This window comes from Auritidibacter sp. NML120636 (genome assembly GCF_003185945.1).
Lineage (GTDB): Bacteria > Actinomycetota > Actinomycetes > Actinomycetales > Micrococcaceae > Auritidibacter > Auritidibacter ignavus.
This window is the reverse complement of the sequence record NZ_QHLO01000008.1, coordinates 56200-113870: the sequence shown is the minus strand read 5'-3', so window position 1 is coordinate 113870 and position 57671 is coordinate 56200. Positions and strand designations below refer to the sequence as shown.

Here is a 57671-nt window from a genome sequence, read left to right as displayed (position 1 = left end):
GGGACGAGACCATCACCTGACCTGGGGCTTTTCGACAGAATGTGGGTGAGGCAAACCGCAGTGCGAGTGGAGACCGGTTGCTACCGGGGCGTGCTGCCGGGGCTATCGGTTCTGCGCCAAATAGGTGCTGGGCACGGTTCCGTTGACTTCCCAGTCACCGACCATCCTGGCCTTGAAGACCGACGGATCATGGGTGGCCAAGGTCCGGGCGTTGCGCCAGTGCCGGTCCAGGGCCAAACCGGTGGAGGTCGCCGAGGCCCCGAGCACGTCAAAAATACCGGTGCAGACCTCCAACGCCAATGACGGGACCGTAATCGCTGCCCGCTGGGAGGCCACCAGCGTCTCGATCCACCCGGAACCGGGCTGAGTCTCTTGACGACCAGCGTCGGTGGCCTCTTGGGCTACCACGGCCTCATCCAGTTGCGCACCGATCGCGCGCACCGCTTGCTCACACAGCGCTGATTTGGCGGAGAGTTCTCCCACAATCCCCAACAGTTGATCGTCTTCGCGCGGGGTGGACCCGGTCGAGGTGTTGAAAACGCGGGTGCGCTGTTGCAACGCGGCCATCCCATCGCGCAACGCCGCCCGGGCAATACCGGCCTGCAGGGCCAGCAACGTGACCTCAAGCATCACGTTGAGAATACCCCGCCGGGAATCACCCGGCCGGTCATAAACCGCCTCGGCCAAAGCGTCTTTCATGATCAGCGATCCGGTCGCAGTCAGCCGTTGCCCAAATCCGTCCCAGTCATCACGGACTCGCACGCGGGGCTGTTTCACCGCAACCACGGCCACCGCGGACAGACAATCCTCAACGCGCACCCCCGATTCGCCATGACGGCGTCGCTGACGGGCTCGTTTCAGCGCCAAATCATGGTCACGATCCACGCCCACCATCGTCCAGGTCGAGGCCAGCGTGCCCGTGGAGTAGTACTTGGTGCCCGACACGGTGAGGTTGCCCACCTCATCGGCGCTGACTGTGGTGGGCTGGGAGACCTGATCCATCGTGGCTGACAACGCCGAACCGCCCCACTCGCCCTGGTCAATCCGATGCCACCACTGCTGCATCTCGGACGAGGTGGTCACCGCGCGCAAATACTCAATAAACACCACATGCGATCGCCACATATGGGCGACGTTCACATCTTCGGTGGCGAGATCCATCATCAGGCGCAGCACCGTCTCGAAGCTCGCGACCGGTTGCTGCGGATCCTGTCGGGGCACCGTAACGGCCCCGAGCCCGGCATCGCGCAACTGCTCGAGCGGAATGATCGGAAGATGTCGCCCGGCTTCTCGCGCGCGATCACCACGGCCGATCTCGTCAAAGAGCTGCCGAAACTGACGGGAAAAATGTGCGTAACTCACAGCCGGTAATGCCTCCATCATTGTTGGCATGAGCGCCCGCTCCCGAAAGAACAGGCGATTACTGCGGCGTCAACGAGCGAGGTTTCTCGGGCGCTCTGAACGATTGATGCATCCACTGTAACCGATGATCGCTCAGGCGCCAATCAGCGACGTGACCTGCCGATCGGCTGCATCAGGGCTCGCATAGCATATCGGGCTCGATCCATGCGAAGCCTCATCCACAGCGCAGGCTGTATCCACAGATTAGTTCGGTCCCGGCCCGGGGTAACCCACCGGCTCCTAGCGTAAACACCGTCCGATACATCTCTGCTGAAGGGAAACTCGCTGTGAACGCACGCTCAACACCTCTGATTCCTACCCGGTTGCTGACCACCGGGGCCACGCTGGGTGTGGCCGTGGCGATGACCGCTTCCCCGGATCTCGCCCACGCCACTGTCACCGACCACCAGATCACGCAGACACGATTCACCGGCGTCTGGCGGGATACCGGCTCACACGAGACGGCCTCATGGCATTCGGTCCCGGACTTTGATGTGGGTGATTCCACCACACTGACCGGCCACGGTGAACCCGGCTACCGCGTGCACACCACTGAGGCCGACGGGAGCAACCCCCGGACGGTGGCCACCGGCCTGTTCCAGGTTGAGATCAACGGCGAGACAATTCCGGCCTACTGTTTGGAGATCTCGCAAGCGACCTTGATCGATTCTATCGGCACCGTAGATCGGTGGGACGATTTCGCCAAAACCTCCCCGGGCCCGGAGCACACGCGGGATGCCTCCACCTCTTTGCGGGTGGGGTGGATCGTGCAGAATTCCTACCCGGCCCTGGAACTGGAGGAGCTGGCGGCCAACGTACCCGGAGTCAGCCAGTTGGCCAGCGACGAGGCCATCGCTGCCACCCAGGCGGCAATCTGGCACTATACCGACGAGATCAAGCTGGAGGACAAGACCGTCTCGGCCTCAAACCGTAGCGCCGATCTGGGTGAGAACTCGGTGGATCACGTGCGGGCAGTCTACGACTATCTCATCGAAGAGGCCTCGGGACTTGATCTTCAGGCGCATCAGAGCACCGCGGCGGCCCCGGGGAGCCTGCAGGTGGACGCCGAAGAGTTTCTCATTCCTGCCGACCGTGATGCGTCAGACCCGACCTTGCTGGGGCCGGTGACCATCGACGCCGCATCAGGCCATCTGGCCCTGTCGGCTGAGTCAGACTCCGGCCTGGAGTACACCTACACCGATGAAGACGGCGAACCGGTCGACCTACAACGCGTGGCGCACGGCGACGAGATTTACCTAGCGCACACTGCGGATTCTCCTGACGAAGACACCGTGACTTGGACACTGGAACAATCCCACGTCTCCCAACACCGGTTCGTCACTCTGCCGGTACACCCCGAGTCACACCGTCGCTCTCAGGCGCTCTTGCTCGTCACCGCCCGGCAACACGGGCACGAAGACCAGGTGGAGCTGAGTTTCCGGACCGAGACTCAGCCGGCCGTAGCGTCCAGTTCCCCAGCCGAGGAGCCGGCAGACTCTGAGACGTCGCCCGAAGCAACGCCCCAGCAGCCCCCAACCCCCGCAGAAACCCCCACACACGAACCGGAAGAATCCCCTACCCAGACCAGTGAAGAGCCCGCAGACACCGAATCTAGCCCCGCGACCCCGGACGTCGCCAAGCCGGTCAATGCCCCGGCAAAGGTGGATGACACCGACCGGGCCGAGTCAGACAGCAACAACGGTGAACACAACCCCCAGGTAGCTGACGATGAACTGGCCAAGACCGGCAGTACCTCCTCGTTGCTCTGGGCTGGCGTGGGTGGCGCGATCGTGTTGCTGGTGGGCATCCTGCTGGTGCGGTGGCGTCACCGAGACGACGCCTAAACGCTCTGGAATTTCCCGAGCTTTGAACTCCCCGATCAAGACCCCGACGAACGCGGTTTCACCACGATGAGATCCCAGACCGCGTTTGCTCGGGGTCTTTTATGACACCCGATTTTGACAAGCGGAGAAACGAAAAGATTAGATAAGCACGTAACCATCCAGAGCGGTTGAGAGATCTGGCTCTTTGACACCGCAGCAACCCCGACACGTTAGACACAATTGTCTGTTGCTTCGACTGGCACATTGACGTGAATCAGCAGGGTGCTAACGCCAGGAACGATGGAGAGTGATGTACGTGCCTTCTGTTGCTTCGTCCACCCCCGGCGCCGGCGCCTCCGGTCAACCCCTTTCCAGTACCTCCGGTCAACTCGCGTCCGGTTCACAACTATCGGTCACCTTCGACCACGTCGGGCGTAGCTTTACCACCGACACCGGGACACGCACCATTCTGCGCGATATGTCGTTCACGGTTGCTCCCGGGGAGATCTTATCGATCATCGGAGCCTCCGGATCGGGAAAATCCACGTTGCTTCGCACCGTGGGGGGCCTGGATACCGAAAACACCGGGCATGTGCTGATCGGTGGCGACACGGTAGTAGCCTATGACCCCCGAACCGGTGTCGGATTCCAAGAGCCCCGACTGTTGCCGTGGCGTAGCATTGCCGCCAATGTAGCGCTCGGGCTACCCCGTGGCACCGGTCGGCGGGCCGGTCGCGAGCGCGTGGCCGAACTCCTTGAGCTGGTCGGGCTCGGGCAGGTGGCCAAGCACCGGCCTCGAGAAATTTCCGGAGGTATGGCCCAGCGCGCTTCCCTGGCCCGGGCGCTGGCACGGAGCCCGGAAGTGCTACTACTGGACGAGCCTTTTGGCGCCTTGGACGCGCTGACCAGGATCAAAATGCAACAGCTATTACTGGATGTGCATGCTGCCACCAACACCACGATCTTATTGGTCACCCACGACGTGGATGAGGCCCTACACTTATCCGATCACATCATGTTGCTGGGCTCGGACCAGTCTGGGCAGCCCGGAGCGACAGTGCAGGAGATCTGCCAGGTTCCCGGTGCCCGGCCACGGGATCTCTCCACCCCAGAACTCGTCGACCTCGCCCGGCATCTGTACGAAGGGCTGGGCGTGACCGAATCGACCGCCACCACCGACACAGCGGGGGCAGGACGATGACATTCCAGTTTCTCCGCGGTGGTGTGGCCACTGCAAGCGTTCTTGCGCTGTCGGTGACCCTGTCCGGCTGTCTGGTCGGTGAAGGATCGGGGTCCATCGATAATCCTGACGACACGCTGACCCTGGACTACGCAACGTATTCTCCGCTGAGCTTGATCATCAAAGATCAGGGCTGGCTCGAAGATGAACTGACCGATCAGGGGATCTCAGTGGAATGGGTCTATTCAGCCGGTTCGAATAAGGCCAACGAGAACCTACGAGCCGAAGCCATCGATATCGGGTCGGCTGCGGGATCGGCCTCTTTGCTCAACCGTGCCAATGGGGCTCCGGTCAAGACCATTGCCATCACCAATCAACCGGAATGGTCGGCGCTGGTGACTGCAGCGGATGCCGACATCAGCTCGGTAGCAGACCTTGCCGGGGGCACCGTGGCAGCCACCCGTGGCACCGATCCGTTCTTCTTCTTGATTCAAGCTCTGCAAGAGCACGGCGTGGACCCAGCAAGCGTGGAAATCCAGAATCTGCAACACGCCGATGGCCGGCAGGCCATGGAGCAAGGGTCGGTGGATGCCTGGGCCGGGTTGGATCCGATCATGGCTGGGGCCGAAGCCGAGGGGGCACAGCTGATGTATCGGGACGTCGAGCTGAACACCTACAACTTCCTCAACGCCACCGAGGAGTTTGTTCAGGACCATCCTGACCGGGCGCAACTGGTGGTCGATACCTATGAGCGGGCCCGACAGTGGGCCCTGAAGCATCCCCAGGAAACCGCGGAAATTCTGGCCGAGGAGGCCGGCATCGAGATCGAGGTGGCCGAAACGGTGATCTTTGAACGTTCGAACCTGGATATTTCACCGGTGCCTGGTCAGGATCAGCTGTCGGTGTTGCGCACCATCGGCCCCATCTTCGTCGGAACCGCAGATGTTGATCGGCCCGAACATATTCAGACCGCTTTGGACGAGATTTTTGAGCCCCGGTTTGCCGAGCAGGCGCAGCATGCTGGCAAGCACCAGCACACCGGGGAGACTGCACCCACCGAGAAGAGCACTGATCACTGATGAGCACTCACAGCACAAAAACTGTCACGACATCAACATCGTCAGCATCGGCCTCCGGTCGTCCTGGTAGCGCCGGCATCCCTGAAACAGCTGGTCAGGCTGATCAGACCCTCAGCGTTGACCGCTCGGGAGCGGCGGCCAGGGTTCGGTCGGGTCACGCAGAAAAGCCATGGGATCAACGAGGCGGGCGCTCTTGGTGGTTGGGCACCACCGCGGGGCGGTTTGTGCTCGGGCTGATCGTGCCCGTCGGGCTGTTGCTGGTGTGGTGGGGTGTCACCGCCGCCGAGGTCTTCAACCCGGTACAGTTGCCTTCTCCGTTCCAGGTCATCGATGCCGGTGTGGTGCTGGCAGAACGTGGCGATCTCGGGTTTCACATCCTGATCTCGTTGCAGCGGGTGCTCCTTGGTTTCGGCATCGGTGCCGCATTGGGGCTGGTACTCGGGGCCGTGCTGGGTCTAAACCGATGGGCTGAGGCGATGCTGTCCCCGATCCTGGGCGCGATCCGGGCGGTGCCGTCACTGGCGTGGGTTCCCCTGTTGATCCTGTGGTTGCAGATCGGGGAGAATTCCAAGGTCACGCTGATCGCCATTGGGGCATTCTTTCCAGTGTTCACCACGGTGTTTTCGGCTCTGAAACACGTGAACCCACAGCTGGTGGAGGCCGGCAGAGCCTTCGGCTATCACGGGTTACGACTCTTAGGCACCGTCCAGTTGCCGGCCGTGGTGCCGTCGATCTTTTCCGGGCTACGCCTTGCCTTGGCACAGGTGTGGCTGTTCGTCGTGGCTGCCGAGCTGATTGCCTCCTCGATGGGGCTAGGCTTCTTGCTCACGGATTCGCAGAACAACGGTCGGACCGACCGACTGATTCTGGCGATCATTCTGCTGGCGGTGATTGGCAAAATCACCGATGCGTTACTGGGTCTGTTGGAGAAGTGGGCCATCAAGCGGTGGGCCTAGAACGGTGGCGGGCCGTCGGTGCTAAAAGGGTCCGGGACGTCATCCGGTCCATGTTCGATCGCCTCCAGCGGGATCAGGGTATCGGGAGCTGGCGGATCGGGAGCTGGCGGATCGGGATCGGAGAGGTCGAGGCCGGGTAGCACTGGCGGGGTAGGGCGTCGGTAACGGTGGCCCGTCGGGGTTTCGACGGTCATGTCGGCGACGGTGGAGTGGTGTTTCCAGTGTTTCTTTTCTTTGGTCTGATTGCACACCCGACACAGTCCCTGGCCGTTGGCGAAGGAGGTCGGGCCACCGTCGGCAAAGCGTGTGGCGTGATCGAGTTCGTGGATGGGGTTCTCGCAACCCGGGGTGCGGCAGAGATCGTCGCGCAGGCGAATGAGTTCTTTCAGCCCGGGAGGAAAGAGTCGGGCGGAGGATTCCATCGCGACCAAATGGCCGGTCTGAGGGGCGGTAAACAACCGGTTGAGCAGGACGTTGGCCTCCGGGTTCGCAACCCACTGCCGAGCGATGTAGGCCGGCAGAGTGCCGACCCCGGGGATACGGGCCACGGTGTCATCGGTGCCAAAGAGCGTACGGTCGGTCATCACGAGTTTGACCTGGACGGGGATGGCCGGGGCGGAGGATTGGCCGGTGAGACGTTCGACCAGCAGGTCGGCGATAAGTTGTTCTTCGCTGCGGGTGTCCTCGCCGGTACGGATCATCCGGCGGGCGTCGCGTTGGAGCGTGGCGTGGCAGGCGGCGGCTTGTTCGGCGGGAAGATAAGCGTTGAGCGTTCCCATCCCCGGACCAGCGGGGCCAGTTTTCACATTGCGTTTGGTGCGGTTGGTGGAGGCCTGGCGATCCATGGTCTCGGGATCGAGGCGCTGGGCATGGGCTTGAGCGCGCTGTCCCAATTCGGCTGGGGTCAGCGTCGCGTAGTCGCCGGCCAGGTGCTGATCGATGGTGCGACGGTGGTCAGCATCGACTCCTTGGGTGTCACGGACCAAGGTCAGGGCGGCGGCTTCTGACAGTCCCCCGTTGGTCATCGAGGCCAGCGCCTGGGGCAACGAGTCAGCGAGCGTCCGGGCGGCACGCAGTAGCTTGGCTCCGGTACGGTGGTCCACGCGACGCGCGAGCGCAATTTCGGCGCCGAGCCCGGAGCCACGGCGTAAGGCCGGGATGTTGTCGGCGGTTTCGGCCTCGATACGCAGGGTGGACAGCTGGGCGGTGAGTGTGGCTTTGATCCCGTCCAGAGTGCGGGTGAGATCTTCGGCAGCAGCCAGCAAATCAATGGCATCAGCCTGGTCGGTCAGCGACAGGGTGACGAGCTGGTCGCGGAGTTGATCGCCCGTGTTGTGGAAGGCATCGAGCAACTCAGCGGCGGGCGTGACGGTATCCTGATCCGCAGGTGCCGAGTGATCCGGCTGGACTGGATGAGCCGGCTGGGTTGGTGGAGGGAACTGAGCTGTCATACCGATGACGGTAGGAGATCGTTGCCAGCCAGGGTAGCCGTAGCGCGGCAACGGTGGAGAAAGCCGGCGAGTGTCCCACGTGTGTGGAGAACTAGCTGGCGGTGATCTCGGCGGCTGCTACCCTGTACCGTTCGGCGGTGGCGGCCACGTCGGCTTGGTAGTGCACCGAATTGTTGTAGGACCGGATCGCTGCGATCCACTCTTGAGAGCCTTCGAGCCCGGCGCGAGAGTGACACAGATAGCGGGCGGCGGTATAGGCGGCATCATCGATCTGATGAGGGTCGGCCACGCCGTCGCCCGAACCGTCCGCACCCCAACGGGCCCAGGTCTCGGGGATGAACTGCATCGGGCCGACAGCGCGATCGTACACCTCGTTTTGATCGAGTTCTCCCCCGTCGGTGTCGGGGACGTGAGCGGTATGGCCAGTGCCGTCCAGGGGGACGCCGTAGATCTTGGGGGTGACGCGGCCATCGTCGGCCACCGAGCCACCCTGCAGGGTGCCGTGCTGGGACTCGATCCAGCCAATGCCGGCCAGGGTGTTCCAGCCGACCGCGCACTGTTGTTCCTCGCGGACCCGTCGATCGGCGCTGGCATAGGCCGACAGGGCCCGGGGCGGGATCCCGGTGGCCTCGGAGACGGCGTGTAGCCAGTCGGGGTCAATCTTGTCTGGTGTCTGAGTCGCATCGCGAGCGGTGGACTCGGCACCCGGGGCATCGACGGCGGCCATCGGGGCGATGGTTGCCGAAGCCTGGGCTTTGTCAGCGTCGGTCATCTCCGCGACCCGATCCTGGCCGGTGGTGGGGCCGATGCCGAGTTTCGTGGCCCAATCGGGGCGGAAAGCCAGGATTCCGAAGGCCACGATGATCAGCAGAATCAGCACCGCGAGGGATCCGAAGAGCAGATCCCGCACGGTGGTTGAACGCTGGGAAGAGGCCATACGGTGGAGTCCTTACTGGCGGGGTGACTGAGGCTTGGCTGGATCGGCTTGCTGGGTGTGGCGTCGGCGGGTGGTCACCACGTAGGCAATAATCCCTCCGCTCACGACGAGAAGCACCACCAGGGTACCCCACGGGATGATGATCCCGGATCCGTTGGCTTCAACGGGTTCGCCCAGGGCACCTGAGACGGCTTCTGGGGTGAGCTTGACGGTGGCGTGATGGTAGCCGATCGGCCAGATGGTGGCTCGTTCTTCCACGATCCCGGTGCCAGAGGGCATTAGTTCCAGCACGGTACTGGAGTCTTGATCGGTGGCATCGGATTCATGGACGGCGCCCAGCCAGACCGAGTTGTCGGGGTTGATCCGGGTGAGCGCATTGCCGGTATTGGTGACTTCATACCGCACAGTGGCTTCCACAGGTGCGAAGGGTATCCAGGCCACCGGGGCGTCGACAATGCTAATCTCGTTGATCTCCAGCGCCGGGATGACCTCGCCGTCGACGGTGATCCTGATTTGGGAGGCCAGCCGGTGGTTGACTGCGACCTGGCCGTCGCCTTCCGAGAGCCGGGAGGTGACCACTCCGCCCAGGTGGTCTCCGGGTGTGGCATCAGCGGGGACCTCGATCGTGAAGGCCACGGTCTTGGATTCGCCGGGGGCGACGGTGATGGACTCGGTCTCCACGGTGCCCCAGAGTTCCAGGCCGGTGGGCTCTTGGCCGGGTTCTTTCAGGGACAGTGTGCCATCCACGGAGGTTTCGGCATCGGCGATGGTGGTGTTGAGGGTGAGCTCTTCGGCGCCGTAATTGACCACGACCATCTGGTCTTCAATGGTCTCACCGGCAGAGACCTGGTAGGCAAACGAGCTACGGCCGGTGCCGTAGTCGTTATCTGCCGGGGCGATCCCCCAGGTCTCGGTCTGATCCGGGGAAAGGCTCTGGTCGGTAGCAGGGAGCTTAGCCGAGGCAGGGGTTTCAGGCGTGGCAGCGGTGGCAACGGTGGGGGTGTACGGGATCAAGCACAGCAGGGCTGATAACAGGGTGGTGATCACGGCTGCGGGGACAGTCAGGCGGGTGGTCATGGTGCTCCGGGTGGTGAAAAAGGATCCGAGGCCTCGGTGAGGTGCGACCCCGTGGGGCACAACACCTCACCGAGGCTGTCGGGTGGTGTAATACTCTGCTGGGCTACTTCGCGATGGCGGTCACGGTCAGCACCGAGCGGTAGTTCCCACCGGAGGGGATATTCTGTTGCAACACGTTAAGGTTCAGTTCCGCACCCAGGGTGGTCTTTTCACCGGTAGCGCCGGTGGCGGTAGCCAGCGTGCGGTTGGCGGCCAAACCGTTCTCCACATTGGGCTTCACCTCGGCACCGGCTCGTGCTGTCTGACCGGTTTGGGTCACCCGCGGCACCCAGCCCAGGGCGGCTGCGCCGAAGGATTCAGTTCCCGCGGCGTTCTGGAAGGCCGAGGCCTGTCCGGTCACGTTCCAGCCCTGAGAGTTCGAGCGGGTATCGAGCACGGTGGCCTCGGGCAGGCGACCGGAGGCCACCACCCCACCAGCCTGATCCACTTCACCCTGGCCCAGGGAGGTCTGGTTCTTCTCGATGGTCAACTTGAACGCGCCGGTGGGGGTGTCATCACCGTCACCATCGCCGGGACCTTCATCGGGTCCGCCGGGGTTGCCAGGGCCAGGTTGGTTCTGATCAGCATCGGGGATGGTCACATCGGTATCGACACATTCGGTGTTCTCACCGTCAGCTGCCCCGGCGGTGGTGCAATCTTCATGCTCGGGGGTCGGCTGGGCCGGGGCTTTCACCTTGGGGTAGGACACCGAGATCGGGGCGGCCGGTTTCTTGGGGTCGACCTGGCCGCCGGTGGAGTACCAGTACCCGGCCTGGCCAGTGCCGACGTTGAAGTCCACTGTATCCTGGGGGAAGGAACCCCAGTGTTTGCCCTCCCGCTTCTGCGGGTTGGAGGGGCCGTTGGCTTCAACCTCAACCGCAACGCCCAGGTAATCGGGCTTGATCTCGATCCCGGTCTCGGTCACGTCGACATCGGAGAAGGTGGCCACGGTGGCGTTGTGCATCGGATCGAGCTTGACCCACTTGGACAGGTCGTACATATCAGCGCCGTAACCGGTCAGGGTCGCGGTCAGTTCGCCCTTGCCGTTGGTGACGGTCAGCTTCGGATCGTTGATGCTCCAGTAGGTCATCCCGCCGTAGAACACGGTGGTGAAGGAACCGTCCCAGGAGATCTCGGCGTTCTCGCCTTCGGGATCAACGGTGCCGGAACCGGCGGCAATATTAGCCTGATTCCAGGAAGAGGAGCCCGGCGCCGTTTTCAATCGGGCGCCAGAAGGCTTGCCATCGGCGGTGATGGATTCAAAATTCCGGGCCGCCCAGGTGGCGGGCACCTGGTTTCCCTGGGCATCCGGGCGGGTGATGGTGACGTTGCCGTCGCGATTCGTGAAGTACTTGGCGTCCTTCTGTTCATCCCAGACGGTGGCACCGCGGTTCTGATCGCCGTGCACATTGCCGACCTCGCCGGCCACCAGCCAGTTGGCGCCACCGAAGAAGGCACCGCCACCGGCTTCTTCGTTGACGGCCCAGCTAAACTGCACGTCGCTGACCGGGAGGTTCTGATCGGCGTTGGCTTCGGTGGCGGTCAGGCCACCGGCCAGTAGCGCGATACCGGCGACACCGCCCAACAGGCGTGTGATCTTGTTCTGCATGTCTCTCCTTGCGTGGTGAGTTGATGGATTGATCGGTTGAAGGGTTGGCAGGAAAGGGGACTGTGGTGGTGGCGGGGTCAGTTTTTCCAGGGCAGTACGAGCCAGCCGCGCCAGAAGGCGAGACCGGTGCCGGCGCCGATCACCAGCAGTCCGGCCAGCGCCCACAGGAACGCTTCGCGGTGATCCTGCATGAATTGGGCGATGTCGTCGGGGATCAAGTTGCCTCCCAGCCAGTCAATGTCTTGGGCGGCTACGGGCTGCCCGTAGGAGGTTTTGGCTTCCTCGGCGGCTTGAGCGGCCGCGTTGGCATCGGCGAGTCCAGTGGCTTCTGGCGCGGCCGGGTGGCCCATGGCTGCTAGCAAAGAGCTCAGATCCAGCGGCTCATAACTCGCCGTGGTCGAGGGCCCGGTGGGAGAGGCCCAGCCGGCTGAGGGGACCCGAGCGCTACCGGCCGGGTTCCTGACGGTCTGCAACGGCGCCTGGGGCGCGGGCGGCTGGGTCGCCTCACTGGGTTCCGTCAGCTGTGGGGGGACCTCGGTGGCGCTGCCGGACGAGATCGGGCGGGTGGCGTCGAAGGAGACAGTGATCGGGGTCGGGGGTTTGGCCGGGTCACGCAGCCCACCGGTGGTGTACCAGTAACCGGCTTGACCGGTCAGGACCTGGAAGTCCACGAACTGTTGGGGGAAAGAACCCCAGTTGGGTTCGTTGCGGTTTTGCGGGTTGGAGGGACCCACCGCGGCAACATCAACTTTCACCCCGCGGTAGCGAGGGGTGGTGGTCAACCCGTTGAGTTGTTTGGTCTGTGGGTCGGTTTTCATTGACACGGAGTTGATGGTGGCCATGGGCACCTTTTTGTGGGTTTCCAGCACCGTCCATTTGGACAGGTCGTACATGTCCGCGCCGTACCCACCCAGGTCCGCGGTGAGCGTGCCTTTGCCGTTGGTGAGCTCTAGCACCGGGTCGGTGGCCCACCAGTAGGTCATCCCGCCGTAGAACACCACCGTAAAGCTCCCCTTCCACTTGATCCGGAGAGTATCGGTGGTGGCATCGTAGTGGCCTTGACCGCCATCGATCACGACTTCGGCCTGGGTGCCGGTTTCTGCGGGGTTGGTCAGCACCGTGCGGGGTGTCGAACCGGTGAGATCCTGGCATTTGTTCTGCCAGGTGGGGGTGGTCCACTGTGTGGCGCCGAGCCGTTTTTCGATCCGGACATTGCCCTCTTTGACCTTGAACAACCTGTCGTTGCTCCAGACCTCGGACCGGCCCCAGTTGCCGGCCTTTCCGGCTTGCAGCCAATTGCAGCCGCCGAAGAAGGCCCCGGCGTTGGATTCGACGTTGATCCCCCACCGGAACTGGGCGTTGTCGATGGTGAAATTGCCTTGTTGGTCGGGAGTGACCCGGGCGTTGAGGCCCTCGGGAATCTCGACGCCGATATCGACCTGGCGACGTGAGGACCCCTGGGCGTCCGATGAGTCATCGAGTGAGGCGATGGCGGGGCTGGCGGCCAGCGGGACGCTGAGCAATGCGGTTAGGACCAACAGCAGTGCCGTCAACAATGCAGTCACTGCCGACGCGCGTCGTGGTGCACCGAGTCTGCGCAGACAGCGCCGAGTGGCTTGCCGGGTTGGGGTGGTGTTAGCCATGGCTCACCACCGGTCCGAGGAGCTGAGGTGGCGGTGGCGTCCACCGCCCGAGAGACGCTCAGCCGGTGCCGTTGCTGGCGAGGCGGCTGGCACGGTGGCGTAAGGGTCGTGGCTGGCCGAGATCTCCTCGGTCATCTGGGTGGCGTCATCATATTCCTCCAGTTCGGGTTCTGGATCGACATCGTCCTGCTGGTCGTATTCGTCGTATGGGTCAGACTGGTCAGGCTGCTCGGAGACAGTTGCTCGGGCCCGGCGACGCTTGAGGAGCGAGACGATGACGCAGACGATGACAAAGATCAGGATGGCCGCGGCCAGACACAAGACCGTGATGAAGGCCGGGGACCACCAGCTGGAGTTCTCGGCCGAGGTCGCGGTGGCGTTGGCCGCGACCGTGAATTGGGCTTCAACGGTTTGTTCCGAGGAGGCGCCGGTGAGTCGTAGCGTGTGGGTGCCCGGACTGGCATCGTCGGGGATCGGGATCGCTCCGGCTACTTCTCCTGTTGCACCGGCGGTCAACGGGCCGGCTCCAGAAGAACCATCGCCCAGGGTGACGACCACTTGCTCGCCCGGTTGGAAACCTTGCCCGGTGAAGCCCAGCACGTGACCGGCCTGGATGGCCTCTTGTTGTAGCCCGACGGTGGCAAAGGCGGCGTTGGCCTCAGCGGTGTTGTCGGTCAGTTCTTCTGCCTGTCCGGCGTCTACAGCGCCGGCGGAGTCGCCGGCCTCATCCTGTTCAGCTGGCTGTCCGTTGGCCAGATCAGCCGCAGCCGCATCGACGGCGGCCTGCTGAGGGTTCTCCACGGTTCCGGCCTGGCCGCCACCGCCAGTGTGGTGACCCGCAGCACTGCGGTTGGCGGCTGCAGCGGAGTCATCGACACTCACCGAGACGGTGTCGCCGGCAGCACCGACGATCTCGACCGGAGTGAAGGATTCATTGGACGGGTTGTGCACGCCGTGGGCGCCGATGGTGATGATCCCACAGGTGACTTTGGTGCAGTCCACGGTTTTTTGGTTGCCCTGACGGTCCACGGCGTTGAACTTCGCGCCCGGGGTACGCATGGTGAGCTTCCACGTCCCGTCGGCGGCCAGGGTTCCGCCGTTAGCGGCCGAAGCGGTGGATGAGCCGGGGAAGGTCACAAAGCGCAGGTAGCCGTTATTATCCTTGGCCTCGGTATCGGGGACGTACATGTAGTTCACGCCGGTCTTTCCACCCTGAGAGGGTTTCCACGAACCACCGCGGGGATCATCCACCCAGCCGAAGGCCACGTAGATGCCGCCGAACCCGCCCTGCAGTGACTGGAAGCCCCGGCCACTGACGGTGATATCGGTGATGCCACTAGCGCGCACCTTGGCTTGGCCGTCCAGTCCGGAGATCGCCACCTGCGGGGCGGCAGAGGCACTGGAGGCTGTCAGTAGCTGGTGGCCGATGACTCCAGCCAGGCAGGCCACAGCGATGACCACAGCGAGCAGGCCCGCCAGCAGGTGAGCCGGCAGGCTAGTACGCACGGTACGCCCAGCGTGGGCCAGCGTGCGAGATTCAGTGAAACAATGAGTTTTCATGAATGCAACTTCCAGATGTCGTAGGTGATGGTGTGGGTGATAGTGCTGAGCGTCGGGGGCGGTCACGGACCGGGGCGATGATCAGCTCCCCGTTGGTGGGGTGTTGCAACACATCGACCGGATGACCGTAGACCTCGGTGATCAGCTGTGCGGTCAGCACCTGCTTCGGGGTTCCGGTGCGGATGTGGCGACCATTGCTGATCATCATGATCCGGTCGGCGTAGGCTGCGGCCACCGACAGATCGTGAATGACCACCACCACGGCTGCTCCGGCGTTCGCGCGCTGGCGGACGTGGCGCAGCACGTGTTCTTGGTGGCGGATATCCATCGCGGCGGTGGGCTCGTCAAGGAGCAGCATCCGAGTCTCTTGGGCCAGGGTGCGGGCGAAGGTGGTGCGAGCTTTCTCGCCTCCAGACAGTTGCGGATAGGCGCGCTGGGCCAGTGGGGTGACCTCGGTGGCGTGCATGACCTCGTAGACCACGGCATCGTCACGGGCTTCTTCACCGGTGCCGGCCCAGGCGGCTCGACCCAATCGCACGACCTCACTGGCAGTAAAGGCAAAGGCGACCCGATTTTCTTGGAGTTGCACCGCGCGCAATCGGGCCATCTGGGCGGGGCGCAGCTCGGACAGCTCGGTTCCGTAGAGCGTCACGGTGCCGGCGCTCGGGGTGGTATCGCCAGTGAGCGTGGCCAAGAACGTCGATTTTCCGGCACCGTTGGGACCGACTAGTGCGACGACTTCACCGGGGTAGACCTCCAAGTCCAGGTGGTCAATCAGGTACTGCTCCCCGATCGTCACGGACACGTTGTCGGCAACCAGCACCGGGGCGCGATGGTTGGGCCGGGAGTTCCGGATGGGGGCACCGTGAGCAGTGTGGGTCATTAGTTCCACCCCCCGGCGCCACGTCGGGTGCGACGAATCAAGTAGAAGAAGAACGGTCCACCGGCCAGGGCGGTCAGAATTCCGATCGGTAGATCCGCGTAGGGAATGATCGTGCGCGCAGCAGAATCGGCTGCCAGCAGGAGCACCGCTCCCCCGATGATCGAGGCGGGGAGCAGCACGCGGTGGCCAGGGCCGACGATCATGCGGATGATGTGGGGTACCACCAGGCCCACGAAGGCAATGATGCCGGAGAAGGCAACAGCCGCGGAGGTGATGACTGCCACGAGAATGATGATCTGTCGGCGTAGCGATTCCACATCGACTCCCAGGTGGCGGGCCTGGCGTTCACCCAGGGCCAAAAGGTCAAGCTGGCGGGTGTAGAACAGGCAGAGACCAATACCAATCAGCATCACCGGTGCGGCGACGGAGACGTCTTGCCAGCGCGTGCCATTCAGCGAACCCAGTTGCCAGAAGACGATTTCTTCGCGGGCGGAGGTGTCGCCGATGAAGGTCATCACCGCGGTGAGGGCTCCGGCCACCGCGTTGACCGCAACGCCGGTGAGGATCAGGGTGACTACTTCGGTCCGACCGTTTTTGCGGGCGGTGAGATACACCAGGGTGGTGGCGAGTAGCCCGCCGATGAAGGCGCCACACACCAAAGTCCAGGCACCGAAGACACTCAGGCCCAGGGCGATAACCACCGAGGCGAAGGCAGCCGCACCGGCGGAGACCCCGACGATGCCGGGTTCGGCCAGGGGGTTGCCGAACACGCCCTGCATCAGTACCCCGCCGGTGGCCAATCCAGCGCCGACGATCACCGCGAGTGCCACCCGCGGGAAGCGCACATCCCATAGGGCGGCTTCGTAGTAGGTGTGCTCGGATTCGATGCCGGTGTCGATCCCGATCCCGCGAAGCACCGAGGAGATGACTTCTAGCGGTGCGATCTGCATCTGACCGATCCCGGCTGAGACCAGGATCAGGACGATGAACAAGGCCGTGAGCACCACGAAAAGCCAGCGGGCGCGTCCGTGGGACTGGCTCTGCAACACTGTGCGGGTGGCAGCGGAGTTGAGCAGGCCGGTGTCGACGTTATCGCCCACGGTCTGATGCGGGGCGAAGTACAGCGGAATTGCCGGAGTAGCCGGGGTCGTCGGGGTCTTCATGGGCAGGCTCTACTCTTCGGTGGAGGTACCAGATTCGTCGGTGGAGGTACCTGCGGGGTCGGGTGCGTAGATGGCCACGGCGAGCGCCTCGAGGATGCCGGCGGTATTGGGGCCAAAGGAGAGCACTTCGTAGTCGGACATGTCGACAATCCGGCGCTTTTTGCCGGCGGGAGTGTGCGCGAGAGCGGGCACGGCAGTCATTAACCCGTCGACTCCGTCGACCGATTCGAGCCCCTTGGTCATCATCAGCACTAGATCGGGTTGGGCTTCCACGATCGCTTCGTCGGTCATCGGCATCATGCCCTCCCAGCCGATCTCATCGGCCACATCGATCCCACCGACACCTTTGATCAACGAATCGGTGCCGGAGCCGGGCCCGAAGATGTAGTAGACCCCGGCCTGGCCACGGACGTAAAGGAACATCATGCGTAACTTCTCGTCGTCGGATTCGGGCACGTACTGCTGGATTTCTGCCAGCATCTCCTCGGTGTCGGCCTGGATGCGTTCGGCGAGCTTTTGGCCTTCTTCGGGTACGCCCAGGGCTTCGGCGATCTGCATGGTGAGTTCGTCAACGGTGTCGACATCGCGCTTGGAGTCGATAGCAACCACCGGAATACCGGCATCGCGCATCTGCAACATCACGTCCCAGGGTCCGAGGGAGGTGTCGGTGATGATCACGGTCGGAGCCAGCTCGAGGATGGCTTCGGCGTTGAGATCGTGCCCGTTTTCGGTTACCAACGGTTTTTCGGCGATCTCGGCAAAACCCGAAGAGATATCGCGGCCAACCACATGATCGCCGAGGCCGAGCTCATAGACGGTCCGGGAGGCGGTGCCGTAGAGGTCCACCGCCAGAATCCGGGAGGTATCGGTCACGGTGACTTGAGTGCCTTGGGCGTCGGTGACGGTAACCGGCAACTGGGATTGCGGGTTGGTGGCGATCGGGTCGATCGCCGAATTGGCCAAATGCGCGGTGGTGGGGCCTTCGTAATCCTTGGGGTTGTCGATGAACTGGGCGTTGTCCAGGGCCTGGCCAACATCAACGGTGCCACTAGCCTGTCCGCCACAACCGGTGATAACAAACAGCAGGGTGGCTAGCAGGGCTGCCAGTGTGGCGCGCTGGCCACTGCGTGATGTTCTCGGTGCGCGTTGGACGGTCTGCACGGTAGGTGACCTCTTCTCGACGGGATCGTATCCGGCGGGTGATGGTGAATACTCAAAGCTAACGGCAAGCTTAGCCTCACCTATCTTTATTTAGCAACTATAGCGACTGTATGTATGACTGCTAAGACTTTCCTACTTTTAGTGCAGATATCAGCTTGTGGGGCGTTCTCGACGACCACAAGCGGGCTCGCGGCGGGTCCGTGTTATTGCTGATCTCACAAGATGTCGGTCTGCGACACCTCGGTGTTGACCGCTTGATCGACGACCTAGACTAGAGGGCAGTACGACCATCCAGAGCGGTAGCAGAGATCTGGCTCGATAACGCCGCAGCAACCACCGACTCCATTGTCGATTCGGCAGGTGCTCATGCCAGAAGCGATGGAAGGAAGGTGCGATTTTTCGTGTCCGCAACACCCACTGAGCGTTCCGCGTCCCACCCCTCTGATCGGGAAATCTTTCAGTCCCTGATCGCCGAGCCCGTCCAGGTTGATCAGCGGTATCCGGCCGGGTTGGCCGCACAGCTTTTTACTTCTGAGTACCAGCCACTCACCCCGGAGCAGACCGGACTGCCAGGCATCGTGCCCGGACCGTTGCCCGCCGAGATCGTGGACGCCGCCGATCCGGATGTGCATCCCGGTCGAGATCCCGAGCTCTTACACGGCGGTCGCGGCGATGGACAGCCAGTGGACGAGCGGGCGCGGATCGCCTTCTGGGAGGCTGCCGCCCAACGGTTGGACTGGCACGAGCCATTCGACACGGTACACACCTGGACCAATCCTTCACCAGCCGCCGAACGTGGCCCGGTGATGCGGTGGTTTTCCGGTGGCAAGCTCAATGTGGCGGTGAATTGCCTGGATCGGCACGTGGACAACGGTCTGGGCGAGAAGGTGGCCCTGTATTTTGAGGGCGAGCCCGGCGATCGGCGGGCGGTGACCTACCGGCAGTTGCTCGCCGAGGTCTCTCAGACCGCCCATGCGCTAACCGAGCTGGGCATTGGCCCCGGCGATCGCGTGGTGGTCTATCTGCCGGTGCTGGTCGAGACCGTGGTGATCGCACTGGCGTGTGCCCGCATTGGGGCGGTGCACTCACTGGTCTTCGGCGGTTTTTCGGCCGAAGCCCTGAAGTTCCGGGTGGAGAATACCGCGGCGAAGTTGCTGGTCACCTCCGATGGGCAGTTCCGGCGGGGCAAAGCCGTACCGGTCAAAGACGCGTCCGATGCCGCGGTAGCCGGGGAAAACAACATTGAGCACGTGCTGGTGCTCAACCGCACCGGTCATCAAGACGAGATCACCTGGGTGCCGGGTCGAGACGTGTGGTGGCACGAGATCGTGGATCGGCAGCCTGCGACCCACACCCCGGAGTTTTTTGACGCCGAGCACCCGCTGTTCATCATGTACACCTCGGGCACCACCGGTCAGCCGAAAGGACTAGTGCATACCTCGGCCGGCTATCTCACCCAGGCGTCGTGGTCCTATGACTATCTCTTTTCGAATCCGGATATCGCGACCCGGGACCAGGACGTGCATTGGTGCACCGCCGATCTAGCGTGGGTCACCGCCCATACCTACGAACTCTACGGCCCCCTATCGAATGGGGTCACGCAGGTGATTTATGAGGGGGTGCCCAACCAGCCACATCCGGGCCGGCACTTTGAGGTAATCCAGCGTTACGGGGTGACCAGCTATTACACCGCCCCGACGCTGATCCGATCGTTGATGGGGTGGCACCCCGACGGGGTGGAGCCCGGCTATGATTTGAGCAGTATTCGGCTACTCGGGACCGTGGGCGAGGCAGTCAACCCTGAGGCCTGGCGGTGGGCGCGCACCCAGCTCGGTGGTGGCCAGGTCCCCATGGTCGATACCTGGTGGCAGTCCGAAACCGGTGCGACGGTGCTCTCACCGCGACAGGATGACACCGAGTTCAAACCCGGGTGTGGCTCCCGGCCGTTGCCCGGGGTCCACACCGCGGTGGTCGATGACAACGGGCACCCGACCCCAGCCGGTCAGCAGGGCGTGGTGGTGATCACCCGACCCGGACCAGCGATGGCACGGACCGTGTGGGGCAATCCGGCGCGGTTCTTTAACTCGTACTGGAAGGACTACGCCGATGCGGAAGACTCCCGTGGCTGGTTTGTGGCCGGTGACGGGGCGAAGGTGGATGCCGACGGGGACACCTGGATTCTGGGCCGGATTGACGATGTGATCAACATTTCCGGTCACCGGTTATCCACCATCGAGATCGAGTCCGCCTTGGTGACACACCCGCAGGTGGTTGAAGCCGGCGTCACCCCGGTACCGGATGCCAAAACCGGTCACGCTGCGATCGCTTTTGTGGTCACGCGGGACGGATTCGCCGCCGAGGAAGCGGTGGCCGAGTTACGTGAGCTGGTTTCGCAGACGATCGGCCCGGTGGCCAAACCCAAGGACATCGTGGTCGTCCCGGATGTGCCCAAGACGCGTTCGGGCAAGATCATGCGACGGCTACTCACCCAGCTCTACACCGGGGACACCCTCGGCGATACCACCAGTCTGCAAAATGAGCCGGCCGTGGCCAGTATTGCCGAGGTCCTGGCCACCCGCTAGACGCTCACACACCGCCGATCGGTGGGTAATTCTTCCGGTGCCTGGATGCATCCGGCGGTGGCGCGGGCGATACGCACGTGAATTGCGCAGACCTGATCCAAACTCAGCGGACCGTCTTGGCGGTACCAGCGCGAAATGCCTAGGCAAATGCTGACCACGGCTCGGGCCACATCCCCGGGGTCTCAGGTGGTGAATACCCCGGCAGCGATGCCCTCATCAACCACCCGACGCACGAGATCCTGTTCGCGACGGCGCTGGGCAATGTGGTGGTCACGGGCATCACCGTTCAGCGCACGAATCTCGGTAAACGACACGAAGGCTACCGCGGCAAAGTCGGCGTGGAACTGCACGAGGCATTCCACCAGCGCATCATAACGGTCCAGCGGGTCTGGACCAGCATGGTCAACAGCCCGCTGTGACGCATCGATCAGCTCATGCATCGCCACGTTACAGATCTCGACCAAAATCTCGTGTTTTGAGCCGAAATGGTGATAGATCCCGGGCACCGAAAGCCCAGCCGTTTGGGCGATCTTGCGAATACTGGTGCCGTGATATCCACTCACCGCAAAGCAGCTCAGCGCTGCTTGGGCAATGGGATGTAGCGGAAGTTGTAGCGGCAACATGCGCGGATGAATTGTGACCACCTCATCTTTGTCCATGAGTACCCTCCTGGTAGCTAAACGTGATATAAATTACATTATGCACGACCGAGCGAACGATCGGTCGGACCTGTTGGAGGGACAACACACACATGGATATCAACACCACGTTGACGCAGCTGTGGCGCCAGCGCGTCGCGGACGAACCACAAGCGATCGCACTGACTGATCACACCAACGATTACACCGTTGAACGCACCGAGGACCTGACGAACGCTCTGGGAAGCTATTTTCAATCTCGAGGTGTCGAGCCCGGGCAACGGGTGGGCATCCAGTTGCAGAACACCGTGAGTTTTCCGCTGTGCATGCTCGCGCTGTGGAAGATCGGGGCCACCCCGCTGATCCTGAACACCATGTACGGTCAACACGAATTGGCCGGCATTCTCCAAGACTCTCAGGCGGTGGGACTGGTGTCCTCGGAGACCACCGGTGCCGAGACCGCCACCTGGGGGTTGGCCGGCACCACACCGTGGGTCGTTGCCGCTGATCTCACTGACCCCAGCGACCCCGACCTGTGGCAGGAATTGGAGACTTTCCTGGGCACAACCCCCACCGCGCCGGAGATCACCGCGGACACTGCAGCGCTCCTGACCTATACCTCCGGAACGACCGGACCACCCAAGGGGGCCCTGGCGACCCACCGCAACCTCGCGGCGGTCGCACTGACCTTCCCGCAGCTGATCCACCAACAGCCCGGCGACGGTGTGCTGGCCGTGGCCCCGCTGTTTCACATCACCGGTGCGGTCGGCAGTGCCACCGCGACGCTCACCGCAGGCCGTGGAAAGCTGATTCTGCGTGGCCGGACCCGTACCGAGGTGGTGCTGGATGCGCTGCGGCGTGGCGATGTCAACCACATGGTGGGCTCCATTACTGTCTACAACGCGCTACTGGATGCCCCGGGCGTGACCGAAGAGGATTTCGCTACGCTCAAGTCGACCTATACCGGTGGCGCCCCGGTGCCTCCGGCGACCTTGCGTCAGTTCGAGGATCGTTTCGGCCACTACATACACAACGTCTACGGCATGACCGAGACCAGCTCGGCGGTGATCGGTGTCCCGCTCGGTGAGCGGGCCCCGATTCATGAAGAAACCGCCAGCCTGTCCATCGGTAAGACGATGCCGGATGTGGCAGCTCGCATTATCGGCGACGACGGCCAACAGGCCCCCAACGGCACACCCGGGGAATTGGTACTCCAGGGCCCCTCGTGCATTGACCACTATTTAAACAATCCCGAAGCCACCGCCAGCACCATTCAAAACGGCTGGTTATACACCGGTGACATCGGCATCCTCGACGACGAGGGCTGGATCTACATTGTCGACCGGCGCAAGGACCAGATCAATGTCTCCGGCTATAAGGTCTGGCCGCGCGAGGTCGAGGACGCCATCTACGACTACCCCGGCGTTAAAGAAGCTGCGGTCGTGGGCGTTGCGGACCCGTACTCCGGAGAGAAAGTCATCGCCTTCATCTCCGTTCAGGAGGGTCAAACCCTCGACCCCGAGGACGTACGGGCCACGGTCCACCAGAAGCTAGCGGCTTTCAAGGCCCCCAAAGAGATACACCTCCTCAACGACCTGCCCAAGACCCCGACCGGCAAGATTCAGCGTCGTGTGTTGCGCACGCAGTACACCGCTGAGCCCACCACCAGCTAACACCTCACCTGCCACCAGACCAAGGGACACTGATGACCAACACCACCCCCCTTATTGATGTTGTTCAGACTCCGCAACAGGCCCGCGATCTGCCCGAGCCACCACTGTTGATTCGCTCCACCGTGGAGCGTTTCTTGGATCAGCACGATATTGGCCAGGGCGGCCTGCAGATCACACGGATCGGCGAAGGCCAATCTAACGCCACCTTCCGGATTCAGCGTGACGGCGCCGATGTGATCTTGCGTCGCGGACCGCGACCGCCGATCCCGCGCTCAACCCACGACATGATTCGGGAAGCCCGCGTGCAATCAGCCTTGGCCACCCGCGGATTTGCGGTGCCCACGATTCGCGCGGTGGAAGAAACCGGCGAGCTGTTGGGCGTACCGTTCTACATCATGGACACCCTCGATGGTGATGTCATCACCTCAGAGCTACCCGAACGCTTCGAATCCGACGACGCCCGGCGCCAGATCGGATTTGCCGCAGTGGATGCTCTGCAACAACTGCACAGCCTCGATGTCTCGACCGAACCGCTGGCATCTTTGGGACGGCCCGAGGGCTATTTACAACGCCAGATCGAGCGCTTCACGCACCTGTGGCCCCAGCAAACACAACGAGATATTCCGCTGGTCGATGAGCTATCGCAGTGGCTTGGCCGGCATGTGCCCACCACTCAACGGCACAGCGTCATCCACGGCGACTATCGCATTGGCAACCTGATGTATTCACCCAGCACCACACCTGAGATCCAGGCGGTGCTGGACTGGGAGATGGCTACCCTCGGAGATCCGCTTGCTGATCTCGGCTACTTCGCTGCCACCTATGCCAGTGGCAGTGATACTCCCACCGTCATGGAACTCACACCAGTCACCCGTCAACCCGGTTTCCCCAGCCGCGATGAACTCGTGGCCCACTATAACCGAGAGTCCTCTCTCGACCTTTCCCAGCTGAACTGGTACCAGGTACTAGCTCTGTGGAAATCCGCTATCTTCTGTGAAGCGATCTACACCCGATTCCTCAACGGCGAAGCACCCGACGATCCGAGCTTCGCTGCGGGTCTGGAGCACGGAGTGCCCGCCCTGTTGGAATCCGCCCATCAATTCACCACCGCATAGGTCCTGACTTTTCGAGAAAGTCGGTAACCGTCATGACGACGACCACCACCCTGCCCAAAGAACCCTCACCCACCCAACCCACCCAACCCATCCAAGCAGCCCCGAAGAAATCTCTGATTGCTTCCACCTCCGGCCAGCTTTTGGAATGGTACGAATGGAGCGCCTACGCGGTCTTCGCGCCCTTTATTGCCGGGGCTATGTTCGATGACAGCGATCCGGTGTCTGCACTCTTGGCCACCCTGGCTGTTTTCGCGGTCGGATTCCTCGTCCGCCCGCTGGGTGGCATCCTGTTCGGTGCCATGGCCGACCGCAAAGGCCGCAAAGCGGTCCTGATTATGACCATGCTGACTATGGCCACCGCCTCGGTGCTCATCGGCGTCTTGCCCACCTACGAAACCATTGGCGTGTGGGCCTCGGCCGGTCTTTTGCTCCTACGCATCGCCCAGGGCTTGGCCCACGGCGGTGAGTCAGCAGCGGCTAACTCCTACGTTGCTGAAATCGCTCCCGCCCACAAACGCGGACAGTGGTCCTCGCTCGTATTTGTCACCATCTTCGGTGGCTCCGTGCTGGCATATAGCGTCGGTGGCGGTATCTCGGCGGTAGTGGACGAAACTGCTCTGGCAGCATGGGGATGGCGCATTCCGTTCGTCTTGGGTGCAATCCTGGCCGTTGTCGCTCTGCTGTTGCGTCGGAACATGGCTGAATCCGCCGTCCACGAGCAGGCGCATCACGAAACAGACGAGACACCTGTTGCCCCGGCACAGGCCAGCGCGCCAACCACGATGCAGCTCACCCCGCGCAAATTCTCCCAGACCAAAGCTATTCTGCTCATTATCGGTATGGTCAGTGGCGCTACCGCCGCCCACTACACGTGGAGCTCCTACGTTTCAACCTACGCCATCGTGGAACAAAGCATGGAGCCCACCCTGGCCTATACGGCCAGCGTCGGCGCGCAGTTGATCGCTCTGTTCTCGTTGCCATTCTGGGGACGCCTCTCCGACCGCATCGGTCGCCGGCCGATTATGGCAACGTTCGCCGTGCTGATGATCATCACCCAGATTCCGCTGAAGAGCATGATCTCGGATAACCCCTGGAGTTTATTCATTGCTGCCACGATCGCGTTGTTGATCGTCGGAGCAGCCGGTGCGTTGCTGTCCTGCATGATGTCTGAAGTCTTCCCGACCAAATTCCGTACCCGCAATATCGGTCTGGCCTACTCGATTTCGGTGGCCGTCTTTGGTGGATCAGCTCCCTACCTCAACCAGCTGTTCATCTCCATTGACATGTCCTGGCTGTCGAGCTTCTACATCATCGTCCTCTGCGTGGTGACCCTGTTTGCTGTGCGTCTGTTGCCCGAAACCCGTGGCATTGATTTGAATAAGGTCTAAAACGCCTCCGTTGATACCTCGGGTGGGCCACAGCTGCCGTCGAGGTATCCACGGACCATCTCGATTAACAAACCAGTGGCGGAGAATCCTGAGGAATTCTCCGCCACTGTTGTGTGCCGAGAACTCTCGGCGACGGGTCCACCCCACCTTGGGACCCGGGTCTGCGGGAGAGCCGCGCGATGAGCATGAGGGGCGTCTCACCGCGTGCCAACGTCTAACAGATTAGCTTACCCTGACTGAATTACTAACGCCGTACAGTGGTAATTTATGTCACATCTGGTTAAGATGGCCAATTTTCCAGGGAAACGACTTCATTTTTGTCAGACGCGGTGATGAAAATGTCAGCAGAACCCGATAGTCTCGTCCCTATTACTTCACTCACAAAGGGTAGCCTTCCTTAGCACACCGCTCCCGATCTTGCGAAAAGAGGCCGCTGCTATGGACATCCACGCCGCGACGACATCTGCTGACGATGTGCTCTCCACCAGAGTCCGCCAGCTGACTCGCGAGGACCACTCGCAGGCAGAAAATTCGGCGTTCATCACCGAGCTAATGTCAGGAAAACGCTCATTGCGCGACTACGCACTGCTGGTGTGTCAGTACTTTTACATCTATGGCGCCCTGGATACCGCGGTAGAGGCATGCCGGGAATCCGCGGGCAACGAAGCGTTCCGGGCCCTGTTCGATCCGAACCTAGATCGACGCGATGCCTTGGCAGCAGATCTGGAGTCCTTGTTGCCACTGACTGACTGGGACGCGCCGGCTGCTATGACAGCGACCACCGATTATGTGGCCCGGATTGTTCGGGTCTGCGATGATCCGGTCCGACTCGCGGCTCACCATTACTTGCGATACCTGGGCGATTTATCCGGCGGGTTGGCCATCGCCTCGCTGGTCCGTCGGCACTATCAGGCTCGTGACGATCAACTACACATGTATACCTTCGCCGCCATCCCAAAACCGAAGGTCTATAAGGATCACTACCGTGCCAGCCTGGATGCCCTCAAGCTGGATCAGCAGGACCGCGAGGCTTTTATCGACGAGACCCGGCGCGGGTTTCAGTTCAACCAAGCAATCTTTGAGGACCTCTTCGACTACACCCAGGCACATCCGGTGCGGCACTGAGCCATGGAGGATCGCTGACCGTCCGACGAGACGGGCTACTGCTGTTCGGCCGGGTAAATCTGCCCAATCGGATCGCGTTTTTCCGCCTGGAACGCGTCTTCGACCCGACCGTAGGCCCAGTAGGCCGACAGCGACAGTTGTGACCGGGACAGCCCGCGCTCGTCCATCAAATACGCGCGGAGCTGCTTGATCACTTCGCGCTCGCCGTGCACGAAGGCCTGAATACTGTGTGGGGCGCTGTGCAGGTAGTCGGCCGTGAGCTTCTTCGGCCAGGCCACATCGCGGACTGCCTCGGTCAGCATCGTGGTCTCCGGTGTGAAGGGACCGCCCCGGTGCAGGTAGCGTACTTGAACACCCTGCGGTGCCACGATGGGAAATTCGTCATCGGCGCCGGCGACCTCGAGCAACGCGACTCCGCAGGCGGCCGGATTGGTCTCAGCCAGTTCGGCCAGAGACGCCGCGATGGCTGGTAGGGCGGCTTCGTCTCCGGCCCAAAGGTGCCACTCGGTCTGCGGGTTAGGAGTGTATTGTCCGCCGGGGCCACTGAACTGAACGGGGTCCCCGACCGCAGCGCGTGCGGCCCAGGGGCCGGCCACCCCGGCATCACCATGCAAGACAAAATCGACCTGAAAGGTCTGGGCGACCGGGTCGATGGAGTGCACCGAGTAGGTCCGGCGCACCGGGAGTTGATGCTTGGGTAGCTCAGTGCGTAATGCGTCCAGATCAAAGGGTGGCTTCAACCCCAGGGAGGGATCCGGCGGTAAGAGCAGTTTGATGTAGCGATCTGCGGAGTGGGAATCGTGGGCCAGAAACTGCTCGAAGTCTCCCCCACCGAAGGTCAGTCGGATGAAGTGTGCGGAGAGTCGTTCGGTGCCGACGACTTCCATCAGGTGGGCCGGGTTTTTCGTGCGTGCTGGGCGGACTTTTTCAGACATACCCCTACCCTAACCTGGATAGGTTACCCTTCACTAGCGCACGGAGTGCCGGTAGCTGGTGGCTCGGTGATCGGCGGCGGTGTGCGGACCGGCGTTGAAGAACTGTTCGCGTAGGGTGCGCGGGGTGTCCTCGGGCGCCGGGGAGGCTAGCTGTCCTCGCTGAGCTAGCACCGGGGAGACGTAGGTGGCGAAGCGCTCCAGATCTGCCGGTCGCACCGCACCGGAGATATTGAACCCGTCGATGTCAGCCACCGTGGCCCAGCGCTCTAGCTGGTCGGAAATGGTTTCAGCGGATCCGACTAACACCGGGCCACGCCCGCCCAGGGCGACGAATTCGGCGAGGTCCTTGACCGTATAGGCACTGCCACCGGTGGCTTCGGCCAGGGTGGTCATCGCCTCCAGGGCGGAACGGTTGGCCTCGGTGGTGACGTATTCCAGCGTGTCGTCGGGGTCTGCCTGAGCCAGGTCCACACCGGTCCAGCCCCCGAAGAGTGCCAAGGCCCCTTCGGTATCGACGTAGTCCCGATAGGACTCCCAGCGGGCGATGGCGTCCGCATCGGTAGCGCCGGTGACCACGGTGGCCATGGCGAAAATCTTCACCGCGTTGCGGTCACGACCCCGGGCCCGGAGTCCGTCACGTAGCTCATCGACCCAGTGGCGGACCAATTCGGGGGTGGCACCGATGAGGAAGACGGCTTCGGCGTGATCGAGGGCGAGTGCTCTGCCTCGCGGGGAGGCGCCAGCTTGGAACAACAACGGGGTGCGTTGCGGTCCGGGGTGGGTCAAGGCCGGGCCGGGAACCGTGAAGAATTCGCCCCGGTGCTCGGCCGGGTGGATTTTCTGCGGGTCGACGACCACGCCGGCGTGAGCGTCGTTGACCACTGCGCCGGGCTCGACGGAGGATTCAAACAGCCGGTACATCACCTCCATGTATTCATCGGCGCGATCATAGCGTTGATCGTGCGGGATCTGCTGGGCGAGTCCCATGTTTTTGGCCGAGGAGTCCTGGTAGGAGGTGACGATATTCCAGGCCAAACGTCCTGCGGTGAGGTGGTCCAGGGAGCTCAGTCGGCGGGCCAGCAGGAACGGGTGCTCATAGGAGACCGAGGCGGTCACCCCGAAACCAAGGTGACGGGTGTGGTCGGCCATGGCCGAGACTGCCGACAGCGGGTCCAGCAACGGGTACTGCAGGCCACCGCGATAGGAGGTCTCGGCCGATGCCCCGTAGACGTCATAGACACCGAGCACGTCGGCCAAAAATAGGGCGGAGAATCGGCCTCGTTCCAGGGTTTCGGCCAGTTGCGTCCAGTACTCCAGGGTGTCAAAGGCCACGATCCGGGACTCGGGGTGGCGCCACAGGCCCGGGGATTGGTGGACCGGGACCATCATCTCGAAAGCGTTGAATAGCAGGGGTTTCATCACGCGTGCTCCTGGGGTGTCTGCGTCTGCGAGGAGTTGCCGGTGGGGGCATCACCGATGGCGTTGAGCCCTTCGGGGGCGGTGCCATTGACCAGCCAGTCCCCGATCGCCCGGGCACGGAAGACGATGGGGTTATGAGTGGCCACGGTTTGGGCGTTGCGCCAGTGCCGGTCGAGGTTCTTAGAGCGCAATGTGTTCGAGGCGCCACCGGTCAGGAACAGATCGGAACAGGTCTTGATCACGATCTCGGGGACCGTGACGTGCGCATTGGCCACGGCAATCTGGGCGGTGATAAATTCCTCGGGGACCTCGGCATGGGCGTTGTGCATCTGGCTTCTCGCGGCCAACGCCTCCAGGGCGCTGTCTAGAGACCTGGCGGCTTCGATCACGGTGGCGCGGGCGGTGAAAGCCCCGGCACCGAGGCGCCCGACGGTTTCGAGGATGAGCGGATCGTCACGGTAGGGCACGCCCAGACCGGTGTTGAAGGTACGTTTGCGGTGCCGGACCCCAGAAGTGGCGTCGTGAACTGCAGCAGCCCCGATGCCGGCGGAGACGGCCAGTAACACCAACTGGAAGAAGGTCGCTTCATGGTGGGCCTCGGGCGAACCAGGGACACGTGGTAAGACGTGGGTGGCCGGAACAGTGATGTCGGTGAATCGTGCGGTACCGGTGGAGGTCAGGCGTTGACCGAACCCGTCCCAGTCATCGAGGAGCTCCACCCCGGGATCATTGACCCCGACCACCGCGAATCCGCGACCTTCTTGGGCAGATCCGTCGGGATTGTAGAGGGTGGCCGACACCCGGGTATGACTGGCGAAAGCCGACCCGGTGGCGTAGTACTTCGTGCCGTTCAGGATCCCGCTACCGTCGGGGTGCAACGAGAGCGAGGTGTTGAGCGTGCCCAGGGTGTTCCCGCCGATTTCGGTGGAGGCGTTCCCGACGGTGACCCCGGACAGCAGTCGCTGAAACCACGCTGCTCGTTGCGGTTCAGGCAGAAAGTACAGGGATTCGGTGAATCCGGCGTGGGAGCGGTATTGGTGGGCGATATTCGCATCGGCGGTGGCTAGATCAATCAGCAACCGCGTAAAGGTTTCGATGCTCACCCCGGGGCCGCCGTATGCGGTGGGGACCCGCAACACACTGAAGCCGGCCTGGTTGAGCTCGCGGATCTCGGCGAAGGGCAAAATGCGTTGCTGTTCCCGCTGGCTAGCACCAACAGCGATCGAGTCAAACAGTGGGGCGAAATAGTCTTTCAGGCTGTGATAGTCCGAGACGGTCGGAACATGCGGGGCCACGGGGGTGGCCGAGATTGCGACGTCGTCGTGAAATGTCCGGGCAGAAGGCGACACAGCGAAGGTCCTTTCCATCGGAACTGGCATTAGCACCTGGGTGGCCTGAACGGCACCCCTGGTTGCTGTGGCGTCATCGAGCCAGCTCTCTCAGCCACTCTGGATGGTCTGGGCCTCACTGTAGTCAGTGACCATGTCACATCACAGGTCATTGAGAAATGTGACGTGAACTACTCGCCCTGCCAGGACTGGTGCAGGGTTAGTTCTTGCTGTATTTCACCAACCGGACGTTGACGAACTCTTTGATGCCGTACGGTCCCAGCTCACGCCCGAAACCGGAGCGCTTGACACCGCCGAAGGGCAACTCTGCGGCGGTGGTGGAGGTTTCATTGATGAACACTTGGCCGGTGTGGATCTGATTTCCCACCTCAGCCGCGCGCGCCGGGTCGGAGGAGTGGACGGTAGCGGTCAAACCGTAGGGCGTGTCGTTGGCGAGCTTGATGGCTTCTTCTTCACTTGCCACCGAGTAGACCATGGCCACCGGGCCAAAGAGCTCTTCGGAATAGGCCCGCATCTCGGGGGTGAGCCCGGTGAGCAGAGTGGCCGGGTACCAGGCCCCCTCGCGGTCTTCGGGCGCCCCTCCCACGTGTGCGGTCGCACCGTGGTCGATGGCGTCGCGGACCTGAGCGTCGAGATTCTCCAACGCTTGCTGGGAAGACATCGGTCCCATGGCCGTCTCCGGTTGGGTGGGGTCGCCCAACCGGACTTGTTCCACGGCGGTTTTCAGTTGTTCCACAAAGTCGTCGTAGAACTCCTCGAGCACAATGAGGCGTTTAGCCGCGTTGCAGGCCTGGCCGGCGTTACCAAACCGCGAGGTGGCAGCCAGCTCGACGGCCTGGGGCACGATGTCGCGGTCAAGCACGATGAAGGGGTCGTTACCACCCAGCTCAAGCACCACTTTTTTCAGGTGTTTACCGGCGGTCTCGGCCACCGCTGCCCCCGCCCGGTCAGAGCCGGTCAGAGACACACCCTGGACCCGCGGGTCGGGAATAACTCGCTCGGCGATCTGCTCGTTGGAGGCGTAAATATTGACGTAGGCGCCCGCGGGGAATCCGGCCTCGTGGAAGATCTGCTCCATCACTTCGGCCGATTCCGGACACTGCGGGGCGTGCTTAAGCACGATGGTATTTCCGGCCATCAGGTTCGGCCCAGCAAAACGGGCGACCTGGTAGTAAGGGAAATTCCAGGGCATGATGCCCAACAGCACACCCACCGGGTCGTATTGCACTTTGGCCTGACCACCGCGAGCAACTGGGAGTTCTTCATCGGCGAGGAACTCCGCGGCGTGATCGGCGTAGTAGCGGTAGATCGAGACCGAAATTTTGACTTCAAACTCGGCTTGGCGGACCGGTTTACCCATCTCCCGGGTGATGATCGAGCATAGCTGGTCGAGACGCTCTTCGTAGAGATCGGCAACGCGGTGCATCCACTGGGCGCGCTGCTCAAAGCTGGTGTTCGCATAACTTGTGAAAGTCTCGGCAGCCAGGTTAACTGCCTCGCTAATCTGTTCGTCGGTTGCGGTGGGGTAGGTCTTTTCAACAGCACCGGTGGCGGGGTTAGTCACTGCATAAGTCGTCATACCCCTAACCTACGGCGCGCGTGTGGCAGATCACAATACCTGGGGGGTCGAAAACCACGAAACCGCGGCCGGGACCAGAGACAGGCGAAAGGCCCCCGCAGTGAGTAGCCTAGAAGAATCTCCCCGGCACGACGTCTATTGACAGGATGATTCCCGATGCTTTTCTCCACGCCCGCGCTCGCCGCGCGGTACCGCTCGGTGGCGCTCGCCACCCTGGTCAGCCTCAGCGCCCTGGGGTTGACCGGTTGTGGTGGCGAGGACGACCCGGGATCCGGGCAGGCCCAAGATCCCGCCACAGCGATTCCCTCCGATCAAGCACCGGAACCCCGCGAGGAATCGATTGCCCTGGCGAACCAGGTCGATGAGACCCTGCAGGAGGCGATGGTCTATACCGGCGAAGAAATCTGGGGCGACCGGTGGCTCGTGGTCGATTCACTCCGGGAGGTGTCGGACCCAGACCAGTGTCAGCAGGCAACACTCTCACAGCTCGAGGTTGCCATGGACTCAACGGATCCTGCAGTCTATGCCCAGGTTGACGGCGAGACTCAGCTTGATGAGACGGCCTCGGTCGAAGAACTCGATCTGGTCGAGTTCAGCACCGATGCGGATCGCCGTGAACGGGTCGAGCTCGAAGAAGCTCGAGAGACCGACTGTGTGAATGAGGAGATGACCGAGATCGAGGACGACACCGTCTCCGCCGAGGCCGGTGAGGTTTCCATCCGAGAGGTGGTCGTCTCGGATTTCCTTACGGCCCGGACCGCTGAGCTGGAAACCGGTGGCACCTGGCTTCGGTACCGGTCGGTGTATCCTTCAGCCACCGATCCTCAGGACGGGATAGCATTCGATGCCTGGGCCGAGTCGGCCAGCGAACGCATTGACGAGATCTACACCGCGACGCGTTAGGAGTACGGCCAGCATGTCATCACAGCACTCCGAAACCACCCAGACCCCAGGAGCATCCTTACCACCGGGCGCTGTGGGGGTGCTGGCCATGTTGGCGCTGGGCTCGTTCGTGATGATCCTCAACGAGACCATCATGTCGGTGGCCTTGCCGGTGCTGATGGACGAATTTCAGCTCACCCCGGCCACCGTCCAGTGGCTCACCACCGCGTTCATGCTCACCATGGCCGTGGTCATCCCCACCACCGGCTGGCTACTGACCCGGTTGCCGATCCGGGTGGTGTTTGTCATCTCCACCGGGTTCTTCGTCCTCGGCACACTGGTGGCCGCGACGGCACCTGTCTTCGGACTACTCGTCACCGGTCGCGTCATCCAGGCCGCGGGCACCGCGATCATGTTGCCGTTGTTGATGACCACGGTGCTCAACGTAGTGCCGTTGCACTTACGCGGGCGCACCATGGGAGTGGTGTCGATCATCATCGCGGTCGCTCCGGCGGTCGGGCCGACCGCCGGCGGTCTGATCCTGCATGCGTTGAGCTGGCGGTGGATGTTTTTGATCATTCTGCCGATCGGAGTGTTGGTGGTGCTGTTGGGGCTGTGGCGGTTGCGTAACGTGACCGAGACCCGCAAGGTGCCGCTGGATGTTTTTTCGGTGGTGTTGTCAGCGATCGGTTTTGCCGGCGTGATTTATGGACTGAGTTCTATCGGTGAAGCTGCCACCGGACATGCGGTCCTGTCGCCCTGGGTGCCACTGGTCATCGGCGGGGTGGCGTTGGGGATCTTCACACTACGACAGATCTCCTTGCGGGATATCGCGCTGTTGAATCTGCGGGTATTCACCGTCCGCACTTTCACGCTGTCCACCATATGCGTCTTGATTGCCATGGTGGGGCTGTTCGGCGTGATCGTGATTCTGCCGATCTACATGCAGGACATTCTGCACTTCTCTGCTCAGGACACCGGGCTGGCCATGCTCCCGGGGGGCCTGGTGATGGCCGGTTTGGGATGGCTGGTGGGCCGGGCCTATGACGCCGTCGGTGCCCGGGTGCTGTTAATCCCCGGCGCCGTGGTGGTTTCGGTGGCGATGTGGCTGATGACCACCTTCGATGCCGACACCGGGCTCGGTAGCTTGATCACCACCCACGTGGTGATGTCGATCGGGCTAGCGGCCCTGATGGGGCCACTGTTTACCTCAGCGCTGAACTCGCTGACACCACGGCTGTATTCTCACGGCTCGGCGGTGATCAATTCACTGCAACAGGTCGCCGCTGCCGGTGGCACCTCACTGTACATCACGGTCATGACACTGGCCACCACCCTCGGGGTGCGCTTGGGCCAGGATCTTGCAACGGCTGAGATGACCGGTATTCACAACGCGCTGCTGTACGGAGCGGTGCTATCGGTGGTCACCGTGGTGCTGGTGCCGTTTGTACGGACACCGAAACCGCAATCCTAGCAACCGGCCCGGGTTCTAAGGGCAGAATGCCCATCAGAACCCGGGCCATGGTGGAGTGCAACACCTACCGCGCCGGACGAGTCGCGCTCGCGACTACTCGCGGTCGTCCCGGTTCTTGTCGTCCCGGCTCTTTTCGTGCCGGCGTAGCCCAATTCCGGGCATGTTGAACCGGGACGGACGTGTGCCTGGCGGTGGCGAGGCGGGGTCTCTGCTCTTCTGGTTGAAGATCCCGCGGGTGGCCTCCAGCCGGTAATCGATCCAGTCGTCAATGTGGCTGGTGAGCTGTTCGGGGAAGTCCCACTCGTAGTCGTCAGCCATTCTGCTGGCGAACTCATGGTAGCGGTCATCCAGCTTGCTACGTTCCACGCGGGCGTAGTCGGCGCGCAGACAACGCACCAAAGACCAGCACATAAACAACAACACCACAGAGAATGGCAACGCGGTGGCCAACGCGGCGGCTTGCAAAGATTCTAATCCGCCGGCCAGCATGAGACCGATAGCCAGCGCACCGGCAGCGGTGGAGAACAACACGCGCGACCAGATCGGCGGGTTGGGGTGGCCGCCCGAGGAGAGCATGTCCATCACCAGGGATCCGGAGTCTGAAGAGGTCACGAAGAAGATGGTGACCAACAGGATCCCCACAATGGAGAACAACATCCCCAAAGGCAGGTCGCCGAGCACGTCGAAGAGCACCCCTTCGGGGCTGACTTCGCCGTCTTCGACCAGGTCACCGGCCCCAAAAAGCTGGCGGAAAATCCCGGTGCCGCCCAGCACGCCGAACCAGAGGAAACCGACCAGCGGCGGCACCAGGAGCACACCAGCAATGAACTGGCGCACGGTGCGACCGCGGGAGATTCGGGCGATGAAGATACCGACGAAGGGTGCCCAAGACACCCACCAGCCCCAGTAGAACAGGGTCCAGGACGAGGCCCATGCGGATCCGTCTTCCCCGGTATAGGTGGCCACGTCCAGCGACATTTCGAAGAAGGTGGCCAGGTAGACGCCCAGCGATTCCACGAGGTTCTGGAAGATGAACAGGGTCGGTCCCATCAGCAACAGTGCGATCAGGACCACGCCGGCCAGACTGAGGTTGAAGTTCGACAGCCACTTCATTCCGCGTCCCACACCGGAGACCACAGAGAGTGTGGCGATGAACGTGATGACCACGATGAGGATGACCAGCAGAACAGTATCAGCGGTTTCGACGATGCCGATCTTTTCCAGACCGGTCCCGATCTGTTGCACGCCGAGGCCCAGTGAAGTGGCCACACCGAAGATGGTGCCGAACACCGCCAGGATGTCGATCACGTCACCCAGAATGCCTTTAACACGCTCCCCCAGCAGAGGTTCAAAAACCCAGCGGATCGAGACCGGACGCCCACGCCGGTGAATGGTGTAGGCCACGGCTAGGCCAATGATGGCGTAGACCGCCCAGGGGTGGATGCCCCAGTGCACGAAGGTTTGGGCCATGGCTTGCTTGGCGATGTCGGCTTCGCTGCCTTCCCAGCCGGGTTTGGGTTCCACGGTGGCAAAAGTCAGCGGCTCACCGACGCCATAGAAAACCAACCCGATACCCATGCCGGCGGCGAAGAGCATACAGAACCAGGACAGCAACCCGTGGTCGGGCTTGTCTTCAGGGGAACCGAGCTTTAGTCTGCCGTATTTCGACAGCCCAAAAAACAGGGCAAAGCCGATGAAGACCATAATGCACAGTACGTAGTACCAGCCCAGGGTATCGACGATCCAGGTCTGGATGGCGTTCAGGACTTCACCGGTCGCGTCCGGCAAAAAGATACCGCACAGTGCCACGGCAATGACGATGATAGTCGATGGCCAGAACACGTGCGGGGCAATCATGCCCCGGCCGATCTTCACACCCTGCCGTCTCAGCTTGGCCACGATGCGGCTATCAGAATCATGCTCGCCAAGCGACATGTACTGGGGCAAGGAGGCGGTCTTATCGATTTCTTCCGCTTCGGTTTCTTCGGTCAGCACCGATCCCTCACCGGATGTCTCGGTGGTCGTCGCCCCCGCGGACTGAGCCGTGGGTGGCTCGTCTGGTTCGTCTGAAGGATCATGATTCGACATGCGATGGTCACTCCTTAGATCGTCAGATGAAATCAAGGACGCGTCCGGAATACGACAGCCCGGTACAGATGATCTATTATAGGAATATTTCTTGAATTTGCGAACAGGAGGCTACTCGCGACGTCACCGCCGGGGTGCGACGAGGTCTTAGGCACGAAATTGCTGGAAACCAATGTGGTCCTGCAAGTCTCTGATCTCAACGGGTTGCTCATCCAGGTCACCGACGATTTTCCAATCACCATCGACCCACTCCATCGCTAACAACAACGAGGCTCGAGTGGTGTGGGTGCCGTCAAAGCTGGTGACCGCGACCTCAATCAGCCCAGCGTCACCGTCGTAGCGGACCAGCCGAAAACCACCGATCGCGGAGTCTTCGCCAGCGAAACGCTCTCGCACCTCATCGACCATCTGTGAGCTGTGCTGTTCGGTATCAACGCCGGGTCCCAGTGGCATCGCGAGCGCGGTGTCATCGAACCGGTCCGGGTTCGTCAGCATGGCGGTATATGACACGGCAGCAAACATCATGCCCCGTGGTGAATGCTCAAAACAACTAGGTACCCCGTCATCATTGCGCTGACCAGGCCCGTATTGCTCAGAGACGGGGAAGAAAATATTGCGGTGGTTTTCCCAGTCAGCGTCGGGAGTGCTACCAATGGATCCTTCACGCGCGACACCGCCGAGCCCACAGATCGAATCCGTGGTTTCGCCGGTATAGGTGGCCTCTTGCCCCACGCCCTCGGCATCGGGGCCGACCGCACGCACCACACCGAAGATGATGATGGCCGTGATGCCGATAGCGATCAGCGCAATGGTGAGCACGCCTTTGCCCGTGACCCAAAAGTTCTTGCGCTCGCTCGTCGATTGCATTTCACTCATCAAGTCCTCACACACTGATCTGGTTGGCCTCAGCCAAGCTCTCTCTAGTCTAGGTGACCTCATGAGTCATAAAGGTCGCATTCTCCCCGGAGCGCGAGAACAATAGACAAGAAGAGAAACAGACCCCTCATGCAGTGATCTGCACTAGTGACCTGAAATGGAAGGACGACGATGGCTGAACGCCAATTTGGGTTCCGCACCCGTGCTTTGCACGCCGGAACCGTTCCCGATGCGGTGCATGGATCGCGTGCACTCCCGGTGTATCAGAGCACCTCATTCGTCTTCGAATCCACCGAGGATGCCGCGAACCTGTTTGCCCTGCAGAAATACGGCAATATCTATTCACGCATTGCCAACCCCACGGTGGCCTCGTTTGAAGAACGGATGGCCTCCTTGGAAGGCGGTATCGGCGGGGTAGCGACGTCGTCGGGGATGGCCGCAGAGTTCGTGGTATTCGCCGCACTGGCTCAGGCCGGGGACCACATTGTGGCCTCATCGCGACTCTACGGTGGCACGGTGACCCAGTTGGACGTCTCGTTGCGTCGTTTCGGCATCGAGACCACCTTCGTGGATTCCACGGAGGCCACCGACTTTGAAGCGGCTATGCAGCCCAATACGAAAGCGGTCTACACCGAGATCGTGTCGAACCCCTCATCGACGATCGTGGATTTGTCCGGTCTCGCGCAGGTGGCCCATCACCACGGGGTTCCTTTGGTGGTAGATTCCACGCTGACCACTCCTTATCTGATTCGCCCGTTCGAGCACGGCGCCGATATTGTCATCCACTCCGCCACAAAGTTCTTGGGCGGCCACGGCACCACCTTGGGAGGAGTCGTGGTGGAGCACGGCACCTTCCCCTGGGATAACGGCAACTTCCCATCCATGACCGAACCCGTGGAGTCCTATAACGGACTGAGCTGGTGGGGCAACTTCGGCGGATACGGGTTCTTGACCAAAGTCCGCAACGAGCAACTGCGCGATTTTGGCCCTACCCTGGCACCGCAGTCAGCCCAGCAACTGATGGTAGGGATTGAGACCTTGCCACAGCGCATGGACGCGCACATTGCTAATGCACAACAGGTCGCCGAATGGCTGAACGAGGACTCGCGCATTAGCTACGTCAACCATGCGGGGCTTCCCGACAACCCGTACTACGAACGGGGGAGACAGCTCTTGCCACAAGGGGTCGGCTCGGTCTTCAGCTTCGGGGTGAAGGGAGGTCGCGACACCGGAAATACCTTCATCCAAAGCGTTCAGTTGGCATCCCATCTAGCGAATGTTGGCGATGCTAAAACGCTGGTGTTGCACCCGGGTTCGACCACGCACCAGCAACTCTCAGATGAACAATTGGCTGCTGCCGGTATTCCGGATGATTTGATTCGTATTTCGGTGGGGATCGAAGACGTCGACGACATTATCTGGGATCTTGACCAAGCGTTAACCACCGCCACCGATGGTGCAAGCCACTAACTCCAGGAAAGGACCATCATGAGCACAGCATTGCCAGACCGCACCTGGACCGGCCCCTCGGCTCCGGAACGTTTGAGTCTGCTTCGTCAGAGCCAGTCCATTGCCATCGTGGGCGCCTCGGATAAGCCCTCCCGTGCGTCCAACTTTGTCGCGACTTACCTGCTTAGTTCCACCACCTTCGATGTGTATTTCATCAACCCGGTTCTCGCGGAGAAGGGTGGGAAAATCTTGGGCCACAAGGTGTATCCGAGCCTCGAGGCACTGCCCGTCGTACCCGATATCGTCGACGTCTTCCGAAAACCCGAAGACACTCCCGCGGTTGTCGAAGATGCCCACAACGTCGGGGCCAAGATCGTCTGGCTCCAGCTGGGTATCTGGAATGAAGAGGCGGCACACCTGGCCGAGTCGTATGGCATGAATATCGTCATGGACCGTTGCGTGAAAATTGAACACGCTCGCTTCCACGGCGGGCTGAACCTCGCTGGTTTCAACACCGGGGTCATCTCTTCGCGCCGCCAGGAATTAGATCGATAGAACCAGATTCGTGCAAGGGACCACAATGAGGGGCTTTCACACGTGTGAAAGCCCCTCATCGTTTATGCCACACCGTCACGCCCGTCGTGGACGCCTAAAAACGCCAGTGGCCGGTCCCGTGTAGTTCCGAAGAACCCGGGACCGGCCACCGCCAGTAACTACACCACTAGTAGCAGCGCAGAGTCTTAGTCCTCAGACTTGCGACGACGGGCCAACAGGCCACCGGCCGCAGCCAGCAGACCACCCAGACCCAACGCGCCCAGCACGCCAGCACCAGTCGAAGCCAGCTTGTCACTGTGGTCACTCGACGCATCGGAGGCGTAACCAGCGCCATCGCCAGCACCGTCACCAGAACCGCCATCACCAGGCTTGCCGGAACCGTCACCAGCACCGTCACCAGCGCCGCCATCACCAGGCTTACCGGAACCGTCACCAGCGCCGCCATCACCAGGCTTACCGGAACCGTCACCAGGCTTGTCGCCACCGTCACCAGGCTTGTCGCCACCGTCACCAGCACCGCCATCATCAGATGGCTCGGTCACGGTCACGGTGATCTCATCGATCACGTTGCCGTCCTTGTCCTTGACGACCACCACAATGGTGTCACCAGGCTTCGCATCCTTATCGATTTCGACAACCAGGTTGCCGTCCTCGTCGATCGAGGCACGTCCTGGGCCTTCCACCTCAACAGTGGTGTCCTCAGGAACCTCGCCACCCTCATTCGGGATCACGATCCGCTCACCAGGCTCACCCTCAGCGTCACCCCAGTTCGGCTTCTCCTGCTCACCAGGTCCCTCACCACCATCAGATGGCTCGGTCACGGTCACGGTGATCTCATCGATCACGTTGCCGTCCTTGTCCTTGACGACCACCACAATGGTGTCACGAGGCTTCGCATCCTTATCGATTTCGACAACCAGGTTGCCGTCCTCGTCGATCGAGGCACGTCCTGGGCCTTCCACCTCAACAGTGGTGTCCTCAGGAACCTCGCCACCCTCATTCGGGATCACGATCCGCTCACCAGGCTCACCCTCAGCGTCACCCCAGTTCGGCTTCTCCTGCTCACCAGGTCCCTCACCACCATCAGATGGCTCGGTCACGGTCACGGTGAAGGTTTCGGTGTCAGTGGAGCCATCCGGGTAGGTCACGGTCACGGTAATTTCGGTCTTGTCGCCCGAGGTGGCACCTTCTGGGGCAGTCACCTTGATAGTGCTACCGTCCTCGCCAACCTCAACGGTCCAACCGTCCTGATCGGACGCAACTTCGACCTGAGAGCCTTCCGGCAGTTCGTCACCGTTATTCGGCACCTCAACAGTCTGACCTGGTTGAGCAGTGGTGTTGTCCCAGTTCGGAGTTACCTCGCTCGCTTGGTCACTGCCAGGTTCTTCACCACCGTTATCACCACTCGGGTCATTGACGGTCACGGTGAAGGTCTCGGTGTCAGTGGAACCGTCCGGATAGGTCACAGTTACCGTGATCGTGGTTTTATCACCCGTGGAGGCATTCTCCGGAGCAGTGACAGTTATCCCGTGATCATCGCCGACGGTCACGTTCCAGCCATCCTGGGAAGAAGTCGCTTCGACCTCAGAGCCTTCTGGCAACGCATCACCATTATTCGGCGCAGTCACCGACTCGCCCGGCGCCACTTCCTGGTTATCCCAGTTGGGCTGAACCTCAGCAGCTTGGTTGTTGTTGTCATCGTCATCACCGACAGCCGGGTCAACGACAGTGACGCTGACCTGTTCGGTGTCAACAGAACCATCCGGGTAGGTGACCTGGACAGTCACCACAGCCTTGTCACCGTGCGAGGCACCTTCCGGTGCAGTCACGGTCAGAGTGCCGTCGTTGGTGGCCGAAACTTGCCAGCCTTCGGCATCAGTGCTGGCTTCAACGGTGGAACCTTCCGGAATCTCTTCGCCCGTGTTCGGAACCTCAACGGACTCACCGGGAGCAACCTGGCTGTTCACCCACGATGGAGTGATGTCATCAGCCTGGGTACCGTCCTCCTCATCGTCGCCACCACCATTGGGGTCGTTGACGGTCACGGTGACCTTCTCAACATCCTGCGAACCATCCGGGTAGGTCGCGGTCACCTCGATAGTGGTCTTGTCACCGTCAGCAGCTCCCTCGGGTGCGGTGACGGTGAGGGTACCATCATCGGTGGCCGACACCTTCCAACCTTCAGCATCGGCAGTGGCCTCGACCTTGGAGCCTTCCGGCAGTTGGTCACCAGAATTCGGGATATCTACCGACCCACCAGGCTCAACGGTACCGTTCTCCCACGTCGGTGTGGTGATGTCAGCCAGGGTGTCCTCCTGGCCACCGCCGTTGTCCGGCTCATCCACCGTCACGGTCACCGTGACCTCATCGGTGGAACCATCCGGGTAGGTCACGACCACAGGAATCTCAATGGTCTCACCAGGGGTAGCACCCTCCGGAACAGTGAAAGTGATCTCACCAGTGTTCTCATCGATGGTCACACCCTCAGGAGCGTTCTCACCAGCCTGGAACGAGGTCCCCTCCGGAGCCTCGGCCTCTTTACCTTCAGCATCGGTGAACGAAGGAGCCGGGACAGTTACCTGCTCACCCGGCGCACCAGAAGCGTTCTCATATGCGGGCTCGAAGGTTTCAAGCCTGCGCCGGAGCCTTCGGATCAACGTCGATGGTCACCGAACCCTCATACGTGGGCTTACCATCCTGATCCACAACCCGGACCGGAACCTGAACCGGGCCCTGGGTATCAGCATCCTCACCAGCATCCACGGTAATCTGACCCGTCTCCGGATCAATCACCACCGTAATGTCATCAGCAGGATCTTCAGTGCCACCATTCCAAATAATGGTATTGCCCGACTCATCAGAAGGATCCTTCACGAATCCATCCGGCAACTCACCGAACTCAAACCGGTCACCCTCACCCTTCTCAGCAGGGTTACCCTCAGCATCAGTAATCACCGGATCCACAGACACCTGACGATCCCCATCATCACCCACAGTCACATCCGGGTAAGACACAACACCAGGCTCAACCACGTTCACCGTGGCGGTCACGTGGTCAACGGACTCATCAGCGTAAGTCACCACGACGGGGATATCGATCGAGGACCCATTTCGTGCATCCTCTGCAATCGTGTAGGTGATCTCACCGGTGTTCTCATCGATGGTCGCCCCCTCGGGGGCGTCGTCCCGCAGGGCGTATTTTGTACCAGCTGGGGCCGAAACATCCTGGCCCTGGTTGTTCTTGTAGGTCGGTGCCGGGACAGTTACCTGCTCACCCGGCGCACCAGAAGCATTCTCATAAGCAGGGTCCAGCGTTTCTGCGTATTCAGTGACGCGGAAAGCTGCCGAGTCCATAATGTTGCCGTTGATGATCAACCGCGCCCGGTAAACGGTTCCAGGCTCAGCATTTTCGGGTACCGTGAAGGTGCAGTTGGCAGCCTCAGCAGCCGAGGTAATCTTGCAGTCATTACCGACCTGGTTACCGTTCTCATCAACCCAGCGGATGGCGTAATTCTGGCCGGGGTAGAATACGGTATTGACACTCGGGGTCACCACATCACCAACACCGGCGGTGTTGGCACCGGTGTCGTGATCAAGCGAAATGTCAGCACGGTTCGGGTCAGGCACCAGCGCGAAGTACACGTTGTACGAGGAGCCACGAGCCGGCTGCCAGAAGGCCGCGGTGTGAGTACCATCATTCGGATCACCAAACGCCGGGACAGTCCACGGCGTGTAACCAGCCACAATCTCATCGTCGGTATTAATCACGAAACCATACAACGCGTCAGCATTCGGGATAGGCTGATCGAAACGCACCGTGTACCGACCATTGTCCCCAACCGGGGCAACCACAGTTTGCTTAATATACTGCGGATTCGCTTCCAACAACGCTTTCTGCTGCTGAAGCCGCTGACCCGTAGGCAGATTACCCAAACCACGAATAGCCGAACGACCTTCCGCAGTCAGCACCGACATCACCACCCGAGTACCGGGAGCAGGATTCTCACCGGCGCGGGTCGGGAAAGGAACGAAAAGATCAGGTTCGCCCGATTCCCACCAAACACGGCCAGAAACCATGTTGGGGCCGTTGCCACCCACACCGGAAGTGTTGGACGGCGTGGGCACCGGACCTTCGTTATCGATCTTCCACTGATCACGCGGGGTCGTCAGGTAGCTAGCAGGATCCGCACCCTCAGGCTTCTCATAAACCCACACCGAACCACGTTGAGTGGAGAACTGTTCGGTGGTAAAGGAACCAAAGTGACCATCACGGCCGGGGTTCATGAAGCCGTTCATCATCCCCGGACCCTGACGGATAGCCTTCAACTCACCCCCACCGGGACCAGTCTGGCCCGGAGCAACCCACACCTTGATCCGCACATCGTTAATCAAGCTCATCGGCTCGTAGACGTGCAAGGTACCGTTCTCATCAACCCAGTTCAGATCACCAAAACCGAAAGCCCCGTCGGTACCGGCCAATTTGTGCGTCTTCGCGGTGAACACCGGGCTAGCAGGCGAGTCCTTATCCATCCACTGCAAGTACAGAGTCACATCATTCAACGCCTCCGCACCAGAGTTACTGGAGTCGAAAGACACACCATTGCTGTAGTACAAACGACCTGAGAAGGTCCCCAACGAGCCACGGTTGGTGACGTCAGCGAATTGACCATAAGTACGAACTCGACCAGCAGCAATCGCATCCGCATCCACCGGACCAGTGACTTCACTAGCGACCGGAGCCGGACGAGTACCCTGCGGATTCGTCGCCCGCGGGTAACGATTTGTCGCACCCTCAGGGTTCACTTTCTTGGGGACAATGGCGTCACTGACGTCTTCGCCGGTAGCGGGGGTGGTTGCGTCTTCTCCTGCTGCGGGAGCGTCTGTTGCAGGAGCGTCCGCTTGATCAGCTCGCGCCACGGTGGCCTGGGTCACGTCACAGACAACGCCACCACCAACCAAAGCAAAAGCGGTAAAGGCAGCCATGGCACCGCGCCGCCAAGCTGGCCACTGTCCCGCAGAGTTTTTGGAAATCTCAGTCATTACGGCTAGTCACTTTCTGTCGAGAAAAAACGTGACCACACCACAGAACGCCGTGCACGCGCACGGAAAAACCTTCTGAAGGTGATCGTGATGATAGACCCTGCGGCCGCTGTCACCGACCATAGAGTCACCTACCGCTCAGAATACCACGGCGTACAACTATCTAGTTATCTTTCGTTACAACAAATAACCCAAGTCCTGCAGAAGATCAGTGGCATATGTGCACCTCTTGAGACCGTGATCAAGAAGCCAGCCACTTGGAACCCGAATTGCTGCCCCTGAACGCTAAGTGGGGTCTTAAACACCGGTGGCCGGTCTCGTGTGGTTCCGAAGAACCTCGGGACCGGTCACCGCCGCAGGTGGACGGCCCAGCCCGCGGTCGACGCGGGCGGTGGAGAAGGCCTCGTGCTCGCTGCGCATCCGCTCCAGTCGGGTGCGGCGGGCTTCCGCTTCCGAGGTGGCCGGCACCTCGGCGGTCAGAGCCGGGAGGATGGCGGCCGAGCTGGAGGCCGGGATCGCATCATAGACGCGGAAGTCGGAAGTCACCGACACCCCGTGGGCTACACACCAGGCGGCCAGCTCGGCTCCACAGCCGTCTTGCCAGCCGTCACCGCCGATGACGACCGGTTCGGGCCGTCCGCCGGCAGCCATGCGCATGGCATCGGAGACGAGTTCGCCGGCGGAGCCCGGGTCGTCGAGGACGAGAACCTTCTTCGCCGTGGAGCCGAACCACGCATGCTGGTCGAATTCCTGGAAGGACTCCCGATTGCGGTCGGGGATGGGGATAAGGCCGACGAACATCACGAGCGACGTCTGGTCCTGATAGGCGGTGTGGATGGCAATCATCGCGTTCGCCACACCCGGTCCGCGGGTGACCATGACGACGCCGGGCCTGCCGGTCAGGCGCGCCTCGGCCAGGGCCATGAATCCCGAGCCACCTGCGTGGCGGGCGACGACGTTGGTGATCGGGGCGTCGTAGAGGCCGTCGAGGATGTCGAGGAAGCTCTCACCGGACACGCTGTAGAGGGGCTCGACGCTTTCGCGCACGAGCTGTTCGACCATGAGGTGGCCGGCGCTACGGCCTGCGGGCATGGATGGTTCGGAGGTCATCCAGGCTTCTCTCCTCGTCAGAAACGGTGAGCGGATGGCCTGCAGCGATCCTACCGAGGCACAGCCAGTCGAGTGCACGGCCGCGCCTCACGCGCGCCTGTCCGGCTGCTCCGATGCGGCCGATGCACCGCGCCTGCTCTCCTATGCCGAGGAGGTGCTCAAGACCCTCGAGGAGTACTCGTCATACGCACAGCGCGCCTACCTTTGACCCGCGCCCGCTGACGCACCGGGTCGCCGAACCCGGGACGTGGGCGACAGAGCGCGAGGTGTGGGTGCCGTTCCTCAACGAGCACCTGACGGAGATGTTCCCCAGCGGCGGTCAGAGATCCAGGCTGGCCTGGCGACCCTCGCCGCTGATGAGCGTGAGCGCGTCATCGATACCGTGCTCGTCTACCTCGGCTGCGGCTGTTCCGCGAGTGCACCGGTCTTGATGTCACCATCCCAGCCGAAGCTTTGGCAGTCCTGCTGGCTCTCGGCCGGCACCGCAGGCGGCGCGCTGATCCGAACAGTCAGATCCGCTCGATCAGATCCGCTCACTTGAACGCTTCGGCGAGTTCCTCCCAGGCGGCATCGACGTCGCTGCCGGGCGGCAGTCGCCCGTCGAGTTCGAGGATCGTGAGCCCGTGGGTGGCCGCCCACAGTGCTTGTCCGATCACCAGGTTTCCCGTGACGACGAAGAACGGCCGGCCGGACCACTCCTCCAAACCCTCAGGCAGCGCAGCCCGGTCGAGCGGCCCGCTCGTCGCCAGCCGGTAGAGCTCCGGTGACGCGGCAGCGGTGGCGCGGTAGGCGCGCAGCAGTAAGTCGATCGAGGCTTCAGTCTCGATCACCCGCCAGCATGCCTGCCCCATCCGGGCGAAGGCGTCGATGAGCAGCTGGGTGCGCACCGCCTCCTTGTTCGGCAGGTGCTTGTACAGCGACGGGGCGCGGATCCCGAGGTCGGTTGCCAGCATGCGCATGCTCAGCGCCTCCCAGCCCGCGGCTTCGACGCGGCGGCGTGCGGCGACGAGGATCTCGGTCTGGCGCGGGCTACGCGTCGGCAGCTTGATCGGGATCTCAGTCATGGGCACCAGTCTGCCGCAGATCGGCGGCCCGCTGCCCGATCGCCTCATTGACCTCGGCGAAGTCGGCTTCGAGGTCAGTACGCATCGACGTCATGAACGGCACGACGACACCGGTGAAGGTCTCCTGCTGGGTCAGCCGGGTGCCGCCGCCGGGCAGCGCTTCGAGCCGGAAGGAGTGCTCGCCATCAGCCAGGCCCGGGACCCACATCCGCCCGATCCACGTCAGTTCGCGACCGGGTTCGGCGGTCAGGATCGTGGGGGTGAAGGTCATCGTGCCGTCTGCAAAGATGACGGTGTTGTGCAGCTTCTCACCGGCGGCGACGGTGCCGGAGCTCTCGATAATCGAGGGATTCCATTCGCTGTAGCGCTCAGTGTCGGCCAGCACCGTCCACACTTCATCAGGTGAGGCGTCGAGTTCGGTGACGACGATGATCGAGACCGGGTTGAGGCGGCTGTAGGCGAAGATGCCGGCGACCAGGATGAGGGGGATGGACAGGCAGATGGCGATGATGCGGGCGACGGTCATGGCGGGGACTCCGATCGGTGCGGGTGAGCGTCAGCCACTACTGGCTAACATTGTTAGCCTACTGGTTGGCGAGGCCCCTCCGCAATGCCCTTTCGCGAGCCTTTCCCTCCACCGCTGCCGAGGCGGGCCTTGAGAACGGCGAACCACGCACCTGCGATGAGCGCAAGCGCACCGGCGAAGGCGGCGAGCGCGACCGGGCTGGTCACCGCTGTCGTCCAGATGAGGCGGGTGGGCACGAAGGCCGCGAAGCCGAAGGCGATGAGGGTGCCGATGTAGGAGCCGACCATGTTGCCGATGTGCCCGCGCCTACTGCCGCTCACGATCATCCAGACCCCGAGGGTGACGGTGACCGTCGTGAACACCGAGAGCCCGTGGAGGAAGGTGAAGCCGTCCTCGAGGCCGAAGAAGAAGCTGGAGCCGCAGGTGAGGTACATGAGCCCCACCCAGGTGCGCCCGAGCACCCGGTGCACGGCGTCGCGGCGGGGCCGGAAGATGTTGACGGGGCCGATGATAAGGACGAGGAACGCCGCGCTGGCATGGACGATAACGGCGAGCGGGATGGTCTCCATACTCGGTAAGATAGTGACGTTGTCCAAGTGTGTGCAACGTGGATAGCCACACCCCGATTCAGTATCCGACCGCCAAGGAGAGCTAAGTGAAGCTCAGCGCGCTGGCAGCGGCCACCGGCACCTCGACAGCCTCGATCAAGTACTACCTGCGCGCAGGCCTCCTGCCGCCTGGAGCCAAGCGGAACCAGACGACCGCGGTCTACGACGACTCCCACGTCGAGCGCTTAGAGCTCATCGCCGCGCTTCGGCAGCTCGTCGGCCTGTCGATCGAGCAGATCGGCACGCTCACCGCCGTCATCGACGACCCACTGGCGAGCATGCTCGATGTCATGCAGACCGCCCAGATCCTCGGCGGCGGGCTGCCACCGCTCTCCGCTGACTCGCCGGCTGCACCGGATGCGCGCACGGCCGCCGCCGAGGCGCGGGTCACCTCGGTCATGGAAGCCCAGGGCTGGCCGGACGCGCCGAGCGCCGCCCGGGCAGCGGCCACCTCGGTGGTGGCGGAGATGACGGAGCTGGGATTGGAGGTCAGCGACGAGTATCTGCAGCTCATCGGGGCAGCCGTCGACATGATCTCCGGCTCCGATCTCGACGTCTCCGGATCCCGGGACCGGATGGCGATGCATGTGGCCGTCGGCACCCACCGGTACTCACGCCTCGTGCTCGCGCTCCTGCAGCTCGGCCAGACCTCGCACAGCATCGCGCGGGCCGGTGAGCACACGGACCGGTGACACAGAATTCATGTGCTCGTGAACGGACTGTCGCCGCAGATCAGTGTTGTTCACGCTACACTCCCATGCCATGATCCCCACCATGCACTCCCCCGTGCCCGCACCACACCCCACCCGCCCTTTGGAACCGAACCCCTCAGCTTCGGGAGCGTCTTAGTCTCACCGGGCTTAAGCACAGTCCATTCAAATTTGTCAGAAAAGCTCCAGAAAGGATCTATTCAACGAGGCGTAATGGACTCTCATCCCCCGTATTGCTAGTGTCCGAGGGCTGATTTTGGTCTGCAGATGCCACATCCGCCCGGGCCACGCCACACACGACACCACCACCAAGCAACGCAAAAGCCGCAAAAGCAGCCAACACCATTCTTCGATGCTTTAGACATTTCTCTCACGTCTCTTTCTCTTCGCGGAAATAGTCACACATCCCGCGAGAGAACACCGCGCCGACGCACAGCAAACCCCCAACGCAGGTGCTCAATGTGATGAATCTCCTGGAACGCCCAGCAACCGGACACACCCCAATGCCAGGGCCACAGTAACACCAAAAACTACCGTTAAGTAACCTCTTGTCTGCCACCTAACTTCCCCAAGATACCGGGAAACCCCACCCGCCCCACCGAACCCACCAACCCTGAACCACTACCGACAGGTCCCGGGCCGTTTCGAAGTCAATCGCGCCTGAAGAGTGTAGAAAAGACAGCAACAAGCCCCCGTCCGAAGCGTGAGGGGAACGCTGTGATAATCGGACGGGGGCTTATGTCATCACTCGCACCTTGATGAGGTACTTTTGAGTCTAAGGTGACGAACAGGGCGAGTCTAGGGTTTAAGCTGACAATTTCCTGTTAATTCTACTCAGGTGACCCTAAATACCTTGGTGACATGGGCGTTCGCTAATTCTTGAGATCGGTCACATCCGTGCGTCGGTTGGCTAAGACTGGTACTATCGAGCGCACTTCCGCCACCCGATCTGTGCTCACCTCCGCCAGCACGACGCCTTCCGGCTCAACACCGAGCTCCGCTACTGCAACGCCCAAGGGATCGACGATACTGGAATAGCCGATCGTGTCGGTCCCAACGGTGTCCGCGGCGAGTATCCATACAGTGTTCTCCATCGCTCTGACGGTCAACAGTGACTGCCAGTGCATTTTCTTGTGTTCGCCAGCAAACCATGCTGCCGGGGTGATGATGGCCTGAGCGCCCCGTAGTGTCAGCGCGCGAGCGACCTCGGGGAATCGGATGTCGTAACAGGTTTGCAGACCCCAGGTGATGCCTTCGAGATCCACGGTGACTACCCCTTGGTCACCGGCAGAGATCTCGTCTGATTCACGATTGTTAAAGGCATCATAGAGATGCAGTTTCCGATAGGTGCTCACCTGCTCACCCCGGTCGTTGACGACCAGCAGAGTATTAAAAGGCTTGCCGGTTGCGGACGGTTCGAACCCTCCGGCCACCACATGCACATCATGTTGCTGAGCTAGCCCGCACAGTTGCTCGACAAACACGGGCCAGGCTGTGGCAACCGCTTCGGCCAGAGATCCTTCGACCAGGCGGTAGGCCAGCATCGCTTCTTCCGGCAGGACCACGAGTCTGGCCCCGCGTTGGGATGCTTCGGTGATCAGCCGTTTGATCACACTCAGGTTGTCATTGACATCGGCTGTTGGCCCAAATTGTGCAACCGCTACTGTGACCATCGCCTTGCCACCTTTCTACCGCACAGCGTGTTCTGCAATGTAGTCGCGTAGTTGATCAACGTTGTCGCGGATCTCGATGATGTGTTGCTCGCGTTCTAACATGTTCTGCAGGTCCTCGCTCAACTCCGGTGCCTGACCAATAGCTTCGACGACCGTGTCGGAAAACTTTTCCGGTTTGGCGGTTTCCAGCACCAGCATGGGCACCGAGTCATCCCGATACTGTTCGGCGATGGTGACGCCGTCAGCGGTGTGCGGATCAATGAGCACATGCGCGTGCTCCCAGGTCTGCCGGATGGCCGTCAACCGGTCGGCGTGCGTGGAGGCACCGGAGACCATCCCGAACTCTTCGGCAAACCGGGGTTGATAGCGGGACAGATCGAGTGTTCCCACGTCATCCAGCGCCTGGAAAGCGCCAGAGAGTTTAATCGGATCGGAGCCCAGGACCAGGTAGATCAATCGTTCCAGATTCGAGGCCTTCGAAATATCCATGGACGGTGAGGAGGTGGCCACGGTCTGTTGAGCCGATCGCGGGGTATAAACTCCAGTGCGGAAGAACTCGTTCAGCACGTCGTTCTCGTTGGTGGCCAACACCAGTCGACGGATGGGCAGGCCCATGAGCCGGGCGAGTTGCCCAGAGAAGATATTGCCGAAGTTTCCGGAAGGAACCGTGACGTCGATCGGCTCGGTGCTACCGGGGTGCTCATCGGTGGCGCGGAGCCACCCCCAGAAGTAGTAGACGCATTGGGCAACCAACCGGCCTAGGTTAATGGAGTTGACGGTGCCGAGCGTATTGGCACGCTTAAATGGGAGATCGCCGTTGAGTTGTTTGACCATGTGCTGGCAATCATCAAAGACTCCATCCACCACAATATTGTGGATGTTCTGATCGGTCAGCGAATACATCTGAGCACGTTGGAATGCCGACATTCGCCCCTGAGGGGAGAGCATGAACACCGCCACATTCGGTTTGGCAGCAAAGGCGTGCTCAGCAGCTGAGCCGGTATCACCGGAGGTCGCCCCCAAGATGTTGAGGGTCTCACCTCGTTCGGTCAGTACGTATGGAATCGCCTCACCCAGAAATTGCATCGCCATATCTTTGAAAGCCAGCGTGGGGCCTTGCGAGAGGTCCAAAAGCCACGTGTTGTCCCCAATCTGAGTCCGGGGGACGACGTGGTTACTGGAGAACTGGTCACCATAGGCGGCGGTGACGATCTGTTCGAGGTCGTTCGTGGGGGTCTCGGTCCAGTACCGGCCGATGACTTCTCGTGCCAGTTGCGGATAGCTCAGCTCACGCCAGGATTCGATAGTGACCTGGTCGATCACCGGAATCTCGGTGGGCATCACCAGCCCACCGTCGGGGGCTAGGCCTTCCAAGAGAATGTCGGAGAAGCTGGCGGGGTCCATCCCGCCACGAGTGGAAACATACTGCATCGGGACCTCGCAGAACTCTTTCGTGTTGTGGTGGCTAGTCGTTCCAAACCAAGTCGCGGACCTGAATCACTTCGTCGCGGCCCGGCCCCACACCGATACCGGAGATCCTGGTGCCCGATAGCTCTTCGAGAGCATGCACGTAGCGTTGAGCAGCCTCGGGGAGATCAGAAATGCTCCGTGCCTGAGAGATGTCATCGTGCCAGCCCTGGAAGTACTCGTAAATGGGGACCGCATGGTGGAAATCCGTCTGGGTCATCGGCATCGAGTCATGCCGGACGCCGTCGACATCGTAGGCGACACAGACCGGAATCTGGTCGATGCCGGTGAGCACATCCAGCTTGGTGAGGAAGTAGTCGGTAAACCCATTGATCAGTGAGGCGTGCTTGGCCATGACCGCATCGAACCAGCCGGTCCGACGGGGACGACCGGTGTTCACCCCGAACTCGCCGCCACTGGTGCGTAGTCGCTCCCCCATCTCGTCATCCAGCTCGGTCGGGAACGGTCCGGCACCCACACGGGTCGTGTAGGCCTTAATAATTCCCAGCGTGCGGGTGAACCGGGTGGGTCCGATTCCAGCACCCACCGAAGCTCCTCCCGCGGTGGGGTTGGAGCTGGTGACAAACGGGTAGGTCCCGTGATCAACGTCGAGAAAGGTGGCCTGTCCACCTTCCATGAGCACGACCTTGTTATGGTCCAATGCTTCGTTGAGCAGGATCACCGAGTCCACCACCATCGGGCGCAGTCGCTCAGCGAAGCGATCGAAGTATTCCACAATCTCATCAACACTAAAGGCCCGGCGATTATACAGCTTGACAAGTAGCTCATTCTTCTGCCGCAGTGCGCCCTCGATTTTCTGACGCAGAATCGATTCATCGTAGAGGTCCTGGACCCGGATACCCAGCCGGGCAACTTTGTCTTGATAGGTGGGCCCAATACCGCGACCGGTGGTACCGATCGCACGTTTGCCCAAAAATCGCTCGGTGACTTTATCCAGGGTCTGGTGGTACGGGGCGACCACGTGAGCGTTGGCAGAGACCTTCAGGTGCGAGCAGTCGTGACCACGTGCTTGAAGTCCGTCGATTTCCTCAAAGAGCGCTTCGAGGTTGATCACCACCCCGTTGCCGATCACCGGGGTCGCATTCGGAGAGAGAATACCGGCCGGCAGGAGCTTGAGTTCGAATTTCTCACCGTTAACCACCACGGTATGCCCAGCGTTATTGCCACCGTTGGGCTTGACCACATAGTCAACAATTCCACCGAGCAGATCGGTTGCTTTGCCTTTGCCTTCGTCTCCCCATTGGGCGCCGACGATTGCGATAGCTGGCATAGTTGCATCTCTCCTGATCAGGACGCGCAGGACGAGCCCTCAACATAGAAAACGTTCCCGACCGACACCTTGGCCTGAGAACCCTACCTTCCTAGTTTATCAGGCGAGCAAGGTCACCAGCTCGGGCGGACAGTGGGCCCCAAGGGCTTTATGACAGCTCCGGTATCCCCGAGCGCTCCCGCTCTTTTAGATAACAGCGAGCGCACAGCGAGATATACGTGACATTGGTGTGCTGAGAACCATCGTCATCGTCGATGGCCACCTGAGCGCCATCAAAGACAAATCGGTCACCTAGTTTCCTGGTATTAAACAGAGCCTTACGACCGCATCGGCAGATGGTCTTTAGCTCCTCAATATTATGGGCCAATTCAAACAGTCGGCGCGCTCCCGGAAATGATCTGGTTTGAAAGTCAGTCCGGATCCCGTAGGCCAACACGGGTACATCATCGAGCACCGCGATCCGCAACGCATCTTCGACCTGTTCGACACTCAGGAACTGAGCCTCGTCGATGAGTAAGCATGATACCGGCTGGCTGGCCGCGTCCAAATCAGGCACCAAGGAATACGGGTCGCGGCCCGAGGCTCGTTGCGCAAAGCTCTCCCGCAACGAGGCTCCCTGCAATACGAGGAAATCCACCGTGCGCACCACACCCAGACGCGAGACAATCTGATCGGCACCCTTGGTGTCCACCGCAGGTTTGGTCACCAGCACGCGCATGCCACGTTCTTCATAGTTAAACGCTGCCTGCAAGAGCGCGGTGGATTTGCCGGAGTTCATTGCGCCATAACGGAAATACAGTTGAGCCACGGAGCTTTACTCTAGTCGCCCGGGAACAATCCCGATATTGCGATTGCCCCTGAATGTGAATCAAAGTATTGCGATCACCGCAAGCCGGTGATACGTTTACTGCGTGACTCACGCCTGGCCCAGCAGATGGGTCTCGATGAATCCAAACTCTCCAAATCTTTAGCCGGGGTGCGCAAATTTTCGGCCACCGAACTGCATGCGCTGGCGCGACTAACCGGTGTGAGCGTGGACTGGCTTCTGGGCGATGGCACAGATACCTCCTCGCATCCCTTCCCCACCCGCCAGGACACCAACACCCAGTGCTCTCGGCGCGAAGCGGTGGTGGCTGCTGCCTGGGAACTGTTTGCTTCCCGCGGATATTCCACCGTGAAAATCGACGATATCGCCCGGGCTACCTCCATGTCCCCGGTCGCGGTGCTGTACTACTTCGAGAATAAGAACGCCATCTTCTGAGCGACGTTGCACCACTGCAGCCAGTTAGCTGCCCAGTCCCAGGCACGGTCGCTGGCGATCACCGACCCCGTTCAGGCACTGCGATCGCTGACCCGCACCCAGTTACCCACCACTGAACGTACTCGACTGGAATGGGCCACCTGGGTGCAATTCTGGTCGGCTGCCCCCGCCTTCCCGGATGCTAAAGAAGTCAACGCCACCGCTTACCAACGCTGGCTCGACACCGTCACCACGCTCATTCAGACCGGTCAAGACCAGCATGTCCTGGTCGATACCCCTGTCGATGCACTCCGCGATGTCTTTGCTGCTTTGATCGACGGGCTGGGCATCCGGGTGATTACCGGAGGACTTGACGCCGATCGGGCCGTGACGCTGGCCGATCAGCTCATCTTGGGCCATATGGTTTCCGAAACCTATCACCATCATCACACCACCACGGGGTATTCCTCACTATGAACCACCATCACCGCATCCCCGACCCCCGCCCGGCAGGCTTGCACCTGAATCGGCGCCAGCTGTTAGGCGGGGCTCTTGGCCTGGGCGCGCTCGGCGTGCTCTCAGCCTGTAGCGCACCCCCGGTCACCCAGGTGGATACCTCCGGCCCGCCTACTCAAGGTGGCACCTTGCGAGTTGGGCTCGCCGGCGGGTCAGCAACCGACTCGTTAGACGCCCACGCACCGGTGAACTCCGGAGACACCGCGCGGGTGATCAACCTCTACGAGGGGTTATTGCGCCGGGACGACAACTATGAATTGGAATACCGGTTGGCGGAGTCCATGGAGGTCAACGACGACGCCACCGAATGGAGGCTAGTGCTACGCGAGGGCGTGACGTTCTCCGATGGTCGGCCGGTCCGCCCCGAAGATGTCATTGCTACCGTCGAGCGGGTGCGCAACCCTGATGATCCAAAGAACGGGGCCTCGATGATGGAAGTCATCGACAGCATGGAGGTCGTCGATGAACGCACCCTGATTTTCAAGCTCTCCACCCCGGATGCGGAGCTCGACGATGCGTTTTCCCAGTACCAGATGGGCATCGTCCCCGAAGACTACGATCCAAGCGACCCCATCGGGGCCGGCCCCTTTACGCTCGGTGAATTCGAACCCGGTCAGATCACCACCCTGAACCGCAATGACAACTACTGGGATACTCCCGCCCACCTGGATCGGGTCGAGCTGGTGAACTTCCAAGAAGAAGACGCCATGCTCAACGCGTTACTCTCCACCCAGGTCGATGCCATCGGCCAAATCAACCCGACCCTAACCCGGGTGGTGGATGCCGATGAGCGGTTGCAGGTGTTGAACTCCGAGACCGGGATGTGGCTCCCGTTTACCATGCGAGTCGATACCGCCCCATTCGACGATGTGAAAGTCCGCCAGGCCATGCGACTGGCCATCGACCGTGAGCAAATGGTCAACCAGGTGTTCTCCGGTCACAGCCAGCTTGGTAACGATATGTTCGCCTTCTACGACCCGGGGTACCCGGACCACCTCGAACAGCGTCAACAAAACATCGAACAAGCCAAACAGCTCCTCTCGGAGGCCCGCTACCCCGACGGGCTCGAGGTGGATCTGGTCACCAGCGAGATCCAAGCCGGCGCGGTCCGGGCCGCGCAGGTGCTAGCCGAACAAGTCCGAGCCGCCGGAATTACGGCCAATCTCCACCAGGTCGACACCACCACCTTCTACGGTGACGGTAACTACCTGCACTATCCCTTCTCACAGTCCTTCTGGTACACCCGCAACTTCCTCGCCCAGGTAGACCAATGCGCCACGGACACAGCACCGTTTAATGAAACCCACTGGGAGGGTCCCGACTTCGCCGCCCGAGTCTCCGAAGCCCAAGCCACCGCCGATAACGCCGAACGCGAAGGAAAGATTGCCGAGCTCCAAGAAGAATTCTTCGACCGGGGTGGCTACATCATCTGGGGCTTCTCCAACCAGGTCGACGCGATGCAGAAATATGTGATGGGTTTTGAAGAAAATGCCACCGGCTTGCCCCTGTCTGGCTGTAACTTCCAGCGGGCCTGGATTGCTGAGGTGAACGCATGACCAAGCTGATTGTGCGACGATTGGGAATCAGCCTGCTGATTCTCTTGGCAGTTTCCATCGTGGTCTTCTGCGCCACCCTGCTGTTGCCGGGTTCTCCGGCCACCGCCATCCTGGGCCAACAGGCCACCCCCGAACGCATCGCCGCCCTGGAAGCCGAGATGAACCTCGACCGGCCCGCTTGGGAACGATATTTCCTGTGGCTGGGTGGACTGTTCACCGGCGACTTCGGCACCTCCACCTCCACCGGCGGGCCGATTTCCGAATACTTGGGCGAACCGCTGGTGAACTCGCTGGTGCTGATGGTACTGGCCGCCGTACTGTCCATCCCGATCGGAATTGGTGTCGGCATCTATACCGCACGACACCGCGGGAAGAAACGCGACCAAACCATCACCTGGATCTCCCTGGCCCTGGCCGCCATGCCCGAGTTCGTCATCGGTATCGGCCTGGTGACCCTGTTTGCCACCTCGGTGTTCCAAATCTTGCCGGCGGTGACCATGAACCCACCGGATCAACGGGTCTGGGAATTTCCCACCCAGCTGATTCTGCCCACCCTGGCCCTGTTGCTGGTGGTCAGCCCGTATATTGCCCGCATGACCCGAACCACCATGATCGAAGCCCTGGACTCCGGGTACGTGGAAATGGCCCGCCTGAAAGGTGTGCCCGAACGGCGAGTGGTGTTCCGTCACGCACTGCCCCACGCGATCGGACCGGTCGCCCAGGTGGTGGCCATCCAGTTAGCCTGGTTGGCTGGCGGTGTGGTCGTGATCGAGTACCTGTTCCGCTACCCCGGCCTGGGCCAGGCGCTGATCGATGCGGTCACCTATCGTGACGTGCAAGTCGTGCAAGCCATCTCGTTGTTGATCGCCGTGGTCTACGTCCTGGTGAACCTCGCCGCCGATATCGTCGGCATTCTGGCCAACCCTAAGCTCAGGAGTGCTTCATGAGCCAGCTGAAAACCTCCGCTTCCAAACCCGACCCACTCATGGCCCGCATCTGGGCTCAACCCGAAGGCAAAATCGGTGTCATCCTCACTGGCCTGGTGCTGCTTATTGCCCTGGTCGGCTACTTTTTCGCCCCGGAGATCACCGGATACTCCACCACCGAATTCGTCGGTTTGCCGTTCACCAACGACGCGCTGCTGGGTACCGATAATCTCGGCCGGTCGGTCCTCTCCCGCTTCGTGGGGGGCGGGCTCCTGTTGCTCCTGTGCGCAGCGGCCGCCACCGCCATCGGTCTGGTCCTCGGCGCCCTGTTGGGTATGATTGCCGCCTACGCCGGTGGGATCACCGACGCGATCATCATGCGCGTCAACGACGTGGTGCTGGCCTTCCCCCAACTGATTCTGGCCATGCTGGCCATCGTAATCTTTGGTCCCTCCGCCCTGGTGCTCATCCTGGTCATCGGCTTCACCCACGCCCCCCCGCATCGCCCGGGTGGCCCGGGCTGCCACGCTGGCAGTCACGTCCGAAGACTACATCCGCGCCGCCGAACTCTATGCGGTCCCGCGTACCCAGATCCTGGTTCGCGAGATCTTCCCCAACATCACCGGCCCGCTGGCCGTGGAAGCCGGGCTACGCCTGACCTACTCGATCGGCACCAACCTGCTGGCCGACGCCTTGGCACGTGCCACCGCCCTGCCGGTGAAGGCCTCCCGACTGGCCACGAAGACCAATACCCCCGAGACCACCGCGGAGAAAGTAGCCAACCGATGAGTCCCGACCATCCCACCAGCGCAACTGACACCGTGGTGCTCACCATCCGGGGGCTGAGCGTCTCCG

Annotated in this window: 47 protein-coding genes, 1 pseudogene and 4 riboswitches (2 of these 52 only partly in view); of the genes and pseudogenes, 20 read left to right on the top strand and 28 right to left on the bottom strand. The window is 61.6% G+C overall.

The annotated features are described in order from the left end of the window. A riboswitch (SAM riboswitch) is annotated at positions 1-5 on the bottom strand; it reaches 93 nt to the left of the window's first position. 97 nt (positions 6-102) lie between these two features. Continuing rightward, positions 103-1362: an acyl-CoA dehydrogenase gene (locus tag DCC25_RS08330; RefSeq protein WP_233487992.1), complete on the bottom strand. Its 1260-nt coding sequence runs from the start codon at positions 1360-1362 to the stop codon at positions 103-105. Between the two features lie 326 nt (positions 1363-1688). Here DCC25_RS08330 and DCC25_RS08325 point away from each other — a divergent pair, with 326 nt between their 5' ends. From DCC25_RS08325 to DCC25_RS08310, 4 genes are all read left to right on the top strand, one after another. Next, the gene (locus DCC25_RS08325; protein WP_110101332.1) at positions 1689-3245 is read left to right on the top strand and encodes a Cys-Gln thioester bond-forming surface protein; all 1557 of its coding nucleotides are present in this window, start codon (positions 1689-1691) and stop codon (positions 3243-3245) included. A gap of 151 nt (positions 3246-3396) precedes the next feature. Then, positions 3397-3531: riboswitch (SAM riboswitch) on the top strand. Between the two features lie 3 nt (positions 3532-3534). Beyond that, a complete protein-coding gene (locus DCC25_RS08320) occupies positions 3535-4425 on the top strand; it encodes an ABC transporter ATP-binding protein (protein ID WP_110101331.1) in 891 nt (296 codons plus the stop codon). Further along, positions 4422-5483 carry an aliphatic sulfonate ABC transporter substrate-binding protein gene (locus DCC25_RS08315; protein WP_110101330.1) on the top strand — a complete coding sequence of 354 codons (1062 nt, stop codon included), beginning with the start codon at positions 4422-4424 and terminating at the stop codon, positions 5481-5483. The genes DCC25_RS08320 and DCC25_RS08315 overlap by 4 nt, the downstream gene beginning before the upstream one ends. Then, the gene (locus tag DCC25_RS08310) at positions 5483-6439 is read left to right on the top strand and encodes an ABC transporter permease (RefSeq protein WP_110101329.1); all 957 of its coding nucleotides are present in this window, start codon (positions 5483-5485) and stop codon (positions 6437-6439) included. The genes DCC25_RS08315 and DCC25_RS08310 overlap by 1 nt, the downstream gene beginning before the upstream one ends. Here the strand turns inward: DCC25_RS08310 and DCC25_RS08305 are convergent. The 9 genes from DCC25_RS08305 to DCC25_RS08265 all read right to left on the bottom strand — a co-directional run bounded on the left by DCC25_RS08305 (position 6436) and on the right by DCC25_RS08265 (position 17962). After that, positions 6436-7890, bottom strand: a complete 1455-nt coding sequence (locus DCC25_RS08305; RefSeq protein ID WP_110101328.1) for an HNH endonuclease signature motif containing protein — start codon at positions 7888-7890, stop codon at positions 6436-6438. The genes DCC25_RS08310 and DCC25_RS08305 overlap by 4 nt on opposite strands. Before the next feature lie 91 nt (positions 7891-7981). Further along, a complete protein-coding gene (locus DCC25_RS08300; protein WP_233487989.1) occupies positions 7982-8827 on the bottom strand; it encodes a lytic transglycosylase domain-containing protein in 846 nt (281 codons plus the stop codon). A gap of 12 nt (positions 8828-8839) precedes the next feature. Beyond that, positions 8840-9904 carry a WxL protein peptidoglycan domain-containing protein gene (locus tag DCC25_RS08295; protein ID WP_146206438.1) on the bottom strand — a complete coding sequence of 355 codons (1065 nt, stop codon included), beginning with the start codon at positions 9902-9904 and terminating at the stop codon, positions 8840-8842. 103 nt (positions 9905-10007) lie between these two features. After that, entirely contained in the window at positions 10008-11552 is a 1545-nt protein-coding gene (locus tag DCC25_RS08290) for an HtaA domain-containing protein (protein WP_110101326.1), read from the bottom strand. 77 nt (positions 11553-11629) lie between these two features. Next, positions 11630-13195 (bottom strand): HtaA domain-containing protein, encoded by a 1566-nt coding sequence (locus DCC25_RS08285; protein ID WP_110101325.1) that lies wholly within the window; start codon positions 13193-13195, stop codon positions 11630-11632. A 3-nt stretch (positions 13196-13198) separates the two neighbouring features. After that, entirely contained in the window at positions 13199-14755 is a 1557-nt protein-coding gene (locus DCC25_RS08280) for a hypothetical protein (protein ID WP_110101324.1), read from the bottom strand. Next, positions 14733-15638: a heme ABC transporter ATP-binding protein gene (locus DCC25_RS08275; protein WP_110101323.1), complete on the bottom strand. Its 906-nt coding sequence runs from the start codon at positions 15636-15638 to the stop codon at positions 14733-14735. Before DCC25_RS08275 ends, DCC25_RS08280 begins: the two co-directional genes overlap by 23 nt. Further along, a complete protein-coding gene (locus tag DCC25_RS08270) occupies positions 15638-16801 on the bottom strand; it encodes an iron ABC transporter permease (protein WP_110101322.1) in 1164 nt (387 codons plus the stop codon). Before DCC25_RS08270 ends, DCC25_RS08275 begins: the two co-directional genes overlap by 1 nt. A gap of 9 nt (positions 16802-16810) precedes the next feature. Further along, positions 16811-17962, bottom strand: coding sequence for a hemin ABC transporter substrate-binding protein (locus DCC25_RS08265; RefSeq protein ID WP_110101321.1), 1152 nt, complete (start codon positions 17960-17962; stop codon positions 16811-16813). Between the two features lie 284 nt (positions 17963-18246). Next, positions 18247-18347: riboswitch (SAM riboswitch) on the top strand. Positions 18348-18567: 220 nt separating this feature from the next. Between DCC25_RS08265 and acs the strand changes: the two genes are divergently transcribed. Continuing rightward, entirely contained in the window at positions 18568-20544 is a 1977-nt protein-coding gene (gene acs, locus DCC25_RS08260; RefSeq protein ID WP_370443921.1) for an acetate--CoA ligase, read from the top strand. Here the strand turns inward: acs and DCC25_RS08255 are convergent. Further along, positions 20541-21167 (bottom strand): annotated as a pseudogene (locus tag DCC25_RS08255) (TetR/AcrR family transcriptional regulator). The gene acs and the pseudogene DCC25_RS08255 overlap by 4 nt on opposite strands. Before the next feature lie 128 nt (positions 21168-21295). Here DCC25_RS08255 and DCC25_RS08250 point away from each other — a divergent pair. The 4 genes from DCC25_RS08250 to DCC25_RS08235 all read left to right on the top strand — a co-directional run bounded on the left by DCC25_RS08250 (position 21296) and on the right by DCC25_RS08235 (position 26483). Then, a complete protein-coding gene (locus DCC25_RS08250; RefSeq protein WP_110101319.1) occupies positions 21296-22855 on the top strand; it encodes a class I adenylate-forming enzyme family protein in 1560 nt (519 codons plus the stop codon). A gap of 32 nt (positions 22856-22887) precedes the next feature. Then, positions 22888-23970 (top strand): phosphotransferase family protein, encoded by a 1083-nt coding sequence (locus tag DCC25_RS08245; protein ID WP_110101318.1) that lies wholly within the window; start codon positions 22888-22890, stop codon positions 23968-23970. A 32-nt stretch (positions 23971-24002) separates the two neighbouring features. Beyond that, positions 24003-25358, top strand: coding sequence for an MFS transporter (locus DCC25_RS08240; RefSeq protein WP_110101317.1), 1356 nt, complete (start codon positions 24003-24005; stop codon positions 25356-25358). 438 nt (positions 25359-25796) lie between these two features. After that, entirely contained in the window at positions 25797-26483 is a 687-nt protein-coding gene (locus DCC25_RS08235; protein WP_110101316.1) for a heme oxygenase (biliverdin-producing), read from the top strand. A gap of 35 nt (positions 26484-26518) precedes the next feature. On the opposite strand, the gene DCC25_RS08230 is transcribed toward DCC25_RS08235, so the two are convergent. From DCC25_RS08230 to DCC25_RS08215, 4 genes are all read right to left on the bottom strand, one after another. Further along, positions 26519-27418, bottom strand: coding sequence for a siderophore-interacting protein (locus DCC25_RS08230; RefSeq protein WP_110101315.1), 900 nt, complete (start codon positions 27416-27418; stop codon positions 26519-26521). Positions 27419-27451: 33 nt separating this feature from the next. Then, positions 27452-28837, bottom strand: a complete 1386-nt coding sequence (locus tag DCC25_RS08225) for an NtaA/DmoA family FMN-dependent monooxygenase (RefSeq protein ID WP_110101314.1) — start codon at positions 28835-28837, stop codon at positions 27452-27454. After that, positions 28837-30186 (bottom strand): acyl-CoA dehydrogenase family protein, encoded by a 1350-nt coding sequence (locus DCC25_RS08220; RefSeq protein ID WP_233487987.1) that lies wholly within the window; start codon positions 30184-30186, stop codon positions 28837-28839. The genes DCC25_RS08225 and DCC25_RS08220 overlap by 1 nt, the downstream gene beginning before the upstream one ends. A gap of 11 nt (positions 30187-30197) precedes the next feature. Then, positions 30198-30296: riboswitch (SAM riboswitch) on the bottom strand. A gap of 89 nt (positions 30297-30385) precedes the next feature. Next, positions 30386-31765, bottom strand: coding sequence for an NAD-dependent succinate-semialdehyde dehydrogenase (locus DCC25_RS08215; protein ID WP_110101312.1), 1380 nt, complete (start codon positions 31763-31765; stop codon positions 30386-30388). Between the two features lie 156 nt (positions 31766-31921). On the opposite strand from DCC25_RS08215, the gene DCC25_RS08210 reads away from it, so the two are divergent. Both DCC25_RS08210 and DCC25_RS08205 read left to right on the top strand, forming a co-directional pair. Then, complete coding sequence (locus DCC25_RS08210; RefSeq protein ID WP_110101311.1) at positions 31922-32668, top strand: hypothetical protein; 747 nt, start codon at positions 31922-31924, stop codon at positions 32666-32668. A gap of 13 nt (positions 32669-32681) precedes the next feature. After that, positions 32682-34121, top strand: coding sequence for an MDR family MFS transporter (locus DCC25_RS08205; RefSeq protein WP_110101310.1), 1440 nt, complete (start codon positions 32682-32684; stop codon positions 34119-34121). A gap of 93 nt (positions 34122-34214) precedes the next feature. Here the strand turns inward: DCC25_RS08205 and DCC25_RS08200 are convergent, their stop codons facing one another. Then, on the bottom strand, positions 34215-36209 hold the full coding sequence (locus DCC25_RS08200) for a BCCT family transporter (RefSeq protein WP_110101309.1): 1995 nt from the start codon (positions 36207-36209) through the stop codon (positions 34215-34217). Positions 36210-36356: 147 nt separating this feature from the next. Continuing rightward, positions 36357-37085 (bottom strand): hypothetical protein, encoded by a 729-nt coding sequence (locus DCC25_RS08195; RefSeq protein ID WP_146206437.1) that lies wholly within the window; start codon positions 37083-37085, stop codon positions 36357-36359. 171 nt (positions 37086-37256) lie between these two features. Here DCC25_RS08195 and DCC25_RS08190 point away from each other — a divergent pair, with 171 nt between their 5' ends. Then, positions 37257-38555, top strand: coding sequence for an O-acetylhomoserine aminocarboxypropyltransferase/cysteine synthase family protein (locus DCC25_RS08190; RefSeq protein ID WP_110101307.1), 1299 nt, complete (start codon positions 37257-37259; stop codon positions 38553-38555). 18 nt (positions 38556-38573) lie between these two features. Next, positions 38574-39089 (top strand): CoA-binding protein, encoded by a 516-nt coding sequence (locus DCC25_RS08185; protein WP_110101306.1) that lies wholly within the window; start codon positions 38574-38576, stop codon positions 39087-39089. Positions 39090-39274: 185 nt separating this feature from the next. Here the strand turns inward: DCC25_RS08185 and DCC25_RS08180 are convergent, their stop codons facing one another. From DCC25_RS08180 to DCC25_RS08155, 6 genes are all read right to left on the bottom strand, one after another. Beyond that, a complete protein-coding gene (locus DCC25_RS08180) occupies positions 39275-41746 on the bottom strand; it encodes a YPDG domain-containing protein (RefSeq protein WP_110101305.1) in 2472 nt (823 codons plus the stop codon). Continuing rightward, positions 41718-44129 (bottom strand): YPDG domain-containing protein, encoded by a 2412-nt coding sequence (locus DCC25_RS08175; protein ID WP_110101304.1) that lies wholly within the window; start codon positions 44127-44129, stop codon positions 41718-41720. Before DCC25_RS08175 ends, DCC25_RS08180 begins: the two co-directional genes overlap by 29 nt. Positions 44130-44426: 297 nt before the next feature. Next, positions 44427-45239 (bottom strand): thiamine pyrophosphate-binding protein, encoded by an 813-nt coding sequence (locus DCC25_RS08170; RefSeq protein WP_110101303.1) that lies wholly within the window; start codon positions 45237-45239, stop codon positions 44427-44429. A gap of 533 nt (positions 45240-45772) precedes the next feature. Beyond that, positions 45773-46303 (bottom strand): TetR/AcrR family transcriptional regulator, encoded by a 531-nt coding sequence (locus tag DCC25_RS08165; protein WP_110101302.1) that lies wholly within the window; start codon positions 46301-46303, stop codon positions 45773-45775. Next, the gene (locus tag DCC25_RS08160) at positions 46296-46829 is read right to left on the bottom strand and encodes an SRPBCC domain-containing protein (protein ID WP_110101301.1); all 534 of its coding nucleotides are present in this window, start codon (positions 46827-46829) and stop codon (positions 46296-46298) included. Before DCC25_RS08160 ends, DCC25_RS08165 begins: the two co-directional genes overlap by 8 nt. A gap of 53 nt (positions 46830-46882) precedes the next feature. Beyond that, entirely contained in the window at positions 46883-47398 is a 516-nt protein-coding gene (locus DCC25_RS08155; RefSeq protein WP_146206436.1) for a DUF2306 domain-containing protein, read from the bottom strand. Positions 47399-47484: 86 nt separating this feature from the next. On the opposite strand from DCC25_RS08155, the gene DCC25_RS08150 reads away from it, so the two are divergent. Next, positions 47485-48129, top strand: a complete 645-nt coding sequence (locus DCC25_RS08150; RefSeq protein WP_110101299.1) for a MerR family transcriptional regulator — start codon at positions 47485-47487, stop codon at positions 48127-48129. 890 nt (positions 48130-49019) lie between these two features. On the opposite strand, the gene DCC25_RS08145 is transcribed toward DCC25_RS08150, so the two are convergent. The 4 genes from DCC25_RS08145 to DCC25_RS08130 form a co-directional block, all read right to left on the bottom strand. Beyond that, the gene (locus tag DCC25_RS08145) at positions 49020-49820 is read right to left on the bottom strand and encodes a carbon-nitrogen hydrolase family protein (RefSeq protein WP_110101298.1); all 801 of its coding nucleotides are present in this window, start codon (positions 49818-49820) and stop codon (positions 49020-49022) included. 15 nt (positions 49821-49835) lie between these two features. Then, a complete protein-coding gene (gene thrC, locus DCC25_RS08140) occupies positions 49836-51251 on the bottom strand; it encodes a threonine synthase (protein WP_110101297.1) in 1416 nt (471 codons plus the stop codon). Positions 51252-51285: 34 nt separating this feature from the next. Beyond that, on the bottom strand, positions 51286-52578 hold the full coding sequence (locus DCC25_RS08135) for an adenylosuccinate synthase (RefSeq protein WP_110101296.1): 1293 nt from the start codon (positions 52576-52578) through the stop codon (positions 51286-51288). Positions 52579-52726: 148 nt separating this feature from the next. Further along, a complete protein-coding gene (locus DCC25_RS08130) occupies positions 52727-53386 on the bottom strand; it encodes a thymidine kinase (RefSeq protein WP_110101295.1) in 660 nt (219 codons plus the stop codon). Positions 53387-53473: 87 nt separating this feature from the next. Here DCC25_RS08130 and DCC25_RS08125 point away from each other — a divergent pair, with 87 nt between their 5' ends. From DCC25_RS08125 to DCC25_RS08110, 4 genes are read left to right on the top strand one after another with little or no spacing between them, the layout of a single operon-like run. Next, positions 53474-53839, top strand: coding sequence for a TetR family transcriptional regulator (locus DCC25_RS08125; RefSeq protein WP_110101294.1), 366 nt, complete (start codon positions 53474-53476; stop codon positions 53837-53839). A 6-nt stretch (positions 53840-53845) separates the two neighbouring features. Then, positions 53846-54295, top strand: coding sequence for a TetR family transcriptional regulator C-terminal domain-containing protein (locus DCC25_RS08120; RefSeq protein ID WP_110101293.1), 450 nt, complete (start codon positions 53846-53848; stop codon positions 54293-54295). Continuing rightward, a complete protein-coding gene (locus DCC25_RS08115) occupies positions 54292-55890 on the top strand; it encodes an ABC transporter substrate-binding protein (RefSeq protein WP_110101292.1) in 1599 nt (532 codons plus the stop codon). Before DCC25_RS08120 ends, DCC25_RS08115 begins: the two co-directional genes overlap by 4 nt. Continuing rightward, entirely contained in the window at positions 55887-56837 is a 951-nt protein-coding gene (locus tag DCC25_RS08110) for an ABC transporter permease (protein WP_110101291.1), read from the top strand. Before DCC25_RS08115 ends, DCC25_RS08110 begins: the two co-directional genes overlap by 4 nt. Here DCC25_RS08110 and DCC25_RS11640 read toward each other — a convergent pair. Next, on the bottom strand, positions 56765-57355 hold the full coding sequence (locus DCC25_RS11640) for a hypothetical protein (protein WP_233487985.1): 591 nt from the start codon (positions 57353-57355) through the stop codon (positions 56765-56767). The genes DCC25_RS08110 and DCC25_RS11640 overlap by 73 nt on opposite strands. Here DCC25_RS11640 and DCC25_RS11635 point away from each other — a divergent pair. Together DCC25_RS11635 and DCC25_RS08100 are read left to right on the top strand one after the other, a co-directional pair. Continuing rightward, positions 57327-57605, top strand: a complete 279-nt coding sequence (locus DCC25_RS11635; RefSeq protein ID WP_233487983.1) for an ABC transporter permease subunit — start codon at positions 57327-57329, stop codon at positions 57603-57605. The genes DCC25_RS11640 and DCC25_RS11635 overlap by 29 nt on opposite strands. Next, on the top strand, positions 57602-57671 hold the 5' end (the start) of the coding sequence (locus DCC25_RS08100; RefSeq protein ID WP_110101290.1) for an ABC transporter ATP-binding protein. 1613 nt of this gene lie beyond the right edge of the window; the window shows 70 of its 1683 coding nt (coding positions 1-70); it begins with the start codon at positions 57602-57604; its stop codon lies off the right edge, out of view. The genes DCC25_RS11635 and DCC25_RS08100 overlap by 4 nt, the downstream gene beginning before the upstream one ends.

Excerpts from the sequence above, each read along its gene's own strand:
- DCC25_RS08245 (WP_110101318.1), top strand. The coding sequence starts at position 22,888 with ATGACCAACACCACCCCCCTTATTGATGTTGTTCAGACTCCGCAACAG.
- DCC25_RS08295 (WP_146206438.1), bottom strand. The coding sequence starts at position 9,904 with ATGACCACCCGCCTGACTGTCCCCGCAGCCGTGATCACCACCCTGTTA.
- thrC (WP_110101297.1), bottom strand. The coding sequence starts at position 51,251 with ATGCAGTATGTTTCCACTCGTGGCGGGATGGACCCCGCCAGCTTCTCC.
- DCC25_RS08175 (WP_110101304.1), bottom strand. The coding sequence starts at position 44,129 with ATGACTGAGATTTCCAAAAACTCTGCGGGACAGTGGCCAGCTTGGCGG.
- DCC25_RS08270 (WP_110101322.1), bottom strand. The coding sequence starts at position 16,801 with ATGAAGACCCCGACGACCCCGGCTACTCCGGCAATTCCGCTGTACTTC.
- DCC25_RS08310 (WP_110101329.1), top strand. The coding sequence starts at position 5,483 with ATGAGCACTCACAGCACAAAAACTGTCACGACATCAACATCGTCAGCA.
- DCC25_RS08145 (WP_110101298.1), bottom strand. The coding sequence starts at position 49,820 with ATGGTCACAGTAGCGGTTGCACAATTTGGGCCAACAGCCGATGTCAAT.
- DCC25_RS08320 (WP_110101331.1), top strand. The coding sequence starts at position 3,535 with ATGTACGTGCCTTCTGTTGCTTCGTCCACCCCCGGCGCCGGCGCCTCC.
- DCC25_RS08280 (WP_110101324.1), bottom strand. The coding sequence starts at position 14,755 with ATGAAAACTCATTGTTTCACTGAATCTCGCACGCTGGCCCACGCTGGG.
- DCC25_RS08110 (WP_110101291.1), top strand. The coding sequence starts at position 55,887 with ATGACCAAGCTGATTGTGCGACGATTGGGAATCAGCCTGCTGATTCTC.
- DCC25_RS08195 (WP_146206437.1), bottom strand. The coding sequence starts at position 37,085 with ATGAGTGAAATGCAATCGACGAGCGAGCGCAAGAACTTTTGGGTCACG.
- DCC25_RS08235 (WP_110101316.1), top strand. The coding sequence starts at position 25,797 with ATGGACATCCACGCCGCGACGACATCTGCTGACGATGTGCTCTCCACC.
- DCC25_RS08190 (WP_110101307.1), top strand. The coding sequence starts at position 37,257 with ATGGCTGAACGCCAATTTGGGTTCCGCACCCGTGCTTTGCACGCCGGA.
- DCC25_RS08290 (WP_110101326.1), bottom strand. The coding sequence starts at position 11,552 with ATGCAGAACAAGATCACACGCCTGTTGGGCGGTGTCGCCGGTATCGCG.
- DCC25_RS08170 (WP_110101303.1), bottom strand. The coding sequence starts at position 45,239 with ATGACCTCCGAACCATCCATGCCCGCAGGCCGTAGCGCCGGCCACCTC.
- DCC25_RS08215 (WP_110101312.1), bottom strand. The coding sequence starts at position 31,765 with ATGACGACTTATGCAGTGACTAACCCCGCCACCGGTGCTGTTGAAAAG.
- DCC25_RS08210 (WP_110101311.1), top strand. The coding sequence starts at position 31,922 with ATGCTTTTCTCCACGCCCGCGCTCGCCGCGCGGTACCGCTCGGTGGCG.
- DCC25_RS08200 (WP_110101309.1), bottom strand. The coding sequence starts at position 36,209 with ATGTCGAATCATGATCCTTCAGACGAACCAGACGAGCCACCCACGGCT.
- DCC25_RS08165 (WP_110101302.1), bottom strand. The coding sequence starts at position 46,303 with ATGACTGAGATCCCGATCAAGCTGCCGACGCGTAGCCCGCGCCAGACC.
- DCC25_RS08185 (WP_110101306.1), top strand. The coding sequence starts at position 38,574 with ATGAGCACAGCATTGCCAGACCGCACCTGGACCGGCCCCTCGGCTCCG.
- DCC25_RS08155 (WP_146206436.1), bottom strand. The coding sequence starts at position 47,398 with ATGGAGACCATCCCGCTCGCCGTTATCGTCCATGCCAGCGCGGCGTTC.
- DCC25_RS08225 (WP_110101314.1), bottom strand. The coding sequence starts at position 28,837 with ATGAAACCCCTGCTATTCAACGCTTTCGAGATGATGGTCCCGGTCCAC.
- DCC25_RS08230 (WP_110101315.1), bottom strand. The coding sequence starts at position 27,418 with ATGTCTGAAAAAGTCCGCCCAGCACGCACGAAAAACCCGGCCCACCTG.
- DCC25_RS08240 (WP_110101317.1), top strand. The coding sequence starts at position 24,003 with ATGACGACGACCACCACCCTGCCCAAAGAACCCTCACCCACCCAACCC.
- DCC25_RS08160 (WP_110101301.1), bottom strand. The coding sequence starts at position 46,829 with ATGACCGTCGCCCGCATCATCGCCATCTGCCTGTCCATCCCCCTCATC.
- DCC25_RS08275 (WP_110101323.1), bottom strand. The coding sequence starts at position 15,638 with ATGACCCACACTGCTCACGGTGCCCCCATCCGGAACTCCCGGCCCAAC.
- DCC25_RS08300 (WP_233487989.1), bottom strand. The coding sequence starts at position 8,827 with ATGGCCTCTTCCCAGCGTTCAACCACCGTGCGGGATCTGCTCTTCGGA.
- DCC25_RS08135 (WP_110101296.1), bottom strand. The coding sequence starts at position 52,578 with ATGCCAGCTATCGCAATCGTCGGCGCCCAATGGGGAGACGAAGGCAAA.
- DCC25_RS08115 (WP_110101292.1), top strand. The coding sequence starts at position 54,292 with ATGAACCACCATCACCGCATCCCCGACCCCCGCCCGGCAGGCTTGCAC.
- DCC25_RS08305 (WP_110101328.1), bottom strand. The coding sequence starts at position 7,890 with ATGACAGCTCAGTTCCCTCCACCAACCCAGCCGGCTCATCCAGTCCAG.
- DCC25_RS08250 (WP_110101319.1), top strand. The coding sequence starts at position 21,296 with ATGGATATCAACACCACGTTGACGCAGCTGTGGCGCCAGCGCGTCGCG.
- DCC25_RS08205 (WP_110101310.1), top strand. The coding sequence starts at position 32,682 with ATGTCATCACAGCACTCCGAAACCACCCAGACCCCAGGAGCATCCTTA.
- DCC25_RS08315 (WP_110101330.1), top strand. The coding sequence starts at position 4,422 with ATGACATTCCAGTTTCTCCGCGGTGGTGTGGCCACTGCAAGCGTTCTT.
- DCC25_RS08285 (WP_110101325.1), bottom strand. The coding sequence starts at position 13,195 with ATGGCTAACACCACCCCAACCCGGCAAGCCACTCGGCGCTGTCTGCGC.